General features: G+C 58.7%; 51 protein-coding genes (1 of these 51 running past the window's edge). 42 read left to right on the forward strand and 9 right to left on the reverse strand.

Annotation, left to right across the window (positions count from 1 at the left end; genetic code table 11):
- The 10 genes from RIN49_RS20445 to RIN49_RS20490 all read left to right on the forward strand — a co-directional run.
- On the forward strand, nt 1–212 hold a 212-nt coding region (locus RIN49_RS20445; protein WP_309122005.1), incomplete at its 5' end, for a cysteine hydrolase family protein.
- Nucleotides 213–224: 12 nt separating this feature from the next.
- Nucleotides 225–1,700 (forward strand): nicotinate phosphoribosyltransferase, encoded by a 1,476-nt coding sequence (locus tag RIN49_RS20450; protein WP_309122006.1) that lies wholly within the window; start codon nt 225–227, stop codon nt 1,698–1,700.
- A 1-nt stretch (nt 1,701) separates the two neighbouring features.
- A complete protein-coding gene (nadE, locus tag RIN49_RS20455) occupies nt 1,702–2,514 on the forward strand; it encodes an ammonia-dependent NAD(+) synthetase (RefSeq protein ID WP_309122007.1) in 813 nt (270 codons plus the stop codon).
- Nucleotides 2,515–2,753: 239 nt separating this feature from the next.
- Nucleotides 2,754–3,410 carry a FusB/FusC family EF-G-binding protein gene (locus RIN49_RS20460; RefSeq protein WP_309122008.1) on the forward strand — a complete coding sequence of 219 codons (657 nt, stop codon included), beginning with the start codon at nt 2,754–2,756 and terminating at the stop codon, nt 3,408–3,410.
- Nucleotides 3,411–3,555: 145 nt separating this feature from the next.
- Nucleotides 3,556–4,002 carry a hypothetical protein gene (locus RIN49_RS20465; protein WP_309122009.1) on the forward strand — a complete coding sequence of 149 codons (447 nt, stop codon included), beginning with the start codon at nt 3,556–3,558 and terminating at the stop codon, nt 4,000–4,002.
- Between the two features lies 1 nt (nt 4,003).
- Nucleotides 4,004–4,231 (forward strand): helix-turn-helix transcriptional regulator, encoded by a 228-nt coding sequence (locus tag RIN49_RS20470; protein WP_309122010.1) that lies wholly within the window; start codon nt 4,004–4,006, stop codon nt 4,229–4,231.
- Nucleotides 4,232–4,253: 22 nt separating this feature from the next.
- The gene (locus RIN49_RS20475) at nt 4,254–4,889 is read left to right on the forward strand and encodes a pentapeptide repeat-containing protein (RefSeq protein ID WP_309122011.1); all 636 of its coding nucleotides are present in this window, start codon (nt 4,254–4,256) and stop codon (nt 4,887–4,889) included.
- A 70-nt stretch (nt 4,890–4,959) separates the two neighbouring features.
- Nucleotides 4,960–5,304 (forward strand): ASCH domain-containing protein, encoded by a 345-nt coding sequence (locus tag RIN49_RS20480; protein ID WP_309122012.1) that lies wholly within the window; start codon nt 4,960–4,962, stop codon nt 5,302–5,304.
- A gap of 197 nt (nt 5,305–5,501) precedes the next feature.
- The gene (locus RIN49_RS20485) at nt 5,502–6,665 is read left to right on the forward strand and encodes a M20 metallopeptidase family protein (RefSeq protein ID WP_309122013.1); all 1,164 of its coding nucleotides are present in this window, start codon (nt 5,502–5,504) and stop codon (nt 6,663–6,665) included.
- Complete coding sequence (locus RIN49_RS20490) at nt 6,665–7,417, forward strand: creatininase family protein (protein ID WP_309122014.1); 753 nt, start codon at nt 6,665–6,667, stop codon at nt 7,415–7,417. Before RIN49_RS20485 ends, RIN49_RS20490 begins: the two co-directional genes overlap by 1 nt.
- A 79-nt stretch (nt 7,418–7,496) precedes the next feature.
- Here the strand turns inward: RIN49_RS20490 and RIN49_RS20495 are convergent, their stop codons facing one another.
- Both RIN49_RS20495 and RIN49_RS20500 read right to left on the reverse strand, forming a co-directional pair.
- Nucleotides 7,497–8,747, reverse strand: coding sequence for an MDR family MFS transporter (locus tag RIN49_RS20495; protein WP_309122015.1), 1,251 nt, complete (start codon nt 8,745–8,747; stop codon nt 7,497–7,499).
- 449 nt (nt 8,748–9,196) lie between these two features.
- Nucleotides 9,197–9,622 (reverse strand): DUF2935 domain-containing protein, encoded by a 426-nt coding sequence (locus RIN49_RS20500; protein WP_309122016.1) that lies wholly within the window; start codon nt 9,620–9,622, stop codon nt 9,197–9,199.
- 172 nt (nt 9,623–9,794) lie between these two features.
- Between RIN49_RS20500 and RIN49_RS20505 the strand changes: the two genes are divergently transcribed.
- Nucleotides 9,795–11,270: a protein adenylyltransferase SelO gene (locus RIN49_RS20505; RefSeq protein WP_309122017.1), complete on the forward strand. Its 1,476-nt coding sequence runs from the start codon at nt 9,795–9,797 to the stop codon at nt 11,268–11,270.
- A 93-nt stretch (nt 11,271–11,363) separates the two neighbouring features.
- Entirely contained in the window at nt 11,364–11,855 is a 492-nt protein-coding gene (locus RIN49_RS20510) for a DinB family protein (RefSeq protein ID WP_309122018.1), read from the forward strand.
- 65 nt (nt 11,856–11,920) lie between these two features.
- Here RIN49_RS20510 and RIN49_RS20515 read toward each other — a convergent pair whose 3' ends face one another.
- Together RIN49_RS20515 and RIN49_RS20520 are read right to left on the reverse strand one after the other, a co-directional pair.
- Nucleotides 11,921–14,428: a WG repeat-containing protein gene (locus RIN49_RS20515; protein WP_309122019.1), complete on the reverse strand. Its 2,508-nt coding sequence runs from the start codon at nt 14,426–14,428 to the stop codon at nt 11,921–11,923.
- A gap of 63 nt (nt 14,429–14,491) precedes the next feature.
- Nucleotides 14,492–15,397, reverse strand: coding sequence for an aldo/keto reductase (locus RIN49_RS20520; protein WP_309122020.1), 906 nt, complete (start codon nt 15,395–15,397; stop codon nt 14,492–14,494).
- A 155-nt stretch (nt 15,398–15,552) separates the two neighbouring features.
- On the opposite strand from RIN49_RS20520, the gene RIN49_RS20525 reads away from it, so the two are divergent.
- The 13 genes from RIN49_RS20525 to RIN49_RS20585 all read left to right on the forward strand — a co-directional run bounded on the left by RIN49_RS20525 (nt 15,553) and on the right by RIN49_RS20585 (nt 37,612).
- Nucleotides 15,553–16,128 carry a sigma-70 family RNA polymerase sigma factor gene (locus RIN49_RS20525; protein WP_309122021.1) on the forward strand — a complete coding sequence of 192 codons (576 nt, stop codon included), beginning with the start codon at nt 15,553–15,555 and terminating at the stop codon, nt 16,126–16,128.
- On the forward strand, nt 16,118–17,104 hold the full coding sequence (locus RIN49_RS20530) for a hypothetical protein (protein ID WP_309122022.1): 987 nt from the start codon (nt 16,118–16,120) through the stop codon (nt 17,102–17,104). The genes RIN49_RS20525 and RIN49_RS20530 overlap by 11 nt, the downstream gene beginning before the upstream one ends.
- A 213-nt stretch (nt 17,105–17,317) precedes the next feature.
- Nucleotides 17,318–19,561, forward strand: coding sequence for a helix-turn-helix domain-containing protein (locus tag RIN49_RS20535; protein ID WP_309122023.1), 2,244 nt, complete (start codon nt 17,318–17,320; stop codon nt 19,559–19,561).
- Between the two features lie 197 nt (nt 19,562–19,758).
- Nucleotides 19,759–21,294, forward strand: coding sequence for an extracellular solute-binding protein (locus tag RIN49_RS20540; protein WP_309122024.1), 1,536 nt, complete (start codon nt 19,759–19,761; stop codon nt 21,292–21,294).
- A 77-nt stretch (nt 21,295–21,371) separates the two neighbouring features.
- Nucleotides 21,372–22,283: an ABC transporter permease gene (locus RIN49_RS20545; RefSeq protein ID WP_309122025.1), complete on the forward strand. Its 912-nt coding sequence runs from the start codon at nt 21,372–21,374 to the stop codon at nt 22,281–22,283.
- Nucleotides 22,277–23,143 (forward strand): carbohydrate ABC transporter permease, encoded by an 867-nt coding sequence (locus tag RIN49_RS20550; RefSeq protein WP_309122026.1) that lies wholly within the window; start codon nt 22,277–22,279, stop codon nt 23,141–23,143. Before RIN49_RS20545 ends, RIN49_RS20550 begins: the two co-directional genes overlap by 7 nt.
- Nucleotides 23,144–23,181: 38 nt before the next feature.
- On the forward strand, nt 23,182–24,456 hold the full coding sequence (locus RIN49_RS20555; protein ID WP_309122027.1) for a Gfo/Idh/MocA family protein: 1,275 nt from the start codon (nt 23,182–23,184) through the stop codon (nt 24,454–24,456).
- A gap of 16 nt (nt 24,457–24,472) precedes the next feature.
- Nucleotides 24,473–30,286: an OmpL47-type beta-barrel domain-containing protein gene (locus tag RIN49_RS20560; protein ID WP_309122028.1), complete on the forward strand. Its 5,814-nt coding sequence runs from the start codon at nt 24,473–24,475 to the stop codon at nt 30,284–30,286.
- Nucleotides 30,287–30,380: 94 nt separating this feature from the next.
- Complete coding sequence (locus tag RIN49_RS20565) at nt 30,381–31,427, forward strand: alpha/beta hydrolase family protein (protein WP_309122029.1); 1,047 nt, start codon at nt 30,381–30,383, stop codon at nt 31,425–31,427.
- 104 nt (nt 31,428–31,531) lie between these two features.
- The gene (locus RIN49_RS20570; protein WP_309122030.1) at nt 31,532–32,512 is read left to right on the forward strand and encodes an aldo/keto reductase; all 981 of its coding nucleotides are present in this window, start codon (nt 31,532–31,534) and stop codon (nt 32,510–32,512) included.
- A gap of 343 nt (nt 32,513–32,855) precedes the next feature.
- A complete protein-coding gene (locus RIN49_RS20575) occupies nt 32,856–35,192 on the forward strand; it encodes an ATP-dependent DNA helicase (protein ID WP_309122031.1) in 2,337 nt (778 codons plus the stop codon).
- A complete protein-coding gene (locus RIN49_RS20580; protein WP_309122032.1) occupies nt 35,179–36,039 on the forward strand; it encodes an SDR family NAD(P)-dependent oxidoreductase in 861 nt (286 codons plus the stop codon). Before RIN49_RS20575 ends, RIN49_RS20580 begins: the two co-directional genes overlap by 14 nt.
- Nucleotides 36,026–37,612 (forward strand): AMP-binding protein, encoded by a 1,587-nt coding sequence (locus RIN49_RS20585; protein ID WP_309122033.1) that lies wholly within the window; start codon nt 36,026–36,028, stop codon nt 37,610–37,612. Before RIN49_RS20580 ends, RIN49_RS20585 begins: the two co-directional genes overlap by 14 nt.
- Here RIN49_RS20585 and RIN49_RS20590 read toward each other — a convergent pair.
- The gene (locus RIN49_RS20590; RefSeq protein WP_309122034.1) at nt 37,559–38,596 is read right to left on the reverse strand and encodes a hypothetical protein; all 1,038 of its coding nucleotides are present in this window, start codon (nt 38,594–38,596) and stop codon (nt 37,559–37,561) included. The genes RIN49_RS20585 and RIN49_RS20590 overlap by 54 nt on opposite strands.
- Nucleotides 38,597–38,651: 55 nt before the next feature.
- On the opposite strand from RIN49_RS20590, the gene RIN49_RS20595 reads away from it, so the two are divergent.
- The 16 genes from RIN49_RS20595 to RIN49_RS20670 all read left to right on the forward strand — a co-directional run bounded on the left by RIN49_RS20595 (nt 38,652) and on the right by RIN49_RS20670 (nt 49,466).
- Entirely contained in the window at nt 38,652–39,629 is a 978-nt protein-coding gene (locus tag RIN49_RS20595) for a glycerophosphodiester phosphodiesterase family protein (RefSeq protein WP_309122035.1), read from the forward strand.
- 214 nt (nt 39,630–39,843) lie between these two features.
- A complete protein-coding gene (locus RIN49_RS20600) occupies nt 39,844–40,221 on the forward strand; it encodes a GntR family transcriptional regulator (protein ID WP_309122036.1) in 378 nt (125 codons plus the stop codon).
- Nucleotides 40,222–40,224: 3 nt separating this feature from the next.
- Nucleotides 40,225–40,938 (forward strand): ABC transporter ATP-binding protein, encoded by a 714-nt coding sequence (locus RIN49_RS20605; RefSeq protein ID WP_309122037.1) that lies wholly within the window; start codon nt 40,225–40,227, stop codon nt 40,936–40,938.
- Entirely contained in the window at nt 40,939–41,682 is a 744-nt protein-coding gene (locus RIN49_RS20610) for a hypothetical protein (RefSeq protein WP_309122038.1), read from the forward strand.
- A 2-nt stretch (nt 41,683–41,684) separates the two neighbouring features.
- Entirely contained in the window at nt 41,685–42,746 is a 1,062-nt protein-coding gene (locus RIN49_RS20615; protein ID WP_309122039.1) for a DUF4097 family beta strand repeat-containing protein, read from the forward strand.
- Nucleotides 42,747–42,763: 17 nt separating this feature from the next.
- A complete protein-coding gene (locus tag RIN49_RS20620) occupies nt 42,764–43,693 on the forward strand; it encodes an ABC transporter ATP-binding protein (protein ID WP_309122040.1) in 930 nt (309 codons plus the stop codon).
- Entirely contained in the window at nt 43,686–44,630 is a 945-nt protein-coding gene (locus RIN49_RS20625) for an ABC transporter permease (protein WP_309122041.1), read from the forward strand. The genes RIN49_RS20620 and RIN49_RS20625 overlap by 8 nt, the downstream gene beginning before the upstream one ends.
- A 20-nt stretch (nt 44,631–44,650) precedes the next feature.
- Nucleotides 44,651–45,028: an MmcQ/YjbR family DNA-binding protein gene (locus tag RIN49_RS20630; protein ID WP_309122042.1), complete on the forward strand. Its 378-nt coding sequence runs from the start codon at nt 44,651–44,653 to the stop codon at nt 45,026–45,028.
- An 80-nt stretch (nt 45,029–45,108) separates the two neighbouring features.
- Nucleotides 45,109–45,579: a GyrI-like domain-containing protein gene (locus tag RIN49_RS20635; protein WP_309122043.1), complete on the forward strand. Its 471-nt coding sequence runs from the start codon at nt 45,109–45,111 to the stop codon at nt 45,577–45,579.
- A 43-nt stretch (nt 45,580–45,622) separates the two neighbouring features.
- Complete coding sequence (locus RIN49_RS20640; RefSeq protein ID WP_375295269.1) at nt 45,623–45,805, forward strand: hypothetical protein; 183 nt, start codon at nt 45,623–45,625, stop codon at nt 45,803–45,805.
- 139 nt (nt 45,806–45,944) lie between these two features.
- Complete coding sequence (locus RIN49_RS20645) at nt 45,945–46,352, forward strand: DUF1801 domain-containing protein (RefSeq protein WP_309122044.1); 408 nt, start codon at nt 45,945–45,947, stop codon at nt 46,350–46,352.
- 137 nt (nt 46,353–46,489) lie between these two features.
- Nucleotides 46,490–47,032, forward strand: coding sequence for a PadR family transcriptional regulator (locus RIN49_RS20650; protein WP_309122045.1), 543 nt, complete (start codon nt 46,490–46,492; stop codon nt 47,030–47,032).
- 17 nt (nt 47,033–47,049) lie between these two features.
- The gene (locus RIN49_RS20655; RefSeq protein WP_309122046.1) at nt 47,050–47,418 is read left to right on the forward strand and encodes a DUF4180 domain-containing protein; all 369 of its coding nucleotides are present in this window, start codon (nt 47,050–47,052) and stop codon (nt 47,416–47,418) included.
- Nucleotides 47,419–47,421: 3 nt separating this feature from the next.
- A complete protein-coding gene (locus RIN49_RS20660) occupies nt 47,422–47,817 on the forward strand; it encodes a VOC family protein (protein ID WP_309122047.1) in 396 nt (131 codons plus the stop codon).
- A 16-nt stretch (nt 47,818–47,833) separates the two neighbouring features.
- Entirely contained in the window at nt 47,834–48,196 is a 363-nt protein-coding gene (locus RIN49_RS20665; protein ID WP_309122103.1) for an NUDIX hydrolase, read from the forward strand.
- 118 nt (nt 48,197–48,314) lie between these two features.
- Nucleotides 48,315–49,466: a GntR family transcriptional regulator gene (locus RIN49_RS20670; RefSeq protein WP_309122048.1), complete on the forward strand. Its 1,152-nt coding sequence runs from the start codon at nt 48,315–48,317 to the stop codon at nt 49,464–49,466.
- Between the two features lie 66 nt (nt 49,467–49,532).
- On the opposite strand, the gene RIN49_RS20675 is transcribed toward RIN49_RS20670, so the two are convergent.
- Nucleotides 49,533–51,593: a GxGYxYP domain-containing protein gene (locus tag RIN49_RS20675; RefSeq protein ID WP_309122049.1), complete on the reverse strand. Its 2,061-nt coding sequence runs from the start codon at nt 51,591–51,593 to the stop codon at nt 49,533–49,535.
- Nucleotides 51,594–52,000: 407 nt separating this feature from the next.
- Here RIN49_RS20675 and RIN49_RS20680 point away from each other — a divergent pair, with 407 nt between their 5' ends.
- The gene (locus RIN49_RS20680) at nt 52,001–54,028 is read left to right on the forward strand and encodes a glutaminase family protein (protein WP_375295270.1); all 2,028 of its coding nucleotides are present in this window, start codon (nt 52,001–52,003) and stop codon (nt 54,026–54,028) included.
- A gap of 115 nt (nt 54,029–54,143) precedes the next feature.
- On the opposite strand, the gene RIN49_RS20685 is transcribed toward RIN49_RS20680, so the two are convergent.
- The 3 genes from RIN49_RS20685 to RIN49_RS20695 all read right to left on the reverse strand — a co-directional run.
- Nucleotides 54,144–56,084, reverse strand: a complete 1,941-nt coding sequence (locus tag RIN49_RS20685) for an ABC-F family ATP-binding cassette domain-containing protein (RefSeq protein ID WP_309122051.1) — start codon at nt 56,082–56,084, stop codon at nt 54,144–54,146.
- A gap of 114 nt (nt 56,085–56,198) precedes the next feature.
- Nucleotides 56,199–57,281, reverse strand: coding sequence for a glycoside hydrolase family 172 protein (locus RIN49_RS20690; RefSeq protein WP_309122052.1), 1,083 nt, complete (start codon nt 57,279–57,281; stop codon nt 56,199–56,201).
- Nucleotides 57,282–57,374: 93 nt separating this feature from the next.
- Nucleotides 57,375–57,671 carry the end of a helix-turn-helix transcriptional regulator gene (locus RIN49_RS20695; protein WP_309122053.1) on the reverse strand. The gene runs 576 nt beyond the window's last position, so the window shows 297 of its 873 coding nt (coding positions 577–873); its start codon lies off the right edge, out of view; its stop codon occupies nt 57,375–57,377.

The following is a 57,671-nucleotide window of genomic DNA, read 5'->3' on the forward strand; positions in this document are numbered from 1 at the left end:
ATTTGGAGCTGCGGCTCCGGGCTCGGGGCATTACCGAAGTTCACTTGATCGGCGTGTGCACCGACATTTGCGTACTCCACACGGCTGTAGACGCTTATAACAAAGGCTTCGCGATCGTCGTACACGAACGCGCGGTCGCAAGCTTCGATGCGGAAGGTCATGAATGGGCGCTGCGTCACTTCAAGAACGCGCTTGGCGCAACCATTCGCTAAGGGGGAGCGGGAATGATAGGCATATATAAGGACGACGGCCTCGCGCTGCACACGGATAAATATCAGATTAACATGACGCAGGTGTACTGGGCCGACAATATGCATCGCCGGAAGGCCGTGTTCGAGTTATTTTTCCGAAAGCTCCCGTTCGGGAACGGGTATGCGGTGTTCGCCGGTTTGGAACGGGTCGTGCAGTACTTGAAGGAGTTCCGGTTCACGGAAGACGACCTTGCCTACCTTCGCGAAGAGGGATACAAGGAGGCGTTTCTCGATTTTCTTAAGACGATCCGTTTCACGGGTACGGTGCGCTCGATGAAAGAAGGGGAGATCGTATTCGCGAACGAAGGCATCCTACGCATCGAGGCGCCGCTGGCGGAAGGCCAACTGATCGAAACGGCGCTTCTCAATATTGTGAACTACCAAACCCTCATCGCTACGAAGGCGTCTCGGATGAAGCAGATCGTCGGGGAGGAGGTCGCGATGGAGTTCGGCACAAGGCGCGCGCAGGAGATGGACGCCGCCATCTGGGGGACGCGAGCGGCTTATCTGGCCGGCTTCGACGCGACTTCGAACGTACGGGCGGGGAAGCTCTTCGGCATTCCTACGGCGGGGACGCATGCGCACGCCATGGTTCAAGCGTACCGAGACGAGTATACCGCTTTCCGCAAGTATGCGAGCGAGCATACCGATTGCGTGTTCCTCGTAGACACGTACGATACGTTGAAATCCGGCGTACCCAACGCGATCCGGGTCGCGAAAGAGTTCGGGGATCGAATTCGATTCAAGGGGATCCGCCTCGACAGCGGAGACCTTGCGTATTTATCGAAAACCGCGCGGAAGATGCTGGACGAAGCGGGATTCCCCGATGCCCAAATATACGCCTCCAACGACTTGGACGAAACGACGATCCTGAACCTTAAGGCGCAAGGCGCGAAGATCGACGTCTGGGGGATCGGGACGAAGCTCATTACGGCTTACGACCAACCGGCGCTGGGAGCCGTCTATAAACTCATTGCGATCGAGGACGAACACGGTCGGATGGTCGATACGATCAAGATCAGTTCCAATCCGGAGAAGGTCTCGACCCCGGGGATGAAGCGCGTCTTCCGGATCGTCAATCGGGAAACGCGGAAGGCCGAAGGGGATTATATCGCGCTCGAGCACGAGGAGCCGCAGCGCGAGTCGCGGTTAAAGATGTTCCATCCGGTGCATACGCATATCGCCAAGTTCGTGACCGATTTCGAAGCGCGGGAGCTATACGAAACCATCTTCGAGGATGGGGCGTTGACCTACGAATTGCCGGAGCTCGGAGAGATCCGCGCCTTCGTCCAAGCGAACCTGGATGTTTTATGGGCCGAGTACAAACGCACTTTGAATCCAGTGGAATACCCTGTCGATCTCAGCCAAGCCTGCTGGGACAACAAGATGCGCATGATTCGATCGGTATTGGCGAAGGTGGAAGCGAACGAAGACCGGGAGGGGAAATAGGATGCAGACGCGAATCATGGCCGAATTGAAAACGAAAGAATGCATCGATCCGTCGCAGGAAATTCGGGAGCGTATCGACTTCCTCAAGGCGTACTGCCGCCGCGCGGGCGGGAAAGGTTTCGTACTCGGCATCAGCGGCGGGCAAGATTCGACCCTTGCCGGGCGTCTCGCCCAATTGGCCGCGGGCGAGCTTCGGGAGGAAGGGTACGATGCGACGTTCATCGCGGTTCGACTGCCTTACGGGGAACAAAAAGACGAAGCCGACGCGCAAGCGGCGTTGGCGTTCATCGAACCGGACCGAACGATCGCGCTGAACATCGCGGAGTCGGTCGATGCCTTCGTTCGGACGTACCGTCAGGCGGCGGGAGGACACATTTCGGATTTCCAAAAAGGCAACGTGAAGGCGAGGGTGCGGATGCTGGCGCAATACGCGATCGCCGGCGAGCACGGGTGCCTCGTCATCGGAACGGATCACGCCGCCGAAGCCGTAACCGGATTTTTCACCAAGTTCGGCGACGGCGGGGCGGATCTGCTGCCGCTCTCGGGGCTTACGAAGCGCAAAGGGCGCGAACTGTTGATCCGACTGTATGCGCCCGAACGCTTATATCTGAAGACGCCGACCGCGGATCTGCTCGACGCGAAGCCGCAGCAAGCCGACGAAACGGAGCTCGGCATCGCGTATAGCGTTCTTGACGATTACCTGGAAGGGAAGCCGGTCGCCGGCGAAGCCCGGAAGGCGATCGAGAAGAGGTATGCCGCGACGCGGCATAAGCGGGAGCTGCCGGTAACGATGTACGATTCGTGGTGGAAATAAGCCATTGCCGCCGGCGTAGTCGTTCCGTTATAATAATCATATTTCTTACAAGGTGGTGATACGGATGGCAATCAGAGATTGCCGGATTGGCGGAGCCTCATGCAAAGCCTAAATTGGAGGCGATACTTTGCATGGGCTGACGGGATCCACCATTTCGCCCGACTCGGCATCTATCGTTTCTAATATTTGGCTTTGCACCTTATTCGCTTTCCAAACTATAAATAAGGGGCATGACGGCTATGCACGTACCATTTATTAGAAACCACCAATATAATTTTATTAAAAACCAGGCGAACGCCGTGCTTCATGCGCTCCGATCGGTCAACGACCGGAAGGTAGTGGAGTCCGTCCGCTATAGCGCGCAAACCAAAGTGGCGGAGCTGTTTCCCGACATAACGGACAACCGGAAGACGATGCTGGAATCGATTTCCGAGTTGAAGACGGCGGAAGACGTGCAGCAATATTTGCAGGCGCTCGAGCCGTATCTGCTTGCGTTTCCGCAAATGACCGAAACGCAAATTCGGAAGCTGTTTCCGAAAAACAAGAAGCTGAAGCTGCCCGACCTGTCGCAAATCGATTTCCGGTTCGTCTCTTACCTGAGCTGGACCGATATATCGTCTAACAAGATGTTCATCGTGTACCCGGAAGGCGGACAATTCGTCGGCGTAGAAGGCAGATTCACGGCGACGAATAAGAAAAGCTTCTGCTTCGTCTGCAATAGATTCGAAGAGTTGACCTTGTTTTCGGCCGTATCCAAGAAGAGACCGGCGAACGCATCTCCGGACTATTACAATTCGGTCGGCAACTATATCTGCATGAACGGACATGAATGCAACAAGAACTTGACCGATGTGACTCCGTTGGAGAGGTTTATCCGCTCGGTTCTTGGAGAGTAAGACAAGAAGGCCAACCGGTATTCGCCGGTTGGCCTTCTCTATGCACAATGATGTAAAATTAACTTGACATGATGGATAATCATGGTTACGATATGTATATCAAACTTTACATTATGTAAAGGGACGCATACAGGAGGCGTGGCCTATGACGTATCAAGAAAAGAAGAGCATCGTGTCGTTGATCGCCGCCGTGTTTATCTTCGGCGCATTCTGCTTGTACATGTACCCGCTGTACCCCGCAGGCGAAGCGGAATCGGGGGAAGCTTTGCGCTATTGGGGTTCTTTCGTGCTTTACTTAACCGTCTTTTCCATCGCGGCGCATCTCGCGATCGGCATCGCGTTCAACATCGTCTTTCGGATCACGACCGGGGAGAAGGAACCGTCGTTCGCGGACGAACTGGATCGGCTCATCGATTTGAAGGCGTTCCGCAATTCCTTTTTCATCTTTATCCTCGGCTTTCTGCTTGCCATGGGCTCGCTAGTCATCGACCGGCCGCTGCAAGTGATGTTCATGATTCTGATATGCTCCGGCTTCGTCTCCGAGGTGACCGGTTCCTTGACGAGGCTGTACCACTATCGGAGAGGTGTCTGACATGGGGAAGCATGTCGTCGGCAATCATATCCGGAAGTTGCGTTTCAACCACGACGAGATGACCCAGCAGCAGCTGGCCGATAAGGTAGGCGTCACGAGACAAACGATCGTCGCCTTGGAGAAGGGGAATTACTCCCCGTCGCTGGAGCTGGCGTTCCGCATCGCGCAGGCGTTCCGTCTGCCGTTGGAAGAAGTGTTCTTCTATGGGGAAGAACAGGGAATGCAGTAATCACATTGTAGATGGAGCGAATATGAAGACAAAACTAGAAAAACCGAAATTACCTGCGGAGCTGCAACCGCTCGAAACGATTCGCTCGCTCGAGTCGAAAGAGGTAATCAGCGGCGGAATGTTGGAGAACATCGCGATCGAAGGGCTAGAAGCGACCAGAGTTTCATTCGACAAGACGCTGCTGCGCAATGTAACAGTGACGGAATCGTCCTTGGAACAGCTCGAGCTTACCGATGTCGTCTTCGAAGGCTGCGATTTGTCCAATGTCGTCATGTCGGGAGCGTTCATGCTTCGATCGGAGTTTGTCGACTGTAAGCTCATCGGAACGGACTTCTCGCAGAGCAAGCTGCAGAACGTTAGATTCGTGAACTGTTTGAGCGACTATTCGAACTTCCGATTCGCGAATTTCAAACAAGTGAGCTTCGAGGACTGCTCGTTGGGAAGCGCCGATTTTTATTCGTCGACGATAAAACATTTACAGTTTATGCGTTGTAATCTGGACCAGGCAACTCTGAACGGCTCGAAGCTTACAGGGGTGGACCTTAGCGATAGTCGCTTCGACGTATTGCACGTCAATCTCGACGATTTGGAAGGTTGTACGATAGCGGCGCATCAGGCAGCGGCTTTCGTCGGATTGATGGGAATGGTCGTACGATAATCCGGGCGATTTTGGCGAACGGGTCCGGTTGTGGTACAGTGTGAGGACGAACGCGAAGGAGGAAGCCGCTATGTCGGAAGTGGAAGCGCAAGACGTTATGCCGCCGAAGACGTGCTCGATCGAGAAGCTCGTCACGAAAGAAGCGGAGATCCGGAAGATCGTAGCCGGCACGAAAACCGCGACGCGCCGCAACGGGCGGTACGCGGATATCGGGGAGACGATGACGCTGCAGGGGCGGGAGTTCGTTATCGAACGCGTGTATCGCCAGTCGCTCGGCGACTTGACGGACGAACACGCAAGACAGGAAGGCTACGACAGCGTGGAAGAATACAAGGAAGCGATCCTCTCGTACCACCCCGGCATGCCTTGGCTGCCGCACATGAAGGTGTGGGTGCATGAGTTCCGCGAGGTATGAGTATAGGGGTTGGACAAGGAAAAGGACGGCTAGTCATTCGATCCGAATGGCTTTGCCGTCCTTTTCGCTTCTGTCGATCTTAAATAATGTTAGAGAACTTCGAAAAAAATGAACATGTTCCTCTGATATGATGGGTAGAGGCAGGTTCGAAGATCATTGACGGGAAGGACTGAGGGAGCGTGGCGGAGGGGAAACGGATGCTCGATTCGTCGAAAGCGATTGCGGAGCTAATGATCGCCTGGAGGAGGGATTTCCACCGAAATCCGGAATTGGGGTACGAGGAACGCCGGACGTCCGGCATTGTCGCCGACCATCTAAGAAGCCTGGGTCTGGAAGTCCGAACGGGCGTCGGGAAGACGGGCGTCGTCGGCTTGCTGCGAGGCGCGGAGCCGGGACCGACGTTCTTGCTGCGGGCGGATATGGATGCGCTGCCGATTCCGGACGCGAAGTCGGCGCCGTATCGTTCGACGGTGGAAGGCAAGGCGCATCTCTGCGGGCACGACGCCCATACGGCAATGCTGATGGGAGCGGCGAAGCTTCTCGCGGAACGAGGCTTGCGGCGCGGCAGCGTCAAGTTCATGTTCCAACCGGCCGAGGAGGCGGGAGCGGGGGCGAAGGCGATGATCGAGGACGGCGTGCTGAACGATCCGTCGGTCGATGCCGCGGCGGCGCTGCACGTCTCGCCATACCATCCCCTCGGGAAGACGGCGGCATCGATCGGGCCCGCTTGGGCGGCGACCAACGGACTTCGCATCAAGATCGTCGGAAGAGGCGGACATGCGGCAAGCCCGCACCATACGATCGACTCGATTCCGATCGCGGCTCAAGTCGTTACGGCGCTGCAACAGATCGCCAGCCGACAGGTCGATCCGCTCGACTCGGTCGTCGTGACGATCGGGCAAATCAACGGAGGCTACGCCATGAACGCCATCGCGCCGGAGGTCGAGCTTCTGGGTACGGTGCGAACGCTGAACCCGAAGCTGCGCGAGCAGATGCGCGGGAAGATCGAGTCCATCGTCAAAGGCGTAACGGAGGCGTTCGGCGCACGGTACGAGCTTGAGCTGCGGGACGGGTATCCGGTCGTCGCGAACGACGAGGCTATGTACGAACGGTTCGCGCGAACGAGCGACGAAGTGATGGGCGCCGGCAATCGGGAGAAGATCCCCCCTACGATGGGAGGCGAGGATTTCGCCTTCGTCGCCGGACGCGTGCCGGCCGTCATGTTTCGGCTCGGCACCCGGAGCGGGGACGACACCGCCTACCCGCTCCATCATCCTTCGTTCGATCTGGACGAAAGCGCGATGCCGTTCGGCGCGGCGATGCTCGCCTCCCTTGCGATCGATTACTTGGAGGGGCTCTGATGCTGAACCTGTACAGCACGAAGCGGGATTTCCTAACGCATCCTTGCCATACGGCCGTCCTTCCCGTCGGCGCGATCGAGCAGCACGGCAGTCATCTGCCGGTCGGAACCGATGCGATCATCGCGCAAGAAGTCGCGTCCCGGTTGGCCGAACGGCTGGACGGGTACTTGCTGCCATGCGTAAGCGTGTCCTCCTCCATCGAGCATCGGGAAGCGAAGGGGACCGTCTATTTGCGGGCGGATACGCTCGCGCTCGTCATTCGGGACATCGCGGAGTCGCTCAGGTATACGGGCTTCCGCCGTCTCGTCGTATTCAGCGGCCACGGCGGCAATTGGATTTTGAAGCCGACCGTGCGGCAGTTGAACCGAGATTTCCAAGAACGAGGCGCGGCGATGGAGGTCGTTCTCGTTCCGTCCAACATCGCGTTGAAGCGGCAGCACGAGGTCGTGCGGCACGTGCAGAACGATCTCCATGCCGGGGAGAAAGAAACCTCGATTATGATGCACTTGTGCCCCGAGCATGTCGACGAATTCGTTCCGGAGCAGGACCATACGACGGCTCGGCAAGATTTCATGGATTACTTCGACGTGACGGATATTACGGAGGACGGGTATTGGGGGAATCCGGAGGATGCGACGGCGGAGAAGGGGCGGCGGCTTCTTGAGCTGACGGTCGATTGTACGTTGGAATTTTTGGAAGCGATCGATCGGGAACGGGAGCGAATCGCGGCGAAGGCGCGAGACGTACGGTGAAGCGCGAAGAAGAGAAGGCCCGAGTCATGGCGACATGCTCGGGCCTTTCCCTTTTCGAGGTAGGCGATTTTATTGATCGCTATTGCGCGGCGCGAGGCATTTCCGGATCCATACGAAACAATTGGACGTACAGAGCGACGCTAATAAGCGCGAAGACGAGAATCATGCCGAAGATGACCATCGGCGCCGCCCAGCTCGATAAAAATACCGTTATTGGCGACAAAAATTTGCCGATCGTATTTTGCAGGCTGTCGGCGCCCATATACTGTCCTCTGGCATGCTCCGGGGCATAGCGGCTGACGAAGCTTTGGGCGACCGGGGAACGTATCATTTCTCCGAAGGTGAATAGGATCGTAACGAAGAACAAGTACCATAAATCGCTGTTTACGCCGACGAGAAATGTACCGACGCCGGACAATAAGGAGGACAGAATGAACACATTCCGCTCTTTCCAGCGCCGAAACCATGTCGTGACCGGGAGAATAAACAGGACGAACAACAAACCGTTAAACCCGACGAGCCACCCGTAGATATCCATGCTCGACAGGACAAGCGGATCGCCTTTCCAGGCGAACATCGACTGGGCGGGAACCTCCTCGGTAACGTAGACGGACAGGTATAGGTCTAGCTGCATGATCGGAACGAGGGAGAAGATGCCTGCCGCGATGTAGATCAGGAACACCTTGTCGCGGAAGATAACGCCGTAGCCATGCCATTGCTCCTTGAAGACGCCGGCGAGCGGCTTCGACCGGTCCGGTCCGTCCGCCGAAATCGGAGCCGTCTCCCGAACCATGAAGTAGATCGCGATAAAATACAACAGCAGGACCGCGGCGCAGGTCCATAGCAGTTCTTGCCGGTAGCGGAAGAAGAAGACGGCCCCAAGCGCGGGCCCGAGCACCGCGCCGATATTGTTGACCGTCATGAACGTGGCGAAGACTTGGCGGCGGTGTTCCGCGGGAACCAAGTCGGCCACCATGGCGGAGCTCGCCGGTCGATAGACGGCTCCCCCGAGCCCCAGCCCGATAAACGCCGCGTAGTCGATCCAATGGGATCCCGACGCCGCGAACAAGACGAACATGACCGCCTGAAGCAGCGCGCCGAACAGCATGATCGGGCGCCGGCCGAACCGATCCGTCAACGCGCCCCCGACGAGGCTTCCGATCATGGCGAACAGGGGAGGGACGGTCATGAGAACGCCCGCGACATGATTGCCCAAGGCCGTCCCGAAATACACGGTAATGAACGGGAAGTACATCCAGAACAGCATGTTAAACAGCCCTTCCCCGATCAACCGAACTTTCATATTTCCATTCCAAACACGGATGTGCACGAAGGCCTCCTCGGTTTCGTTCGACGATATGCTTTCGATTTCCCGGCCGGGTATTGAAAATATAAGATATTCTTCAACGAAAATATAGACTTATATTTACCGTTGGTTTATACTAATAATATTGAAGTCGAATACAACTCGATGTAGTTGAACTGCTACATAAACCGAACGCATGTTCCGAGAAGGAATCGAATCCACGAGGATGCGTTTTTTTTTATAGATGGGGTATATTGCTTAGAACATTGGGCCATACTGTCAATTAGAGCACATGGATGTCTTCTGTCCACACCCCTTAACGCGAGAAATCATAGGTTGTCTCCACCAAGGAACGGTATGTAGGGTAATTCGATATTGCGTGTTCGGCTCTGCCTTCGCGGCAGAGCTTTTTTTATGCTTACGGAAGGAAACGGAAAGGAGCGAGCCGCGACGGCCCGCTCCTTTCCGTTCGGTCATGCCGAGTATAACAACGTCTGGGCGATGCCCACGAAATACTCGGATTCTCGAATAATATGATTGATGACGACGACGGCGGTCGGGTTGCTCTGCACCGGCGCGCTGTTTTCCTTGACATGCCGACAGAACTCGATAAATTGAAGGCTTTGATTCAAGCAAGCGTGCACCAGCTTCATAACCTCTTGGTGCAACGCGGGGGACAAGACGCCGCCGGAACGAACGACGGACTCGATGAATCGGACGACGGTTTGATGCGTCGCAGACAAGACGTTCTCCCACTGCTCCAACGCATCGACGTAAGGCTGCTCCAACCCTGCGACCAACTCGCGAATGACGACGGTATGTTCTTCTTCTTGATGCTTCCAAAACTCGGCCTCATCTAAGATTCTAAGCGGCATCTGATTGCCATAATAAAACTGCATCCCCTTCACCTCCGATCGATCCCATTCCACCCTATGAAGCCGTTCCGCCGATTAGAACGGCCGGACGCGCTCGGCCGGAGGGAGAAAGAAATTTCCGGATCGGAGGAGAAGTCGGGTATACTTCATGTATCGACAAATTCGCAGTCCAATGCAGGAAGAGGGGATTCGAAAGATGACAGATAAATCGACGCATCCGGATGTCGGATGGAACTTCGATAATAGCTATGCGCGGCTTCCGGCGGCGTTCTATGCCAAGCAGCCTCCCGTTCCGGTTCGTTCGCCCGAATGGGTCGTCTTGAACGAGCCGCTCGCGGAAGCGTTAGGGTTGAACGCCCAAGCGCTTCGATCCGCGGAAGGCGCGGAGACGCTTGCGGGCAATCGGGTTCCCGATGGGGCCGATCCGCTGGCCCAAGCGTACGCAGGACATCAATTCGGACACTTCACGATGCTGGGAGACGGCCGCGCCTTGCTCCTGGGGGAACAAGTCGATCCGCAAGGCGAGCGGTTCGATATTCAACTGAAGGGCTCGGGGAGAACGCCGTTCTCCCGCGGCGGCGACGGGCGTGCCGCGCTCGGGCCGATGCTGCGCGAATATATCATCAGCGAAGCGATGCACGCGCTCGGGATTCCGACCACTCGGAGCTTGGCGGTCGTGAAGACCGGACAGCCCGTCGTGCGCGAAGAAGAACTGCAAGGCGCGGTGTTGACCCGCGTAGCGGCGAGCCATCTTCGCGTCGGCACGTTCCAATACGCCGCCGGCCGAGGCGGGGCCGAAGAGCTGCGCGCGCTCGCGGATTACGCCCTGCAACGGCATTATCCGCAGATCGACGACGCGTGCGGGAACCGCTACCTCGCGCTCCTGCAAGCCGTCGTCGAGCGGCAGGCCGCGCTTGTCGCCAAGTGGCAGCTCGTCGGGTTTATCCACGGCGTCATGAATACGGATAATATGACGATCAGCGGCGAGACGATCGACTACGGCCCGTGCGCCTTCATGGACGCGTACGATCCGGCGACGGTATTCAGCTCCATCGACCGGCAAGGCCGCTACGCGTACGGCAATCAGCCGCCGATCGCCGCTTGGAATTTAGCGAGATTGGCGGAAAGCCTTCTGCCGCTGCTGCATGACGACGAAGACGAAGCCGTGAAATTAGCGGAAGGGGCGATCGCCGGCTTCGCCGGATCGTTCCGCCGGGAATGGCTGTCGGGGATGAGAGCGAAGTTAGGCCTCTTGGGGGAAGAGGCGGAGGACGAAGCGCTGATCGAAGAGCTGCTCAGCCTCATGCAGCAAGTTCGGGCGGACTACACGAATACGTTCCTCGCGTTAACGTTCGATCGGGGGGAGGAAGAGGCGCTGTTCGGCACCGCGGAGTTCGCGACGTGGCAGGAGAAGCGGAAGGCGAGATTGGAGCGGCAGCCGGAAGGGAAGGACGCCTCGATCCGGTTGATGCGGAACAGCAATCCGGCGGTCATCCCGCGCAACCATCGAGTGGAGGAAGCGCTGGAAGCCGCGGCGAACGGGGACTACAGCGTCATGGAGCGGCTGCTTCGCGTGCTTTCGACCCCGTACGCGCACGCGCCGGAACAGGCGGCATACGCCGCGCCGGCGGCGAGAACGGCTCGCCCGTACCGAACGTATTGCGGGACCTGACGCGCCCGGCGACGCTTGTCGCGACATTTGCGAATCCGACTCGCGGAATGGTATGCTTTTCCTGAAATGGACAGCAGAAGGAGCGGGATTCGAATGTATCGTAGCTTGAACGACTTTTTACAGGATTGGGCTCAGGAAGAGGCGCTCACGCTGAAAGTGCTCGAGACGTTGACGGACGCATCGTTGCCGCAGGCGGTATCGGACGGGAAGAGAACGCTCGGAGATCTCGGCTGGCACTTGGTCAGCAGCGTTAGCGGCATGCTCGGCGCCGGAGGACTGCAAGCGGAAGGTCCCGGGTTCGATTCGCCGACGCCGACCAAGGCGTCCGAGATCGTCGAAGGGTATCGCCAGGTGAGCGAGAAGGCGGTCGCGGCGTTGAAGCAGCACTGGAACGACGAGAAGCTGTCGGAGAAACTCTTGTTGTTCGGCTTCATCGATACGACGTACGGCGGTTTGTTGAACACGATCGTACGTCATCAGATTCATCACCGCGGACAGATGACGGTTCTTATTCGCCAAGCCGGCCTTGTTCCTCCGGGCGTCTACGGTCCGAACGAAGAAGAAACCGCAGCGATGCGCAAATAACGAAAAGACGACGCCCTCGGCTCCTCTTACGGAGCCGAGGGCGTCGCGCTTTTGCGGCGGCCGCTTCAGTGGAACGATTTCCAAAACGCCCCGTTCGCGTCGATCATGTCGCGCAGCTGCTCGAACGGGATGTGGAACGTCGGGAAGCCGGCCGCGTACGGCCCGATCTCGTACGGTTGGAAATACAGATGCAGCGCATTCGCCGTGACGTAGAACGGTTGGTCGGGCGTAATGCCCTTGTAGCTGTCCGGGAACAAGAAGTCGTATTGCGGGTCGGTTTTGATCTGTTCCCCGACGATGTCGCTTAGCTTCTTGGCGTAATCGCTCCCGGGGAGGAACAAGTCCTTGAGTTCGTAGAAGCGGCCGTTCTTCAGATCCAGGTGCGCGTAGACGAGCGTCGGCATGCCGTGCGCCGCTCCCCATGGGTAGTCGTACGCGTTGAATTCCACGACCAGAAGCGAACCGCGGAAAAACGGGATTTCGAAATCGCCCGTATAGCTGGATTCGAGCTGTCCGGACGGCACCGGCTTCACTTCCGCCAGCTCGCGGAGGCGTCGATTCGCTCGTTCCTGCGCGGCGGCGTCGGACATGCCTTCCACTTGCGGGTAGTAGACCAGATAATCGCGGTTCGGCTTGTATTTGAGCTCCTTCACGACGTACGGCGGCGAGAGCGGAATCGTCGTGTTCGGCGACCAGACGACGCTGCCGAGCCGCCGGTCGTAATAGAACGTGCGCTGGTCGATGTTCGCCTGGATGATGTCGCCGCGGCGCGTCAGCGTTCCGCTGCCGTCGAAGCGGGGGTAACCCGCCGCCGGCTTGCCGTCGCGCCCGATGAAGTACGTCTGGGACTCGTCGGACGCGGAGGTCAATCCGTCCTGGAAGTCGTTCACGGCGAAGAAGCGGAAGTCCGTCAGCAAGCGGCCGTCGGTCGCGTCGGCGACTGCGTACATCGACCCGATGAACGGCTGCTCCGGGTCGATCGCCCGGCCGAGCGCGACGCGGCCGTCGCCCAGCGGACGCACCTCGTTGTACTTCGGTTCGACGACGAACGCGCCCGTTCGGTCGATCAGCCCGTATTCGCCCTTGAAGTCCTCCGCGACGTTCACGACCGCGCGCCCTGCCTGGAACGGCCGCGCCTCGGCGTATCGCGGTTCGATGACGACCTTCCCGGCTTCGTCGATATAGCCGTATTTCCCGTCCGTTTCCTTCCGGAACGGCAGTAGTCCGTCTCCCGGGGCGCCGACGTAGTCGTAACGATACGTCGCCTTCCGCTCGCCGTTCGGCCCGATAAGCGCGTATTCCCGGTCGGCGACTTTCATGATCGCTTTCCCGTTCGCGAAGTCGCTCCCCTCCAGGAAGGTTGCTGGAATGACCTCGTCGCCTTCCCGATCCAAGTAACCGTAGAGATACTTATCTCCTTCTTGCGAGGAGAAGAGCGCGCGTCCATCGCTATACGCGGCGATGAAGGAATACGCCTTCTTCGTCAAGACGCGCCCGTTCTCGTCGACGATGCGAGCGCCGTCGCGGTCGAACGCCGTCGCTCGCCCTTCGGCGAACGAATCGAGCCATTCGTATTCCGCCGGGACGACGAGGCGGCCGGACGCGTCGATCGCGCCGTATTTGCCGCCTAATTGCACGACGGCGCGCGTATCCGCGAAGTCCGTCGCATACGAATATGTCGGCGGGACCCGCCACGCGCCTCGCTCGTCGACGAAACCCCACTTCGTGCCGCCGACCTCCTTCACGGAGGCGGGGAAGAGCGCCGCGGCGCGGGGTTCCCCGAGCGGAACGCGCATGCCGGCGGCCGTCGCGGCTGCCGTTCCCGCGATGCGGTTCCGAAGCGCCGTCAACGTCTCCTGGGACGGATACGGCGCGTCGATCGCGAGCGCGCGATCGACGGCGCGCAGCGCTTCGTCCGGATTCCCGGCTTTCTCCTGCGAATCGGCCAAGTAATACCAATACACGCGGTAGTCCGGGTGCCGCGCGGCGAGCTCGGCATAATACGCCGCGACCCGCCCGAAGTAATACGGGTATACGTCCGTCGCGGGGAGGAAGCGATTGCGATCCCAGCGCAGAACGTCTACCCGGTACGCTTCTCCCGTGTCGTGAATCCATAGGGCGAGCTCCGCTTTCCGAGCGTGCTCGGGAGCCCCGGGGAAGTCGCCGATCTCCAGACGGCTGTAGCTGAGGTCGACCGGCGCGAGGTCGACGAGCCCGTGCGGCGTCCAAGCGTAGACGGACAACTTCGACCATGCGGCGCCGATGCGCCAGCCGACGACCAGATTGCCGGGGTAACGAGCGACGATCGGCGCGATAAGGAACGCATCGACGTCGTAGCCGGGCCCCTTCCCGACGCCGACGACGCGCCAGCCCGACATGTACCGCTTCAACACCATGAGATACAGCCCTTGCCCTTGGCGGTACGCCGCAACGACTTCGGGCATGCCGTCTCCATCCAAGTCAGCCTCGCGGGCGAGCGCCTGCGGCGCTGCGCCGCCGCTGAACAGGAGCTCCGCCTGATAAGGTAAGTACGCTTGTACAAGCCGAACGATTACATCCTCTTGCATTCCCATGCCAACACCTCATTGTCATATTCGACACAGCGTATGTCGGGAATGCGGGTTTGGTGCCTAGAGTTACCGGTGCGCCGCGTAACGGTTCGCCTTGCTGAACCCTCGAATGCGCTCGAGCTCCTCCGGCGTCAGCGGCGGAACGGAAGCCGCAGCCAGGTTGCTCCGCAGCTGCTCGAGAGAGCTCGCTCCGGGAACGGCCGTCGCGACGGCCGGATGCGCTAACGGGTAGCGAACGGCCAGATGCGACATGGCGCCGCGGGCCGCGGAAGACATCGCTTGGAGCCGCCCGCGAAGGTCGAGCAGTTCCTCGAGCGTGTAATCCAATACCCCTTCGCTCGGCGTCTTTCCTTCCGCCAGAGCGCCGCCGGCCAGAGGTCCCCGGGCGATAACGGCGATGCCGCGCTCCTGAAGCAGCGGCAGGATCTCCTCCTCGGCCCGACGATCCAAGATGCTGTATTGGTTCATGACGCTGACGATGTTCGACCTCCGGGCGTATTCCCGAACGACGTTCGGCCGGATGGAGGAGATGCCGTAATATCGGATGACGCCCTCCCGACGCAGCTCCTCGAACGCTTCGATCGTCTCGTCGATCGGGTCGTCGATCGTACCGCCGTGAAGCTGATACAAGTCGATGTAGTCGGTGCCGAGCCGGCGCAGACTGTCCTTCACGGCGGAGCGGATGTAAGCCCTCGAAGGGTCCCATGTCCAGCCTTCGACGCCGGGAACGCGCCGATTGCCGACCTTCGTCGCCAGAATGACGTCGCCGCGTCTGCCCGCGATCGCCTTGCCGACCAGCTCCTCGTTGCGTCCTTCGTCGTACAAATCCGCCGTGTCGAGGAAGTTGACCCCGCGGTCCAACGCCTCGCGAACGATCGCGAGCGCCTTCGCCTCGTCCGTCCCCAACGACATGCATCCCAATCCGATTTCGCCGACCATTAGATCGGACGTCCCCAAGCGGTTGCGCTTCAATGTTATTGCTCCTTCCGGTTTATCGATCCTTATGTTCTTATTATAGTAGGAAAATAGATCGTCTTCGAATATCGGTGAGGAAGGCCCCCCGGCATCGAACCTTTCGGCCGAATCGGACCAATACATAGTGAAAGACGAATAGGAGGCCGGCCCCTATGAAGGAAGAGATTGAGAATCATATCCAGCATCTGAAGGAGGGAGACGAGCAAGCGTTCCGGCATATCTACGAGGCGACGAAGGACGAGGTGACTCGGACCGCAGCGTTCTTGGCGAATCGGCCGAGCGATGTGTCCGATATCGTGAGCGAGGTATATGTGGAGCTGATCCGCTCGATCGGTTCGTATAACGAGAAGCTGCCGTTCCGCCAATGGTTGTACGGCCTTACGGCGAGACAGACGGCGAATTGGAATCGGAAGGTATGGCGGTATTTCCGAACCGCGGAGAAAGAAAAGAGGTATCTATCGACGCCCGACGCCAAGATCCCCGAGGAAATCTGGCTCCGTAAAGAAAGGCGTCTGGAGCTGACGGACGGCGTGAGAAAATTGTCCGGCAAGCTGCGTGCGGTGGTGGTGTTGCGTTATTACCACGAGATGAGCTTTCCGGAAATCGCGGAGACGCTTGCCTTACCGATCGGCACCGTCAAGTCGAGACATGACCAAGCGTTGAAAAAACTGAAGGTTTGGACGGAAACGAAAACGGAGGAGAAGGAGTCGAAAGCGCATGTCTATTGATCGTCGATTGCAAGCCGAGCTTCGGCAAGAAGCACTGCAGGTGCGCGCCGCTCCCGCTTTGGACGCGAAGGTGTATCGTTCGGCGATCCCGGTCCTCGAGCGGAAGAGACAGGCCCGCAACTCACGGGAGCCGGGGCGCCGAACGTATTGGAAAGCGGCGATGATCGCCGCTTGTATCTTGATCGTTCTAAGCGGATTCGGCTACGGAATGCAGCGCTTATACCAGTTGAACGGGCATGAAGTCCGACTGCAGGTTTATTCCGATACGAGTCTGCAGCTTACGCGGATCGGCGCCGACGAGGTGCGTCGCGAGGTGGAGCGGGTGAAGGCGAAGCTGCCGGTCGGGGGGAGCGCCGTCGTCTATTTCGCCGCTTTCGCGGAGGAACGTCATCCGATGCTTAGGGATGTTCCAGGCGTCGGCGTGAGCCGCCAGGAGCAGGTACGGAATTGGACGGAGTGGAGCGGGATCGCGGAGAAAGCTTCCGTTTCGCTTCCCATCCCGGAACGGTTATCCGGCGGATTTTCGTTCGCTTCGGGGTTCATGGGTGTTCCCTTCGGAGGGCTGCTAGGACCAGAAGGGGCGCAGGCATTAAAGGAGTTGAAGAAGCTTGGCGAGAAGACGGGCGACCGCATTTTGTGGAAGGCGGTGGAGGCGGATCCGCTCGTCGCATCGTTCCTGACGACGGAATACCGGAATGAAGCCGGCGAACAATTATTTTTGACCGCCCAACTGCTTCCTGCGGGATCGGAGCTATCGCTCGCGACGAATGCCAAGGAGCATGCGGCAACGGCGTCGAACGGGACCGAGATTCAATACACAAGTTCGTATCATATGTTATCTCCGACGGGTACGGTTCAGAGTGTCACTTGGGTCGGCGGAGAAGAGGAGAAGCCGGTGGTGTACCAACTCGCCGCCGCTTCCGAACGATGGACCGCCGGCGATCTCGCATCCTTGATCGAGGAACTGATTCCATAGTTGTATACCTTGAAGACCGGGCGAGGAGGCGGCCGGTCTTTCGCTGCGCGCTTTACGGATGGCTTGTTCGTTCCGGGAAGGCTCGGCGCATCGGACGCACGAAGCGGAGAGGGTTATTGTCAGTATCGGAGTTCTTTAGTAACATGGGAATAATCGAGCCTCGACCGCGTCCCGCGCACAGAACCTGCTGTTGACAGAAAGTGAGGATGACCCGTGCTGAAGCTCCGCCACCTAGGTCAAATTCGAATGAGATCCAACTCGCTGTTCCTGCGATTGGTCGCGGGATTTCTTTGCATCATCCTGCTGCTCGTCTGTTTGACCTCGTATGCGCTTTCCGTGTCGAAGAGCAACGTTCGACATGAGATCGTGAGATACAATACGCTGATGCTGCGGAATACGATGGAAAACTACGAAAGCCACTTCGAAATCATTACGAAGCAGATGTATTTTTTCTACTTCAGCGATAATGTCCAACGGCTGCAAAGCGATCCCCGTTATACGTTTTTTCCCAAGGTCATCTCGGATATTTTGACGTGGGTGGGCAACCCGCAACTCTACATTAACAATATCGTGTTTTATTCTCAGAATAGCGAGCTCGGCCGGTTCGCGGTCGAGAAGGGGACGAGCTCGTCGAACGATACGATGTTCAAGGCGTTCATGTCGAGCGAACGGTATCCGCTGGAGTTCTGGGAACAACAATTCAACGAAACTTACACGCATCGAATGTTTCCCGCAGATACGTTCTATTCGAACATCTTTGAAGGACGGAAGGAAACGCTCGGGAATTACATCCCGATGGTCTTCAAACGCGCGGACAACCATGATTTCTACATGGTGGTTTTTCTAGACGCCGGGAAAATGTACAAAGCGTTCCATCAAGCGACGAACGAAGATCTCGTCATTTACGACGCGCAAGGTCAGGCGATTTACAATCGCGCGCCCGAAATGGACTACCCTTCATTGGAATCGCTAACGGAATCCGGGCCTTCCGCGTTCATAAGGGACGATAAATACCACTTCTACTTGAAGGACGCTGCCAGCGGAATGACGTACTTGCACCGGCTGCCGGTGGCGGAGATGGCGTCGCAGACGAAATTGAACTTCACGATGATCGCGGTCGTCGCGGCGGTGGTCGCGCTCAGCATCGTCATGTCGTTCTACCTCGCGGCGCGCATCAACAACCCGTTCCGCAAGCTCATCGATTCGATCCGGGGAACCGGAGACGGGGAACCGTATCGTTCGAACATCCAGGAGTTCGATATTCTCAGCAGTCAGCTTCGGGATAAGAACCGGCTGATGAAGCAATGGGCGTTCTTGAATCACTTGAAAGATATCCGCGATCACGAGAACGATCGGGCGAGGCTGGAATTTTGCGGGAAACCGTTCGTCTTCATCTTGTTTCATGTCGTCGAGAAGGGGAATAAAGTTTGGCCGCAAGGCACGTTCCAGAGTTGGCTATATTATATGAAGGTGTTCATCGAGGACAAGTTGAACCGATCGTTCCCGGACGCGCTCACGTTCCAGACCGAATACAACCAAATCCTGAGCATGGTATTCATCGAAGACGGAGACGAGCTGCATACGCTTCTGCGCGACATGAAGGCAGTGTTCGATCAGGACCGGGACAGCGGCACGATTACGATCGCGGTCACCTCGGTGTACGACAGCTCCGATCAGATGAACGCGGCGTACCGGGAAGTGAGGGAGCGGATCGGGGAGCGGCTGCTCGTCGACGAGACGCAAATCGTGAGCTCAGCGCCGAACGGTCCCGTCGAACTCGCGTTCACGCAGGAGCAGGATGTACAATTCCGGGCGAATGTCCGAGAAGGGAACGCGGACGCCGCATCGAATATCGTACGGAACTTCTTCACGGAATGGCGTTCCCCGGCGGCGACGGCCGCGGCGTGGCATCGGTTCGCCGAACGCGTGGAGGAACGAATTCGGCTCGCGGCCTTGGAGAGGATCGGCCTCCCGAGGCTGGACGAGATCTTGGCCAACGGCGCGGACAAAATATCGCGCTGCGTCACCGTGGCGGAGCTGGAGCGTCAACTCCTGGAATGGGTAACCCGAACCGCCGATGCGGTGCAGGAGAAGAAGACGGAACCGAAGGATGCGGTGACCTCGTTCGTTATCGATTACGTACAGAACCATATGGCGGAGGAGATTTACCTGGACGCGTTGGCCGAAAAGCTGAATCTAAGCAGCGGTTACCTGTCCACTTACTTCAAAGAGAAGACCGGCACCAATATCGTGGAGTATGTGAACGAGACCCGGATCCGGAAGGCGGCCGAGCTGCTCTTGGAGACGCGAATGAAGGTGCAGGAAGTGGCCGAAGCCGTAGGCTACCGCAACATCACGTCCTTCAATCGAATGTTTAAGAAATATACGGGGCTTAGACCCAGCGATTATCGCAAGGGCGACCACGACCGCCCGGACGGCGAGACGACGTCAGGATAACCAGGAAAACCCTGGGCCTGTCGTCGTTTTATCTTTTTTGGGGAAAAGTGAGCTTTTTTTCAACTATCCGAAAAAAGTGCAACCGACGGCAACAACGGCTTATTTACCCGCGAAGCGCTTGGCGTCTACGATGGGAGCAAGCGAGAGGGACGAGGAGCCCAGCGCGAAAATACGGACAAAAAAGGACGGGATCAGAAGTGAACAAAGGGAAGTTGACATTTTCGTCGTCGATCCTCCTGCTAGCCCTGTTGGCAAGCGCCTGCAGCGGAGGCGGAGCGGCTCCCAAGGAAACCGAGCCGACGGAACCGGCCGCGCAGAGCGAGCAGCCGGAACAGCCGGCGTTGCCCGAAGAGGCGACGATCCGCATCCTGACGGAAAACAGTACGGCTTGGCCTCCGAAGGAAGACTGGGGCGTGTGGAAGTGGGTTAAAGAAGAAACGAATATAACTGTAAAACAAGAATTGATGACCGGTCCGGAATCGCTGGCGCTCGCCATCTCCTCGGGCGACATGCCGGACATCTTGTCGGTATTCCCGAGCGACGTTTCGAAGTACGGTCCGCAAGGCGCGTTCGTCGATTTGTCGCAGCATATGGATAAGATGCCGAACGTGAAGGCGTTCCTGGACGCCAACCCGGGCGTGAAAGAACGCGTCGTCACGCCGACCGGCGAAATCTACAGCATCCTAAACGACGGCGCGGGCGAAGGCAGCCAGATGGTATGGTTCTACCGCGACGATATTTTCGCGAAGCATAACCTACAAGTGCCGAAGACGTGGGACGAATTGTACACGGTTTCGAAGCAGCTGAAGGAACTTTATCCAGACAGCTATCCGTTCATGTTCCGCCACGGCATCGGCACGCTGGACACGTTCGGACCATCCTTCAACTTCTATCCGGAAATTCATCCGGACCCGGCGGATCCGACGAAGGTTAAGTTCGGCCTCGAGGATCCGAACGCCAAGACGTTGGTAGAGACGCTCAACAAATTCTTGGCCGAAGAGCTCATCCCGCCGGACTGGTTAACGATGGACTACAAGGCATGGACGCAATTTATGTCTAACAATCAGGCGTTCATCACGGTCCAATTCATCGGTCAGATCGAAATCATGAACAACCAGCTGCCGGAAGGCCAGCATCTGAAGTTCATGCCGCCTCCAATCGGCGTAGGCGACAAGCCGTACTTGCCGCGCGGCGGTACGGAAAGCTACGGTATGGCGGTGGCTTCCACGTCCAAGAACATGGACGCAGCGTTCCGTTACCTGGACTATGTGTTCTCCGAGAAGGGCAAAGACATTCAAAGCTGGGGCAAAGAAGGCGAGACGTATACGGTCGTGGACGGCAAGCGCAAGTTCAACGACAACTACAAGGAGCCTAACGACCTCCGTATCATCTCCGGCATCCAGACGGCCGCGACGTACGGCTGGTTCGACTTCGACGCATGGCTGTCGCTCGTGAAGGAAAGCGAGCAAGAGGCATATGTCGAAGCGCCGAAGTATCGCCACCCGATCGCCTACTCGCGCGCCGCGCTGACGCCGGACGAAGCCGCTGCCATGGCTCCGCTGAACGATCAGATCTGGAAGTACTGGACGGGCGAAGTCGCGAAATTCATCTACGGCGAGCGTCCGATGAGCGAGTGGGAAGCGTTCGTCGCGGATCTCAGCAAGCACGGTCTGAACGAAATCAAGGCGACGTACCAGACCGCGCTCGATCGTCAAGTCGCGAATACGAAGTAAATTCGTAATAGGCAAGCCGCAGGGCCGGCGTTCTGTGGAGCGTCCGGCCTTGCGCCGCTTTCAGGAGGAGTGGAGCCATGAGACGATTATCCGTCCTGGACCGGGTCAAGCGAGACCGGGTGTACCTGCTGTTGCTCGTACCCGCTTTAATACACTACATCATGTTCAGATACGCTCCGATGTTCGGGATCGCGGTGTCCTTCATGGACTTCAATCTGTTCAAGGGTTTTTTTGGGAGTCCATGGGTCGGCTTCAAGCATTTCGAAGCGTTCTTCACGAACCCGAATTCTTGGAACGTCGTTCGGAACAACCTTATCTTAGGCTTGTATAAGCTCATCTTTACATTTCCGGCGCCGATTATCCTCGCGATCTTGTTCCATGAGATGCGCTGGAAGAAATATCGGCGATTCGTTCAGAGCGTCAGTTATTTGCCGTACTTCCTGTCTACGGTCGTCGTGTCCAGCCTGCTGATCATGCTGCTGTCGCCGAGCACGGGATTTGTGAACAAAGCGCTCAAATCGTTCGGGTACGAGCCGATCTACTTTTTACAGAAAGCCGAATGGTTCCGCACGATCTTTATCACCTCCGATATTTGGGTAGGGGCGGGGTACGGGACGATTATTTTCCTAGCCGCGATGGCGGCCATCGACCCGCAGCTGTATGAGGCTGCGAGGATGGACGGCGCGGGGCGTTGGAAACAGACGCTTCACGTGACGCTGCCAGGAATCATGCCGGCCATCGTGATCATGTTTATCATGTCGATCGGCAGCGTTCTCGAGATCGACTTCGTTAAGGCGTTCCTGCTCGGCAACCCGGCGAATATGGATACGGCCGATATCGTATCGACCTATGTATACCGGCTCGGCATTCTGGGGGGCAGCTTCAGTCAAGCCTCCGCGGTCGACGTCTCGATGGCGGTCTTCTCGCTCTTGTTGGTGTATACCACGAATCGAATCTGCAGGAGATTGGGGGACACGAGCTTATGGTAAGAAAGATTGGAATATTCGATGTCGTCAACTTTCTGCTGCTCGCTTTCGTGGCGATCGCTTGTCTGTTTCCGTTCTTTCACATGGCTTCGGTCGCGGTGAGCGCATCGGAATACGTCGTTCGTAACGAGATCACCTTCTTCCCGAAGGGCTTTCAAGTAGACGCCCTCAACGCGGTGCTTCAGGATCCTCGATTGTGGGTCGGATATCGGAACACGCTGATATACGCGGTGCTCGCCCTCACGATTTCGATGTCGCTTACAATAACAGCCGCCTATTCGCTTTCGAGGAAAAATCTAGTGTTCCGCACCCCGATCATGCTCATGATCGTCTTCACGATGATCTTCAACGGCGGCATGATTCCGTTTTTCCTCGTCGCGAGGTCGTACGGGCTCTTGGACACGATTTGGGCCGTGGTACTGCCGAACGCAATCAATACGGTGTGGCTCATCATCATGCGGACGTTCTTCCAGAACTTGCCGAAGGAGATCGAGGAATCGGGTCGCGTCGACGGCTTGTCGGATTTGACGATTCTGACGCGTATCGTCGTTCCGCTGTCCAAACCGGTGTTGTTGACGATCGGGCTGTTCTACACCGTGGCGATTTGGAACGACTTTACCGGCGCGCTCTTGCTGCTACGGGACAGCACGATGTTCCCGTTGCAGCTTGTCATCCGCAATTTGGTCGTCGTCGGCCAGGCGGGGGATGTGCTCGAGGCGTCGACCGTAGGCGGGAAGCGGGTCATGTTGGATTCGCTCAAATATGCGGTCATTCTGTTCGGCTGCTTGCCGCTCCTGATCATATACCCGTTCATCCAAAAGCATTTCGAACAAGGCGCATTGATCGGCTCCGTGAAGGGCTAATGCCGGCCAACCATGAAGACGAATAAGGAGAATGCACTATGAAACAAGTCACCGCAGTCGTCCTCGGCGCAGGGGGCAGAGGCAGAGCTTATGCTCAATACGCCCTGGATTTTCCGAATGAGATGAACATCGTCGCGGTCGCCGAACCGGACGAGACGAGAAGACGGACGTTCGCGGAGATGCACGGCATCTCGGAGGACCGCCGTTTCGACGACTGGGAGACGCTGCTCTCCCAGCCTCGGATGGCGGACGCCATCCTTATCTGCACGCAGGATCGGATGCATTACGAGCCTGCGATTCGCGCGTTGGAGCAAGGCTATCATGTGTTGCTCGAGAAGCCGATGTCGAACGATCTGACGGAATGCGTCTCGCTCGCCGAAGCGGCGAAACAGGTCGATCGAGTCTTTAGCGTGTGCCACGTCTTACGGTATACGCCGTTCTTTTCGACGCTCAAGCGGGTCATCGAGGAGGGGCGCATCGGCGACCTCGTTACGATCGACATGATCGAGAACGTCGGCTATTGGCATCAAGCGCATAGCTTCGTTCGAGGCAACTGGAGCAGGGCCGGGGAATCCAACCCGATGATCATGGCCAAGAGCTGCCACGATATGGATATTCTCGTCTGGCTCGCCGGCGCGGATTGCGCCAAGCTCACCTCGTACGGGGGGCTTCGGCACTTCACGAAGGAGAACGCTCCCGAAGGCGCGCCGCTGCGCTGCTTGGACGGCTGCCCCGCTCGCGACGAGTGCGCGTACTATGCGCCGGACATTTACTTCGGCGTCGAGGACGCGAAGGGGCTCGGTCTCGCGCTCACGAACGATCCTTCCGTCGAGGGCATCATGGAAGCGCTTCGAACCGGTCCGTACGGCCGGTGCGTCTATCATTGCGACAACGACGTCGTGGATCATCAGGTCGTCGCGATGGAATTCGAGAACCGCATTACGGCGACGTTCACGATGACGGCGTTCACAACCGACGGCGGGCGCACCGTCAAGCTGATGGGAACCAAGGGGCAGATCCGCGCGCACATGGGTAAGGGCGTCATCGAAATTTCGGATTTCAAGACCGGCCGGGTCGAGACGATACAGCTTGCGATGTCCGCGCACGGCCATGGAGGCGGAGATCGCGGGATCATGAAAGATTTCTCGGAGCTCGTACGCAGCGGCGGGAAGAGCGAAAGCTTGTCGTCGGCCGCCGTCTCCGTGCAAAGCCATGTCATGGCGTTCGCCGCGGAGCAATCCAGGCTTGCGCATCGATCGATTCTGATCCGGGACTACATGAAAGAAGCTGTGGAAGGCGTATTTTCATCTTAGAGAGGATGAAGAGGAATTGACGAAGAACGTAAGGTTGAAGAGGCAAGCGATTTGGTCGTTGCTATTTTTCGTACTGTTCGGTTCGTTAAGCTTTAGTCCTGTAACGCAAACTCCGACTGCGCAAGCGGCGGACTCGGGTTGGCCGGCAGATAAGCTTCGGGGATTAAACATGCCGTTCCGTCCGGCGGACGGGCTCGTCACGACGCAAAATCCGCCGGATTTCAGCTGGGCCCACATCGCTGGCGCGAGTCAGTACCAGATGCAAGTCGGCCGCGACGCGTCGTTGGCCGCGCCGGAGTTCGATGCGACGCTGAACGTGAACTACCATAACTTCCCGGTCATGTTCGACACGGGCATCTGGTACTGGCAAGTGCGGTACCAGACCGCGAGCGGCTGGTCGGAGTGGAGCACGGTCCGCGAGTTCCGCATCGACGAGAACGCCGTGCCGTTCCCGGTTCCGGATCTTGAGGGGCTGATTGGTCAAGTAGAAGCAGGTCATCCTCGCATCTGGACGAACGCGGAAGACCTTGCGGCTTTCCGCGCGCTGCGTCTGGAGGGGAAGTCCAAGCAAATCTTCGATACGCTCGAGGCGTCGGTCATCGCGAACCTCAATAAAAACACGCCGAACGAGCCGACGTTCCCGTACATGAACAATGAGGTGCCGACGAACTCCGCTCAGTTCGTAGAGGCGCAGCGGGTGCTGCGCAACTATTCGGAAGCGGCGCTCGGTCTGATGGTCGACAGCGCGTTCGCCTACCTGATTACGGGGAACGCGGCGTACGGCGCGGACGCGAAGTCGCGCCTGTTGAAGATCGCGACGTGGAATCCTTTCGGTTCGACGAAATACGAGATTCAGGACCAAGTGCACCGTGCGATCGCGTACCGTTCCGCGATCGTATACGACTGGATCTATGAATTGCTTACGCCGACCGAACGGCAAACCGTCCAAAACATGATCAAGACGCGGACGGAGACCTTGATCGAGAAGGTGCTCGTTCAACATGCGATCCAGCATAACCCTTACGACTCGCACGGCTGGACGACGATGGGCTTTATCGCAATCATCTCCGTCGCGATGATGCACGACCTTCCGGAAGCGGACGATTGGTTCGCGCGAACGGTCCCGGCGTACATCAACATCTTGCCGCCGTGGGGCGGGGAAGACGGCTCCTGGTCGCAGGGGACCGGCTACTGGCAATGGTCGTCCGCCTCCAACAAAGAGCTGATGGACATCTTGCTTAGCGCGGGCGTCATCAACCTGTACGATAAAGCGTTTTCCAGAAATGAAGGATTGTACCCGCTCTACATGTTCCCGCACGGCAGCCCGACCGGCGTCTTCGGGAACGATGCCCATTACACGCCGGGTGCGCCGAGCGTTACGATGCTTAACCGCCTCGCGCAGATGTATCAGGACGTAAGGCTGAAATGGCAAGCCGAAGCGATCGGCGTTCCGACGACCGGGCTGCAGGAATACTTCTATGGCGACGCCGACCTCGGTTCGCGTCCGCCGATGGATCTGCCGAAGAGCAAGTGGTTCGAGACGACGGGTTACGTCGCTTTGCATTCGGAATTGTACGATCCGGACCGGACGTCTCTGTACTTCCGCTCCAGCCCGTACGGCAGCTACAGCCACGTGCAAGCCGAACAGAACTCCTTCATTATTCATGCGTTCGGCGAACCGCTCGCGGTCAAGAGCGGATACTACGACTTCTATGACAGCCCGCATCATCGCGGCTTCGTGAAGCAGACGTTCTCGGCGAACGCGATTACGTTCGACGGACGCAGAGGCCAGCCGATCGAAAATATCGACGCCGACGGCGCCGTTCTCGGCTTCGCGACGCATCCCGACTTCGACGCCGTCACCGGCGACGCGTCGGTCGCGTACAAAGCGGATTTGACGAAAGCAGTTCGTCATATTCTGTATCTTCGTCCTTCGATGTACGTCGTCATCGACGACTTGGCGACGGCGAAGGCGGGCGGCTCCGAGTTCGAGTGGAACCTGCATACCGACGATTCGCTCGAATTCCGTCCGGACAACACCGGCGCGACGGTCGCGAAGGGCAGCGCGGAGATGAACGTTCAATTCTATGGATCTTCGTCGCAACATTTGCGCACGACGCTGGAGACGAAGTTCATCAGCGCGAGCGGTACGGAAGTGCAGCCGGGCGGCAGCTTCTCCAGCGAGAAGCAAATGCACGGCGCGTTCATTACGCCGAAGACGAACGCCGTAAAGCTGATTTCGACGCTCGAGCCGTATAAGCGCGGCAGCGCGCCGCAAGCGGTAGCGTCTTCCGAAACGGCCGAGGTCGTTACGCTTTCTTTCACAGACGGTACGAAGGTGTACGTTCGCAAGACGGACAGCGGTACGGTCGACGCCGGCGACGGCATTCGATTCGATGGATCGGCGGTCGCTGTGAAGGGCGATTCGATCCTGCTCGTGAACGGAACGAAGGTCGAGCGCAACGGCGCGACGATCATCGCGTCCAGCGCGCCTTCGACGATAGCGTACGGGGACGACCAGTTGTCGCTCACGGCGCAAGCCGATGCGACGATTACGTTGGACGCCCCTGGGGTCGCGCAGGTGAAAATGGCGGGTACGGGCGCCGTCATCCCGAACGGCGGCGACGTCGCCTCGGCGATGAACGCTCGCGGCGTACATGCGGAGATCGCGAATGGAGTGTTGACGCTTCAAGTCGAGAAGGGGCAGAAGGCGTTCAAGCTGAACGACGCGCCGATCCCCGGACCGCTTGCTCCGGTAACGTTGCCGACGGAAATCGACGGCGTGCCCGGGCAGGTAACGCTACAAGCCCACAGCGATGTCGACGGCGTCAGCGTCGCGTGGGGTCAGCTTACGAACGTATCCGGCTTCTATGAAGTGGTGGACGCGCCGGAAGGCTTCTTGTTCGAGAGACACGGGAAGATCGGAAGCGGGTTGCTGGAAGCGAACGCGCGCGTCATTCTGAAGGGCGACGCGGGCGTGCTGAAGCTGCGAACGATCGGCGCGGACAGCTCGAAGCCGACCGTGTTGTACGATGTCCCGAACGCGGAGCGCGAGACGCGCAACATGGAATGGCAGGAAGCCGAAAACTTCGTGCAATGGGGCAACAAAGCGCCTAGCGTCTACACGACCCGACCGTTCTTGTCCGGCGGGAAAGGCATGGGCGATTGGAGTCAAGTCGGCCAATGGGTGAAGTGGCAAATGAACGTGCCGAGAGCCGGCACGTACGACGTCCTGCTGAAGTACGTCGGCGGCTGGGATTTGCCGGCAGGCCAGACGCAGAACGTCCGCTACTTGCAGCTCGGCGACCAGGTCAGTTATTTCGAAGCGCCGAAGACGTTCGATTTCGGCACGAAGGAAGAGTATTGGAAAGGCCTGCGCGTCCGCACGGGGCAATTCCTGCCCGCGGGTCAGGTCGAGATGACGATGTGGCTCCAGCTCGGTTCGATGAACTTGGACTGGATCGCGCTCGTCGAAGTGAAGGACGATGAAATTCGTCCGACGGCGCCGACGGGTCTCGCGCTCGACTCGAGAACGGAGCAAGCGGCCGTTATCTCTTGGAACGGCGCGACGGACGACGTCGCCGTGAAGGAATACGCAATCTTCGTGGACGGGGTACGCAAGTTGGCGGTGCCGGCGGGTACGCACACGGCGACGCTTACGGATCTCGTGCCCGGGAAGCAATACAACGTACGCGTCAGAACGGTGGATACGAGCGACAATCTCTCGTACGAACCTCCGGGCGCGACGGGCATCGAAGTGTCGCTCGCCGACGTTACGTCGCCGACGTGGTCCGCAGCCTCGACGTGGACGGAGCTGCTGCTGAAGGATGTGGCCAGAATCGCATGGGCCGGCGCGACCGACGTCTCGGGCGTGAAGGAATACGACGTCTATCGATTCGACGTCTCCGACACCGTACCGATCGCGACGGTTTCCGACAGCTTCTATAACGCGACCGGCCTTCAGCCGGGCGGCACGTATTCGTTCCGGATCGAAGCGAGAGATCCGCAAGGCAACACGTCCGTCGGGGGACCGACGATGACCGTCACGACGCCGCTGACGAGCGTCGGCTTCTTCGACTCCTTCGACGCATGGACGGTCGGAGACGCGACGAACGGCAACGGGTGGGAATATCCGACCCGCACTAACGGCACGGCCGTGAAGGTCGTCCCGATCCCGGGGATGGGCGGCAACGGCCTCCAAGTGATCGACAGTTTCCACACGGAGGCCGATCCATATGCGACGACTCCGAGGTTCTATCGAGCGATGGCGCCGATCGGCGGCAAGATAACGATCGAGACGCGGACGAAGTTTTCCAAGATCAATCATGAAGTAGGCAATTACAACATCGAGTTGGTCGGGGGCAATCGAACGATCGCTATGCTCGTCGGCTTATCGGACGGCGGCATTGGCTATCAAAAGATAGTGAACGGCAAAGTCGAGTATCCGCGCCTAACGGAGTCGGGCTTTACGCAACCGGTCGACGAATGGATGACGGTTCGTTTCGATGCCGACTTCAATACGATGACGTACGACTTGATCGTGCAGTTGGATAAATTGAAATCTTACTCGGGCGTACTGGATCCGAAGGGCACGCTGGACCGGGAGACAGGCGTCTACCGCGTCGAGGATATCCCGTTCATCGAAGTGACTCCTTTCCTTAAAGGCGTCGAGATGGTTCGAATCAGCTCGCAGCGGTACACAGGGAAGTATACGTTCGATTACTTGGCGCTGTACCCGACGCCGGAGCCGGATGTCGCGGCGCCGACGACGACGGACGACGCGCCGGAAAGCGGCGTATCGAAGCAGGATCTCGTCGTGAACCTGACGGCGACCGACGATCGCTCGAACGTGGCGTACACGAAGTATTCGGTCGACGGCGGGGAGCCGGCGACGGGCAACAGCGTCGTCTTGACGACGGAAGGGATTCATACGATTTCGTACTGGAGCGCCGATTCGGCGGGCAATGTCGAGGCTCCGCGTACCGTCACGGTGATGCTGGATAAGACGGCGCCGGTTACGACGAACGACGCTCCGGCCAGCGCGTCTGCGGACGTCACGGTGAACTTGACGGCGACCGACCGTTTGTCGGGGGTGGCGAAGACGCAATACCGCGTGAACGGCGGGGAGCTTATCGAAGGCACTTCCGTGCTTCTGACAGGGGAAGGCGTCCATTCGATCGCATATTGGAGCGAGGACGTCGCCGGCAACGTCGAAGCTCCGCAAACCGTGACCGTCGCGATCGATACGGCGGCGCCGGTCACGGAAGCGGCGGTTGAAGGTCCTGTCGGTTCGGCGGGCTGGTACGTCGGTCCGGTCTCGGTCGTCCTGACGGTCGCGGCGACGGACGCGGCCCGGACGGAGTATCGCCTCGACGGCGGCGAGTGGAGCGCGTACGCCGGAGCGATTCCGGTCTCTGCAGACGGCGTTCACCTGCTCGAGTACCGCAGCGTCGACGCTGCGGGCAACGCGGAGGAGGCAAAGCCGCTGGAGCTTCGCATCGACGCGACGGCTCCGACGCTGGCCGTGCAGTTGGATCGAGATTCGATCTGGCCGCCGAACAAGAAGCTGGTCGATATTCATGCGACGCTGTCTTCGAGCGACGCGACGTCAGGCGTCGAATCGGTGACGCTGACCTCGATCGAGAGCAACGAACCGGAAGACGGCTCGATCGAGGCAGCCGTACGTACGGGTGCCGACACGTTCCGCCTCATGGCGGACCGAAACGGGGACGGTGCGGGCCGCGTCTATACGGTTACGTACACGGCGACCGACGCGGCGGGCAACGTCGCAACCGCCGTCGCGACCGTAACGGTGCCGCATAACCAATAACGCATCACGCATTTGCGAAGGAGGCTTTCTCCGCAAGGTCGTTCCCGAGCGGAGAGGGCCTTCCTATTTTTCAACGATAAGGATGAGGTGTCTTATGGCGTACGTATTGTCTCAGTTGCATCGAACCGGACTGCCGCCGCTCCTACAAGGCGTGGAAACCGAGGAGGAGTGGGGGCGCAAGCGGGAGGGCATCCGCCGTACGTGGCTGGAGTATATCGGCGAGCTGCCCGACCGGGCGCCCGTCCGAATGGATACCCTGGCCAAGTGTCTCCAGCCCGACCATACGCGGCTTCAGGTCGTCTACGATACCGCGTACGGCGATCAAGTGACCGCGTACCTGCTGCTCCCGGACGAGCGGACGTTCCCTCGTCCCGAGGGCGGTTACCCGGCGATGCTCGCGCTGCACCCGACGCATGAGCTGGGGAAGGACGATATCGCTACGTCCGCGGGACGGAAAAATCGCATGTACGCGCTGGAGCTCGTCCGGTTAGGCTACGTCGTGCTCGTGCCGGACGCTTTGACGGCAGGGGAGCGCGTATACCCGGAGCACCCGGCGTTCCATAGCGGCCCGTTCTACGAGCGGCACCCGGAATGGAGTACGGTAGCGAAGAACGCGACGGATCACATGCAAGGCTTGGACGTCTTGTGTTCCCTGGATTTCGTCGACGCGAACGCGATCGGCGCGATCGGTCATTCCTTCGGCGGCTATAACGCCTACTTCCTCGCGGGCTTGGACGATCGCGTGAAGGCCGTCGTGTCCAGCTGCGGCTTCAGTCCGTTCGCGGGCGACCCGCATCCGGACCATTGGGGGTATCGCGACTACCCTTATACGCACATTCCGAAGATTTCGGCGGATTTGGCGGAGGATCGAGTCCCGTTCGACTTTCACGAGATCGCAGCCCTATGCGCGCCTACGCCGTTCTTCAACTACGCCGGGCAGGCGGATGCGATCTTCCCGCATTGGAAGTCGGTCGCGGAAGGGATGTTCGAGCTCTCCAAGCTTTATCGTTGGCTCGGACACGAGCATCGATTCCGTTCGTACGTCGGGGCGGGCGCGCACGACTTCCCGGAGGAAATCCGCGGGCTGGCGTATGCGTTCTTGGATCGATGGGTGAAGGGGAAACCGGGCGTTAAGGAGTAGGGAATGCCGCGCGTTGGCCTTGCCGTAGTGATGCTCTATAATGGGATTGTAAATCAACGGGCTTACGGCAAGGTCAATCCACCTCGACGGAGGCGCATGCGAACATGAAGTATACGTATCTCGGGAAATCCGGGCTGAAGGTCAGCCGCTTATGTTTGGGCACGATGAATTTCGGGGTGTCCACGGAGGAACAGGACGCGTTCCGCATCATGGATGCGGCTTTGGACGCGGGCATCAACTTCTTCGATACGGCGAACATCTACGGATGGGGAGAAAACGCCGGCCGAACGGAAGAAATCATCGGCAAATGGTTCGCGCAGGGCGGCGGCCGCCGCGAGAGGACCGTCCTCGCGACGAAGTTTTACGGCGACATGAGCGATAAATACGACGGTCCGAACGGGGAAGCCGGCTTATCGGCTTACAAGCTGCGCCGTCACTTGGAAGGCTCGCTGCACAGATTGCGGACCGACCATATCGAGCTGTATCAGATGCACCACATCGATCGCAACGTCGGCTGGGCCGAGCTGTGGGGCGGCTTCGAGGTCGCCGTGCAGCAGGGGAAGATCGGCTACGTCGGCTCCAGCAACTTCGCCGGTTGGGACCTGGCCGTCGCGCAATACGAAGCCAAGTCGCGGAACTTCCTAGGGCTGGTCTCCGAGCAGCATAAATATAATCTGCTGACGCGGCTGCCGGAGCTCGAGGTGCTTCCCGCGGCGCAGGCGTTGGGCATCGGCGTCATCCCATGGAGTCCGCTCGACGGCGGCATGCTCGGCGGAACGGCGCTGTCCGCGGCTGCCGGGGCGCGGACCGGCAGCCAGAAGGAGCGGGCGGAGCGGCTTCGTCCGCAACTGGAGGCGTACGCTTCGCTCTGCCGAGACATCGGCGAAGGCGAGGACGTCGTCTCCCTGGCGTGGCTGCTCGCGAACCCCGCGGTCACGGCGCCGATCATCGGCTGCCGCACGGTCGAACAGTTCGAGAAGTCGTTGCGCGCGGTCGAACTGGAGCTCAGCCCCGAAGCGCTTGCGAAGATCGACGAAATTTTCCCGGGTCCGGGCGGCTCGGCGCCGAATGCGTACGCTTGGTAAAGCAATCCGCTTCGAATCCGTGCGCAAGCGCAATATTATGCAGAAAATTCTCCTTCTTTTCCGTATGACCCAGGCGGCATTCGCTTAACGAACGGGAAAAACTCCGCCCCGTTAGCATGAAACGGACGAAGGCGGAAGAAGAGGGTCGATTTCCCGCTTGATCATCGAATCAGACGTGTTGCGCAGGCTTGCACGGGAGGATTCCCCGTCCGCCTCGTCCTCTAACTCCCGAAAAACCGTCCGCAGGACGGTTTTTCTCGTTTGCGGGCAGGTTCTCCTTTACTTATGCGAATGTGTGTTCTAACATGAATATATTCAAATTCGGGTCGGCGGTGAAGCGGGAATGGAAACCAGGGTGAAGATATCCGTACGGGCATTAGCGGAATATGCCTATCGCGGAGGCAGCATCGAGTCCGGCTTCCGCGCGGCGACGACGCTGCTGGACGGTACGCGGGCGCATCAGCAGCTCCAGAAGGACTACACGGAACGGGATCGGAAGGAAGTGCATCTCGAGGGACGGCTGGCGTACGAGGAGCTCGTCTTCGAGCTCGAGGGGCGCTGCGACGGGCTCCTGATCGGGGAAGACGGCTCCGTGACGATCGAGGAAATCAAGTCGACGGCGGCCGAGCTGGCGGACATCGGGGAAGCTTCGCATCCGGTCCACTGGGGACAAGCGATGTGTTACGCATACTTGTATGCGGCGAACGAGGGCGTTCCGGCTCTTTCGATCCGGCTGACCTACGTGCATGTTCCGTCGTATGCGCTTAAGCGATTCACCCGCAGGATGGAGCTGCCCGAGCTGGAGCTGGCGGTGCGAGAGCTCGTCCGGGCGTACGCGCCGTTCGCTAGATTGCAGCTGCGTCATGTCGCGGAGCGCGACCGAAGCTGCAGGGCGTTGGCCTTCCCATATGACGCTTATCGTCCAGGCCAGCGGAAGCTGGCCGGCGCCGTCTACAAATCCGCGGTCGACGGGAAGCGTCTGTTCGCCAGAGCGCCGACCGGGACGGGGAAGACGATCTCGACGATCTTCCCGGCGGCGAAGGCGATCGGGGAAGGGGCGCTGGACCGCTTCTACTATTTGACCGCCCGGACGATCACCAGGACGGCCGCGGAGGAGGCGCTGGCTTTGCTGGAGGCGAAGGGGCTGCATCTGCGTTCCGCGACCCTCACGGCCAAGGAGAAAATTTGCTTCCAGGCGGAGATGCGCTGCCAGAAAGAATTTTGCGAATACGCGGACGGGTATTACGATCGAATCAACGAGGCGCTGCTCGATGCGTTGACGCACGAGACGCGGTTGACGAGAACGGTCATCGAGACGTATGCGCGGAAGCATCGCGTCTGCCCCTTCGAATTTTCCCTGGATGCCGCGTACGCGGCCGATGCGGTCGTGTGCGACTACAATTATGTCTTCGACCCGAGGGTTTCGTTCAAGCGGATGCCGGAGGAGACGAAGCGGCGGACCGCGCTGCTCGTCGACGAGGCGCACAACCTGGTCGATCGCGGCCGGGAGATGTTTTCGGCGGAACTGACGAAGTCGCCTTTCCTTCAGCTTCGGCGGTTATGGAAAACCGAAAACGTGGGGGACGCGGCGAAAGCCGTGAACGACTTCTTCGTCGGCTTCCGCAAGGCGGCCGGCGCGGAGCGAAGCGTGGTGACGAACTTTTATCCGGAGGAGTTGATCCCTTTGGTGGCCCGTTTCGGCGAAGAAGCGGAGCGGACGCTCCTGGGGAGCCGCGCGAGCGACGGCGAAGCGCTTGCGCTGCTCTTGGAGACGTATTTCGCGGCGCTGAGCTTCCTTCGGATCGCCGAACGGTACGACGAAGCCTACGTCACTTATGCGGAGCTGGGCAAGACGGACGTCCGGCTGAAGCTGTTCTGTCTGGACCCCTCCTCGGCGCTGCGCGGGATGGGCAAGGGATATCGTTCGCAAGCGTTCTTCTCCGCGACATTGTCGCCGATCTCTTATTATCGGGAGATGCTGGGCGGGGAGGCGGAAGACTATCACGTCGCCGTCCCGTCCCCCTTCTCTAAGGAGCAGCTCGAGGTGCAGTTGTTGCCGGTCTCGACGCGTTACCGGGACCGCGCGTCGACGAAGGCGCCGATCGCCGACGCGCTGCGACGATTGCTGGAGAAGCGGCAGGGCAATGCGCTCGCGTTTTTCCCGTCGTACGATTACATGAACGAAGTGCTGGCCGCCTACTTGGAGACGGGGACGCCGGAGGCGCATGTCATCGTTCAACGGAACGGAATGAGCGAAGAGGAGCGGGAAGCGTTCCTCGCCGCGTTCCAGCCCGGCGGCGCGCGGCGCGTATTGGCTTTCGCCGTGATGGGCGGCATCTTCTCCGAGGGGGTCGATCTGACCTTGGACCGGCTCGGCGTCGTCGTCGTGGTCGGCGTCGGTCTGCCCCAGGTCGGGTTGGAACGGGAGGTAATGAAAGCTTATTTCGACCGAACCGGGAGGAACGGGTTCGACTTCGCCTACTTGTATCCCGGCATGACGAAGGTATTGCAAGCCGGAGGGAGACTCATCCGGACGGAGGAAGACCGCGGCACGCTGCTGCTGGTGGACGATCGGTTTCTGCAGCCTCAGTATCATCGGCTGCTCCCGGAGGAGTGGAAGCCGTGCGCGGTCATCGGTCATGCCTCGAGGGAAGGAAGGAGTTCGCGTGCCTACCTATAGTCTCCTTGAGCATCTCTTGTTTCCGCCGACGTTTCTGAATCGGGGTAAGCTCGCTCGCAGCGTGGAGGGGAAGACCGTGTTGATCACGGGAGCGAGCTCCGGGATCGGCGAGCAGCTCGTATACTTGTTATCCGATACGAAGGCGCACCTGATTCTGGTGGCCAGACGAGGAGATAAGCTGCAAGCGATCAAGAACGCCCTTGCGGAGAGGGAGGCCCGAATCTCCGTCTACGCCGCCGATCTCCGGAACGAGACGGAGATGGAGGCGCTGCTGGACGAGCTTAGGCGGCTGCCGGATGGGGTGGACATCGTCGTCAGCAACGCGGGGCATTCCATCCGGCGCCCGATACGGGAATCGCTGGATCGTTACCACGATTTTACGAGAACGATGGCGATCAACTATTTCGCCCCGGTACGGTTGCTTTTATCGCTCGTCCCGATGCTCGAGAGCAAGCGGGGGCACGTCGTCAACGTCTCGACCGCGAACGCGCTGCTGCTGCCCGTCCCGAATTGGGCGGCGTATCAAGCTTCGAAGTCGGCGTTCGATACGTGGTTTCGCGCGGCGGCGCCCGAGTGGAATCGAGCGGGGATGTCCGCGACGTCGATCTATCCGCCGTTGGTCCGAACGCCGATGATCGCGCCGACCGCGGCGTACCGGAAGGCGCCGGCGATGTCTCCGATGCACGTTGCGAAGTGGATCGGCAAGTCGATTTACACCCGCAGGAGAACCTTCAGACCTTGGTGGCTGCCGTTCGGGCAAATCGGTTCCGTCCTCTTCCGACGGGGCTGGGAGGCTTCGATTGCGAGTCTCGGGAAGAAGGAGAGGAACGGACATGATCGTGGGTAAATTGTTTTACGCGTTGTACGTTATGGGACTCCTATCTCCTGCGGCGTTGTTCCGGTTCGTCTCGGCGATTTATCGATACGGAATCAACCTAATGGCGCTGCTGTATTTTTCCGCCGGGACTTATGGACGGAACGTCGCGTTAACGGACGAGCAGGAAACCTTGACCTACGATCGACTTCTTGCGCATGCCGAAGCGCTGGCGGGCTATTTCCGAGATCAATACGGGCTTTCGGCCGGCAAGAAGGTCGGCGTTTGGTGCCGGAATCATGCCGCTTTCGCGAAGTCGATCTTCGCGGCGTCTTCCGCCGGAGCGGATCTGTACTTCCTGCACGCGGAGATGAGCCGCGCGCAGTTGGACGACTTCCTCGCGCGCCGGCCGCTCGATCTCGTCCTCTGCGACGAAGACCGGTGCGCGATGCTGGAAGCGTCCGGTTATGCCGGACCGAGGCTGGCGATCGATCGTCAGGCGCTGTCGATCATCGAACGCCGGCTCGCCGAAGGCGCGGACGTCCGAGGGCGACGACGACGTTCGTCCGCCGGGAAGCTCGTGCTGCCGACCGGGGGGACGTCCGGGCAAGCGAAGGAAGCGCCGCATCGCCCGTCCCTGTTGAATTACTTGGACCCTTTCGCGGCGTTCTTGACGCGGCTTCGCATCCGATCGTATCGAACCGCGTATATCGCCACGCCGCTCTATCACGGGTACGGGATCGCGATGCTTCTCCTATTTTGCGCCTTAGGGAAGACCATGGTCCTCCGACGGGGCTTCGAGGCGCGGGAAGCGTGTCGGGTCGTATGCGAGCATAAGATCGAAGTCGTCGCCGTCGTCCCCTTGATGCTGCGCAGAATGCTGCAGGCGGCGGAGGGCGACGAGCTGAGGTCTCTAGCGTGCATCGCCTGCGGCGGCGCGGAGCTTCGTCCGCAGCTGGCGAAGGAGACGATGGAGCGGCTGGGTCCGGCATTGTACAATTTGTACGGCACTTCGGAGGCGGGGCTCGCCACGATCGCGACTCCGCAGGACGTAAGCGATGCCCCGGCTACGATCGGCAGAAGCATCCCAGGCGTGCGCCTGCGGATCGCGGACGAGCGGAAGCGGAGCGTGAAGGCCGGAACGATCGGCCGAATGTACGTAAAGAACCGATGGTCCGCTCGGCGGAGTGGAGCGGATGCCTGGATCGATACCGGCGATCTGGGCGTTCGGGACGGGCGGGGGCTGTTCTACTTATGCGGAAGAGCGGACAGCATGATCGTATCCGGCGGGGAGAACGTCTATCCGATCGAGGTAGAGCAGGCGATCCTCGAGCACCCTCAGGTAGAGGACGCGGCCGTCGTCGGCGTCCAAGACGAAGCGTACGGGCAACGATTGCGCGCGTTCGTATCGATGACCCCGCAGGCAAGCGCGACGAAGGACGAGCTTTCCGAGTGGCTCCGCACTCGATTGGCCCGATACCAAATGCCGAGGGACATCGTATTGGTGGACCGATTGCCGTATACTCCCTTGGGCAAGCTGGACCGGAAACGGTTAACGGCGGATTTCGGGATTGGCGTCCAGGATCGCTTCGGAGCACTCCGATAATCTAGTCAGGAACCGAAGCCCTTCTTCCGCGCGACGCAGCAGCGCGTCCGTGGAGTCGATGCCCAGATCCGACGCCAGCGAGTCGAAGGCGGGGGTAAGGGCAAGGTGCACTTCCGGAGCGTCGACCGCAAAGATCTTGTGGCAGCGGCAGAACGTGACCAAGATCCAAAAGACGGCCTCGCGGTGGTTGCCGGCCCGAATGAGATCCCGGCTTCCGTCGATCGCGATCGGCCGCGCCGCGGCGGCGATATCGCTGCTGAAGAAGAACGTCGACTTCGCGCGGGCTGCCGCGGCGTCGAACGTGCGGGCAAGCTCGTCAAGATGATGTTCGACGCGTTGCGCCGACAGCCGCTCGCAGCCGAGCAACCGCAACAGCTCCGGGTATATATCAAGGAAGCCGTACGTTTCAAGCACTTCGCGAGCGGCCAAGTAACGGAGCCGCACCGTCGGATTACGGAGCGCGGCCGCAAGCAGAACGTGTGCGGTCACGCCGGTCGGGAACACCCACGACATCACTTGATCGTGCCGCGGCGCGGTCGGGTCGATGGCCCGCAGTCCGTCTTCGACCCGCTTCCTTGCGTTCTCGCAGCGGCGGCTCGCCCACGTCCGTTCCGCGAAGCGTCGGGACACCTCCGCTTGCAGGGCGCTTAGCTGCCCGGTAGGATCCGCAAGTATCGTATCCGTGCGGAAGCTACCCGCAAGGTGGTAGGAGGCTAAGACCTCTTCGGCCGAGACGTACAGATTCCAAGGCAAATACGTGATTTCCAACAAGGCGCCGCGGTAGACGAGTTTGCCGAGCTTGGGCGGGGCTTCGTCCGCTGCCGTAACGATCACGACATCGAGATCGGAGGTCGGAGACATTGGCGTTTCATCCGGAAGTCCGATCGTCGACCCGCTCATATACGCACCCATAAACCCGGCTTCTTTACCGGCGTACTCCCGAACCCACGCCGCCGCCGCCGCTCTTGCCGATCCGACGTTCATTGTCGTCCCCCCGTTAGTCGAGTGTAGTTCGAGTATACTAGAGAAGAGGGGGGAGATGAAGATGTTCCGAAGGTTTCTTAAAGGGTTCGCGATTTTCCTCCTGATGTTCATCGGTTTCCTATATTTCAACAACAGCTCCCTGTGTATGAAAACCGACGGGGAAGCGCCGTTCTCGTTGGCGCACCGGGGGATGGCGCAGACGTTCCCGATGGAAGGCATTACGGGAGATGCTTGTACGGCCGAGCGCATCCATGAACCGGAGCATCCGTATCTGGAAAATACGATCCCTTCGATGGAAGCGGCATTCCGAGCGGGAGCGGACATCGTCGAATTCGACGTGCAGCCGACGACGGACGGACGGTTCGCGGTGTTCCACGATTGGACGTTGGAGTGCAGGACGGACGGCGTCGGAGCGACGAGAGAACATACGATGGAAGAACTGAAGCGGCTGGATATCGGGTATGGGTACACGGCCGACGGCGGGAAGACGTATCCGTTCCGAGGGACGGGCGTCGGTCTGATGCCTGCGTTGGACGAAGTATGGGCTCGGTTCCCGGAGCAGTCGTTCTTGCTTCATGTCAAGAGCAACGACGGGGAGGAAGGGGTTCGACTGGCAGGGATATTGTCCGCGCTGCCTGCCGAGCGTAGGGAGCGGCTCGCGGTATACGGAGGCGACGAACCGATCGCCGAGCTTCGTCGACTCGTTCCCGATCTCCGGACGATGTCGATGGCGACGATGAAGCGCTGCTTGATTCCTTACTTGGCCGTCGGTTGGACCGGGTATGTGCCAGTCGCCTGCCATGGGACCCAATTGCATCTCCCGGAGAAGATCGCTCCCTGGCTATGGGGCTTTCCGGAGACGTTCGTCCGGCGGATGGAGGAGGCCGACACGCGGGTCGTCCTTGTCGCGGGCGACGGCGCATGGTCGGAGGGCTTCGACGATCCGCAAGCGGTCGAGCGCCTTCCGAAGCGGTACCGCGGCTTCGTGTGGACGAATCGGATCGATCTCATAGGCCCTTACTTGGAAAAGTGAATCCATCCCTGGTTCCCTCGGATCGTCTGAACGGTATGCCGGAGGCGGCGATTCATTGCGGGCGTGTTACAACCTAAAAGCTTCAACCCTAAGGACTCGTCGCAAGACGAGTTTTTCTTATGCCGAAATAATGTTTGACAATCGGGCGAAAAGGAAATATTGTAATAGTGCACTAGTGCAATAGTGCACTGGATTGCGAAGGGAGGGTCGCAACGTGCAGTTGAATTTCAACAGCCCGAAACCCATTTATTTGCAAATGGTCGACGAAGTCAAGAAAGCGCTGGCCAGAGGAGAGCTCTCGCCAGGCGATAAGATTCCTTCCCACAAAGAGCAAGCGCAGATGTCGCAAGTGAATCCCAATACGGTGCAGAGGGCGTATCAAGAGATGGAGCGGGAAGGTCTCACGGAGACGCTGCGAGGGCAGGGCACCTTCATCCGGAACGACCCTGCGTTGCTGGCGAGAATTCGTTCGGAGATGGCCGCTCAGGCCGTACAACATTTCATCGACGAAATGCGCGGGCTAGGGATCGAACCGAACGAGACGGAGCGGCTGCTGCGCGAGCGATTATACAAGGGGAACGAGGAGGTGTAGACGATGTCGAACGACATCCGCGAGCATATCGTCGAATGCAAAGGGATACATAAGCGGTACTTATTGAAGCATGCCGTGAACGGAATCGATCTTCAAATCAGGAGGGGCAGCATCGTCGGGCTGCTAGGGCCGAACGGCAGCGGAAAGTCGACGTTGCTCAAGATGATGGCGGGACTGATCTACCCGACCTCCGGGTCGATTCTAGTGAACGGGCGGGAGCCGGACGTGCGCAACAAGAGTCGAATCGCGTACTTACCGGAGATCGACTATTTGTACGGTTGGATGACGGTCGCCGAGACGCTTCGATTTCTGTCCGGCTTCTATGACGATTGGCAGGAGGAGAAGGCGGCGGAGATGCTGTGGACGATGGAGCTGGACGGCAATCAGAAGGTGCGCAATCTATCGAAGGGCTTGCGCGCGAGGCTGAAGCTGATCGCAGCGTTCTCGCGGTCCGCGCCGCTCATCCTGCTCGACGAGCCGTTCTCCGGCATCGACCCTTCTTCGCGCGCGAAGATCATCCGTTCGATCATTCAGCAATTCGATGCGGCGGAGCAGACGATCATTCTGTCGACGCATTCCTTGAACGAAGCGGAGCCGATGTTCGACGACGTCGTCTTCCTGCAACAGGGCCAAGTCATCATGAACGACACGGCGGAACATTTGCGATCCGAATACGGTTGTTCTCTGGAAAACATCTGGGAGAAGGTGTACGAATAGATGGGATTCCGTAATTTATTTCTTAAAGAATGCAAGGGGGTCCTCCCGCTATTCGCCGTGTTGTCCGGGGCGACGGTGCTGTGGCATCTCTTCATCCTGTACAAGGGCCAGGGCTGGGAGGAAGACGTGACCTTCGTGTTGTCGTTGGTCGTGCCGTTCCTGACGGTATCGGCGATGGCGATCGGCGCGGGATACTACCAGCTTCACACCGAGTGGAAGTCGAACTCGATCTACTTGCTCCTCTCCTTGCCGATTCGAGGGTGGAAGGTGCTGACGGCGAAGCTGGTTGCAGTCTTGTCGCTGCTGCTCCTCACGATCTTATGCGTTGGCGTCAGCTTCGCGCTCATCTTGCTGCGTCTGAAGCGGGGCGAGATCAGCGGCAGCGAGGAGTGGCAAGAGATCATGCCGGCGCTGCTGAACCTAACGTTCAACAGCTTCTGGATGTATTGCCTAACGGTGACGCTCCTCGTCTTAATCATTCAGTTCGCGTATTTGTGCGGGCAGCTCGTGACGAAATTCAAATGGGCGGTTATTCTTGCCGCAGGCTTCGCAGCGATGTATGTCGTCTTCCGGGTAAGCCCGATCTTGTCGGGCTTGCTGTCCTGGATGCCCGAATTGTTTTATGGCGGAATCGATTTCGACGCGCTGTATTTGCACTCCGGACCTTTCCTCGTGCTCTTGCTCCTGTGCGGGGCGTTCTTGTGGCTGAACGGGTATATTTTCGAACAAGAGGTGGAGGTATGAGGATGACGTTCCGGAAAAAGAGACTCGTAATCCTATCCTCGGTCGCCGTCCTATTCTGCCTCTTGGTCTTGGATCTCTGGGTCAAAAAAGAAGAAATGTTCGAAGCGTTCGGCAGTCAATTCCTTCATGCGGCGAAGACGAACGCATATGACGAGGCGCATCGGGACGTTACCGTCGCGGCGGAGCGGCAGCTTACGATCGACGGCCAAGGTGTCAAGGAAGTGCTTCTTGCCGGCGACCGGGGGAAGATCTCCGTGCGACGGGCGGAGGCTAGTCAGATCGAGCTGCGTTACACGGTAACCGCCGTCGGGAGGAACGAAGCGTCGGCCAAAGAGAGGGCGGAAGACGCTGCGGTCGAGGAGAAGGTCGAGGCGGGGCGGCTGACGTTGACGCCTTCGGCGGAATCCGATGCCGTCACGATCGATTACGTCCTCTCGATCCCGGACGGTACCAAGCTGCGGGTGGAGAGCGAGGACGGCTCGATCGATATCCGCGGTACGACGGGGGACGTCGAGGTGACGTCGGTTCGGGGCAAGGCGGACGTCGTCGACGTCGTCGGACAGGTCTCGGCGAAGGCCGTCAACGGTCACGCGTACCTCGCCGACGTTCGGGGGAACGTCGATCTCTCCAACGAATACGGGAGCGCTACGATCGAATCTGTGGAGGGCGCCGTAACGCTCGGCAGTCGATCCGGCGACACGTACCTGTCGCGAATCGAAGGAGCAGTCTCGGGCAATGTGAACGGCGGCTCCGTTCGCTTCGACGAAATTTCGGGGCCGGTCGCGGTGACCGGCACGGAAGCCGCGCTTCGGCTGGAACGAATTCGGAACGACGTACGTCTCGACGCCGAATCGGGGCAAATCCGGTTGATCTTGTCGGAAGCGGAAGGGTATGCCGTGAACGCAACCGTCATCGACGGATGGATCCAAGCTCCCCCTTCTTTACCCGTCGAGGCGGATCCGGCCGGGACGCACGAAGCCCGGGCGCAAGGCGTCGTGGGAAGCGGCGCGTGGAACATGGACGTCCGAGCGGTGTCGACCGACGTTGTCATTCACGTAAAATAAAGGAGGTTCAACCGGCGATGAGCGATGCTCCCGTAGTAAGTCTTCGCAACGTAACCAAAAAAATCGGACGCTCGACGATCGTGGAGGATTTGACCTTCGACGTCCCTCAAGGAGAAATCTTCGGCTTCCTAGGACCGAACGGAGCGGGCAAGACGACGACGATCCGGATGATGGTCGGATTAATGTCGATTACGAAGGGCGATATTTTCATTAAGGGGAAGAACATCAAGACCGAGTTCGAGCAGGCGATTCGTCACGTCGGCGCCATCGTGGAAAATCCGGAGCTGTACAAATATCTAACCGGTTATCAGAATCTGATTCACTACTCGCGCATGATTCCCGGCGTGCCGAAGGAACGCATCGACGAAGTCGTCAAGCTGGTCAAGCTGGAAAATCGGATTCACGACAAGGTGAAAAAATATTCTCTCGGCATGCGACAGCGGCTTGGCGTCGCGCAAGCGCTGCTTCACCGGCCGTCGTTGCTCATTCTCGACGAACCGACGAACGGCTTGGACCCCGCCGGCATTCGCGAGCTTCGCGACTATTTACGCTACTTGACCCGGACGGAAGGGATCACGGTCGTCGTCTCCAGCCATCTGTTATCCGAGATGGAGCTGATGTGCGACCGGATCGCCGTCATTAAACGAGGCCGGTTGGTCGATGTGAAGCGAATCCAAGATTTCATGGAGTCCGGCGATGCGGCGCAGACGTATGTCATCGAGACGACCGCCGCCGAATCGATGCTGGCGGCGGTAAGCGAGATGTACGGGATTCGCGAGCGACGGATCGTGCCGGAGGGCGTGGAAGTCGTCACGGAGCGCGAACGAATTCCGGATCTCGTGGCGCATCTCGCGCGTACGGAGCTCCCGATCTATGGGGTGCGCGTCTTGCGCCAGTCGCTCGAGGATCGATTCTTGGAGATGACGGGGGGAGAAAAGATTGGGTAATTTGCTCCTGAACGAAAACATGAAAATTTACCGCCGGGCGCGCACGTGGGTCATGATCGGATTGATGATCGGCGGCGTGCTGCTCGGGAGCTTCGTCGAGTGGTATTACGACGGCCGGAACGCCTCCGAAGCTTCGTGGCAGGAACAGGCGGCGTCGGAAAAGCAGCGCTACCTAGAGCTGCTCTCCGATCCGGAGCTGGATGCGGAGGATCGGACGTTCTTCCAGGATCGAATTTCGATTCTCGATTATCGGCTGGCGCATGACGTTCGCCCCGAAGACGGCACGATGTGGGAAGGGATTCTCGGTTCCGCGGAGCTGATGGTCTTGATAACATTATTTACCGTGATCGTGGCGGGGGACAGCTTGGCCGGCGAATTTTCGGCCGGTACGATTAAGCTGCTGCTCATCCGGCCGGCGAGCCGGCTTAAAATTCTCGTCTCGAAATATTTGTCGCTGATCGTATTCGGACTTCTGCTCCTAGCGATCCTGTTTCTCGTCTCCGTCGTCGCGAACGGTTTGATTTATCGGTTCCAAGCGATGGACCTCCCGTTATTGACCGTCGACGCCGATGGCGTCGTCGTCGAGAAATCCATGACGGCCGCATTATGGCAGACGTATTTGCTCAACGGCGTGTCGACGATCCTCTTCGTAACGATGGCGTTCATGATCTCAGCCGCGTTCCGAAGCAGCGCGATGGCGATCGGGATTTCCATCTTCGCGTTGTTTGCGGGCACCGCCCTATTGGAGCTTCTGCAGGCTTACGAATGGAGCAAATATTTGTTGTTCGCCAACATCGACTTGACGCAATATGTTGGCGGAAGACCGTACCAGGAAGGGATGACGCTGTCCTTTTCCATATCGGTGTTGGTCGGGTATTTCCTGTTGTTCAACTTGATCGCTTGGCAAGTATTTACGCGGAGAGACGTAGCCGCATAGAGAAGGGGGCATGGAAGGGCATGAAGTCGATGCAAGGATTGGAGATGCTGGAGAAGGTTCGCAACATCTGCAGGCCGTTGCCCGAGGTGGAGGAAATCGTCGACGGGTTCGGCCATAACACCTTCAAGGTGAAGGGGAAATCGTTCATCCTGATGGGCGACGAAGAAGGCAAGGGCCGCGCGGGAATCTCATTCAAATCGGACAAGGAGACGCAGGGCATGCTGCTGGAGCGAGGCGGCTATTATAAGACGCCGTATATCGGGCAACATGGGTGGGTGTCGATCGACGCCGGAGATTCGGTCGATTGGGACGAGCTCGGGACGCTCCTCGTCGAAGCTTACCTGCGCGCGGCGCCGAAGCGTCTGGCGAAACAGATGATGGAGCGGTCCGCACCATAGTTTTGTATTTACAACCGAACAAATATTCGCTAAAATGACTCTCGTGGTTATTTTTTCCTCTTGCTTAGAAGGAGGTATATATGAAGACCGAACAAAACGAGATGATGGAACGGAATGAGCTTAAGCTGGTAGGGTTCTCCATCGTGGAGAGCTTGAACCAAGTGATGGAGACGATGAGCGTCGGGAAGCTGCGCATGGAGTTGGCGAACCGGATGGAAGAGATCGAAAACCGGATCGGGACAGGGATGTATTTACTCCAGATTTATCCGCAAGACGGTCACTGGACGCCTGACGTCCCATACCGGCATGTCATCGGCTGCGACGTCGCCGCTTTCGGCGACATTCCCGACGAAATGACGACGTATACGGTGCTTCGAGGACGATACGTCAAGATCGTTCACCAAGGCCCGGAATCGCAGCTCGCCGCTACATACGACTACATCAACAAGACATACGGCGTCCGACCGATCGATATCGAATACTGGGACGACCTCGACGCGCTGGAGAGCGAATCCGGGCGAATCGAGTTATTTATCCCGGCGAATCGTTGATTCCGACGCGTCGGAGTCGCACGGCGGCAAGGTTTGGCCGCGGATGGCGGAGCATATCGCGGAGCAGTGGGCCGCGTGCCCGGCGATCGTCGCGAAGTTCGCGCTGACGACGGGCCAAGAGTCCGACATGGAGATGGCAAGAGGCATGATCGCGCGCAATTTGCCGCGCAATAACATAAGAATGCAACAACGGCGGTCCGAGACCGCCGTTGTTTTGTCGCAATAGGGCCACTCGTTCGTCGCGATGCGGATGCTATCGTCCTTCGGCTGCCATTCGACGGAAATTTTTCCCGCTGGGGATTGAATTACGAACAGGCGTTTGGTATGCTCTGTTCAATGGTGAAAAACCGATTGGAGGAGAAGGTATGGGCGCGCGCGCGAAACCATCCGGAGAAGAAGTGGCCGAGTTTCTAGCGAAGCTCGAGCATCCGTTGAAGCGGGAGATCGAAGAAGTGAGGAAGCTCGTGTTGGGGACGGGGCTCGGGTTTACCGAGCAGATCAAGTGGAACGCGCCAAGCTTCGCGATCGACGGCGAGGATCGCATCACGTTCCAACTCCGGGGGGAAGGGTTGTTTCGGTTGATCTTCCACTGCGGCGCGAAATCCAAGAGTCGAACGGGCGAGGGAAGGTTCATCGACGACGACGGGGGCTGGTTGGAATGGGCGTCCGACGATCGGGCGATCGCCGTATTTACGGACATGGACGACGTACGGGCGAAGGAAGAGCTGCTGCGGAGCGTAGTCGCCAAGTGGGTCGCCGCGGGCAGAGGGTAGGGGGAGGCTGACGACAATAACGACAACGAGAGAATATGCACACCGTCAGGCGATTCGTCTGGCGGTTTCGTATTTGCAATTCGAGTAACATATGTTATTGTTAACATATGTTACTCGAATGATTAGGGGGCGGACGGATGTCGATTCAATATGCGATCTTAGGCATCCTCAGTTATCGGTCCATGAGCGGATACGATCTGAAGAAGATCATGCAAGAATCCCCGATTTTTCCTTGGTCCGGCAATAATAATCAAATTTACAAATCGTTGGTCGAATTACTGGAAGCCGGACTTCTGACCCATGAGGTGGTGCATCAGGAGAGTTCGCCGTCGAAGAAAATATATTCGATCAGCGACGCCGGTTCGGAAGCGTTGGAGCGTTGGGCGAATTCCAGGCCCGAACCGCCGGAGTGTAAGAAGCTGTTTCTCGCTCAACTCGCATGGGCCGACGTCTTGTCGGAGGAAGAGCTCGACGGATTGATCGGCCGATACGAGGAGGAAGTCGAGTCGCGGCTTCGATTGCACGAGGAGCAGATCCGCAGAGCTTCCTTCGCGCCGGCGAGAACCGCCAGGGAAAGCGTACTATGGGATATGATCAACGAGAATGTACTGGATTTCTATCGCAACGAGAAGGCGTGGATTCGAAAATGGAGAGCCAAGCTGGCCGATGTAACGAAATAGGGGAGGAATTCCGGGTCATGAAGTACGAGTTTTTCGAGAAAGAAGGGGTCGAATACGTCGCTTTCTTGCAAGGGGAACGCGAGTTGCGCACGGAGCAGGACGCGTCGGATTTGATCGGCGCATGCTTCGAGCGCGGCGTATCGCGGCTGCTGCTGCATGCGGATGCGCTGAGCGAAGACTTCTTCCGGCTTCGAACCGGCCTTGCAGGGGCCGTGATGCAGAAGCTCGTCAATTACCGCATCCGGACGGCGGTCGTCGTGCCGGAGGATCGTCTCGTCCTCGGCAAAGCGAAGGAGATGTTGGCGGAGTTGAAGTTCGGCAACGCGTTCAGATCGTTTTCGAACGAGCAAGAGGCAGTACAGTGGCTCACCAGGAACGGGGGTTGAGCGATGGGGCGAGTCATAGGATTCGAGATCAGCGGTCAGGATCCGAAGGGGCATTCCGCATTTTACGCGAACGTATTCGGATGGGACATCGGAGAGCCGAATTGGGGATATTATCCGGCGAAGACGGGCGATGTCGGCCAAGCCGGCATCGACGGAGGCATCGCCAAGGGACCGGCGCACTTCCCGGTAGGCGTCCGCCTGCAGATCCAAGTCGATTCTATCCATGAATCGATCGCCAAGGCCGCCGAACACGGCGGGCGCGTCGTGCAGGACGTCATGGATTTCGACGGGTTTCGACTCGCTTATATCATAGACCCGATGGGTGTCCATTACGGGCTGATCGAATATCGTTCGAACGCCAATAACCAAGGAGGTAGAACGATTGACGAAGATCGATAAGCTTGCATGGATTCGAATGGAGCAAGGGCGCGTCTTGTGCGTACGTTCCAAGGGGAAGAACCTTTATTATCTGCCCGGGGGTAAGCGGGATGACGGAGAGACGGATGCCGAAGCGCTGTGCCGGGAGATCGAAGAAGAGCTGTCCGTTCGACTGAAGCCGGAGACGATCGCCTTCTTCGGCACGTTCGAGGCGCAGGCGGACGGGAAGGCGGCGGGAATTACCGTCGCGATGTCCTGCTACACGGCGGATTTCGACGGACGTTTACGCCCAGCCTCGGAAATCGAGGAGATGGCCTGGCTGTCGTACGAAGAGCGGGAGCGGGTATCCCTCGCGGGTCGGATCGTGTTCGACCGGCTTCGCGAGAACAATCGGATATAAGTCGCGATGACATGGCTGCCTTACAAAGGTGGCCTTGTTATTTTTATTTCCTTGAATTCTTACCGGGAAAAATATAATATATATAACATAACAAATATAAGGAACTCTTGGTGAATCTATGAAGAGCGATCGTATTCCGCTATACCAACAAATTCAAGAATATATTAAGGATCTCGTCCGTACCTCGGGACTCAAGCAAGGCGACCGAATTCCGACGGAACAAGAGCTGATGAGTTTATTTCGGGTGAGTAAAATCACGGTCGTGAACGCATTGGCCGGGTTGGTCAACGACGGCTTGATCACCCGCGTGCCGGGTCGCGGCAGCTTCGTTAACGAGCCGAAGCCGGAGAACGCGTCGACCGATTCGGAGCCGTCGGCCGGGCATGCGGAGGATTGGGAGCCCGATCGGGAGCGGAAGCTCATCGGGATCGTGATGCCGAGCATCGACGATTATTTCGCGGTTCGATTGATCGAAGGGATGCGGAAGGGGCTGCGCGAGAAGGGATACCAGCCGATCATTCAATTGTCGGATGGCGCGCTGGAACTGGAGAAAGACGCGATCAAGCTGTTTATGGACATGGGCGTGCAAGGTTTGCTGATCTTCCCGGTGGACGAAGAGCAGTACAACGAGGAAATCTTAAGCATGAAATTTAGCGGATTTCCGTTCGTGCTCATCGATCGTTACCTGCCCGGCGTAGAGACGGATTACATTGCGTCGGACGGGCGTCTCGGCGCGGAGCTCGCCGTGGATTATTTATGGAGCTTAGGCCACCGCGAGATCGCGATCTGCTCCGACTCGCCGCTGCAGACGGTGACGGTGCAGGAACGAATCGAGGGATATATGAATGCATTGAAGTACAAAGGGGCGCTTATCAATCCCGCGCATATGATCACCGATTTCAGCTTGGATTCGACGGCCGACGCGAAGGAGCATCCCCTGTTTCGATATATTAAGAACCGGATGGCTACCGCATATATCACTTTGAACGGCAGGCTCGGGGTGCATATTTACCACATGGCGGAGCAGGCCGGATTGCGGGTGCCGGAGGATTTGTCGATCCTGACGTTCGACGATCCGACGGCGATTGTGGAGGGCTTCACCTCTTTCTCTCATGTCAAACAGTTCGAATGGGAAATCGGATATCGGGCTGCGGGACTTCTGCTTGAGCGAATTCAAGCGGGGCCCGGACGGGAGAGGAGAGGGAAATACAGTAAAATATTAATCCGCCCGGAGCTGGTCGTTCGCCAAACGACAGGTCCGAGCAAATAAACGGAAAATAGAAGGGCTGTTCGGACGTCCATGCGAAGCATGGCATCCGAACAGCCCTTTTTTTCGTTACTTCTTCGGCAAACCGTACGCTTCGCGTATGAGCGAGAAGTAGTGGTCCGCCCGCACGACCTCGTATTCCGGTCCGAGGGACGAAGAGAGCGCTGCGACATCCGTCGGCGTCATGCTCCAGGCCAGCAGACCGATCGATACGAACAGCGGGGATTGCCCGTCCCAACCGGCTTTGGCCTCGGCGAGGACGTTCTTTCCGTCCTGCGCGGTGCTAATGCCTTGGATCGTGGATACGGGTAACGTCCCGTTCAGCACTTCGACGCCGTGCCGGTTTTCCCAGCTCAGGAAGAGCCCCGGAACCTTGTAGACTTCCTCATAGGCGGCCGCCTCCGATTCGCTGAGCGGCACGTTCTCGCCGTTCACCCGGTTAAGGACATACGGAATAGTCATGCCCGTCTTTTTCAAGTAAGAATACGTATCGTTCAGGAAGCTAGGGAACGTCTCGTCGGGCCATGGCGTCGGGTAGAAATAACCTCCGCCGGACGGACCTGCGATGAGCAGATCGTTCTCCGTGGCCGTCTCCTGGAAGTAATTCAGGATCGCCGGGGCGCCGTCGTGCAGCAAGGGGCTCGAAGTCCAGTTGATGGGCACTTCGCCGCGAGCCGGGTCGTCCCATAAAATGCGCATTCGATGCTGATTGTATTGGAAGTTGTCTCCTTCGCTGAAGGTGTACGTTACGTATATTTTGTTCTCCAGCTCGGGCGTCTCCGCCGGCTTCGCCGGTTTCGCTGCCGCGGGTTTGTTCTTCGTCCCGGAGAAGACGGTCAGGTTGCTGAACCAATCCGCGGCTAATACATAGACGCCGTAGTTGGACACGATCTCCACAGAGCTGAATTCGCCGGCGACGTCATTGCTGAACCAGCCTAAATACGGAGTGCCCGGTTCGACGTCGGATAATATTTTCTCGAGAAGCGCTCTCTCCTCCGGTACGTTCGACTCCAGCCAGAACACCATGGCTTGATTGGCGACGGCATAATCGCGAAGATAGCCGTACGGTTCCTTATGTTCGGAGGAAGGCGGCCGGATATTGCCGGCGGACACCTTGAATTGGTTCCACATGTCGACGGTGGCGGTCAGCGTCGTCGTACCGGAAGGCGGCGTGAATTCATACGTGAAATAGCGCCCGTTGTCCGCGAAGCGGTGGCCGCCTTGGCCGGAGGATACCTGAGAATTTTGCCGGTCATACAGGAACGGCTCCTCTTCCGGAGTGCCCGGAACGAACTGCGCGATCACTTGGCCGTCCGCCTCGACGATCACCTCATGAACGGCGGGACCCCAGCCGTCCTGCGGGAAGGCATCGTCGAACCGAAGGAATACCGATTGTTGGCCTAAGAAGGACGACAAGTCGATCTCGTACGGTTTCCGGTTGGCGGCGTCGCGCTCCTGCGTCGGTTCCTCGAGAATCGTCTCGAAGGAAGCGGGCAAGCCGGGGGGAATGCGAACGGACGTATTCGGGCTTAAGCCGATGAGCATTCTGTGCGTCGTTCGACTCCACAAATTTTCGTATTGCCACGTATAAGCGTCCATGCGATCTTCGAATTTTCCGCGTAAATCCTCGATGACATCCAGATCGTACGGCGCCGCCTGCAATCGTTCCGCGATTTCGGGTCCGGCGACGACGGCGTCCTTCAAGCCGGCGAGCGTTGTCGCGACGTTGATCGAGTCCGGCACCTCGGGGTCGTAGATAACGATGCCTTGGACTTCATCGATGTATTTGTCCACGACGGCCCAGTAATCGTCGTGCATGCGGTAGGGCACTTGAAGGTCGTTCAGCCAAGTCGTGCGGCCTTCCTCCACGTTTTCGATCAAATACACTCTCGGTTCCGTCCGATTCACGATACCCTGCAGCGTAGCCAAAAGAAGCTTCGCATCTCCCGGGGCGTCATATACGTCTGCGACATCCAGATGCTTCGGTTGCGCGAAGGTGGGCAGCGCCTGCCCCTTCGGCCAAATGACCGAGCCGTTCGACGGCGTCGGATCCGAAGCGGCGGATGCGCCGAGCGACATAGAAGCCGTACATATGAGCGCCACGCAAGTCGTCGTAAGTTTTCGAATCATAAGTAAATACACCTCGTTTACTATGAAATGTCGAACGTAAATCGCCGAGCCTATTCCTTATTCACCTCCATTGTCGGCCGGATAATGGAAACCCTTACAAATAGCATAATATCATATTCGATATATTTGTATAGGTACTTTTTGATTAATCGCTAAGTATTTCTTCCTTTTCGCGTCAGTTATCGACTTTGTATCGGTTAGAAGACATGTTCGACCCCCAGGACCTTTCAGGTTTTCTGGAAAAATAGGTACATAGGACTAGTCGAATAATATGTTGAATATAATTAAATTTGGCGATATACTGGTGCCGAACGGAATATTTTTCCACGGAAGCGGGGAGGGTCGCGAACCCTCTCCTACGCAGGTTAGTGATCTAACGATTTTCTTAAGAAAGGGAGGTGTCGGTCATCGGCGATTCATTCAGACCGCCTTCGGTGCCGTTAATCGCGGTAGATCCCTACTTCAGCGTTTGGTCGGCTGCGGACCGATTGTACGACGATCACACACGGCATTGGACCAATCGACGCCACAGCATGGCGGGGATGCTCCGGATCGATGGGAAAAGCAGAAGATTTATGGGGAAGCTCGAGCTGTCCGGCGACGCTTCGGATGTCGATGAGCCTGAACCGATGGAGCAAAAAAGCGTGAAGGTCGATCCGCTCTCGACGACCTATCGGTTCGAGGCGGAAGGCGTCGAACTTACAGCGAGGTTCACGACCCCGCTGCTGCTCGACGACTTGGACGTGCTGTCCCGTCCGGTGACGTATATTACGTTCGACGTTCGCTCCGTCGACGGCGAGCCGCACGAGGTGAAGCTCTATGTCGACGTATCCGCCGAGTTATGCGTCCATTCGCCGGATCAGGTCGTCGGGTGGTCGCGCGAAACGCTGGACGGCGGAATCGCCGCGATGCGCATCGGCACCGAAGCGCAGCCGATTCTGCAGCGCGTCGGGGACGACACGAGAATCGATTGGGGATACGCGTATTTGGCCGTTCCGTTGTCCGCCGGCGCGACGACGGCGCTCGGGTCGTACCGGGCCCGGAGCCGCTTCGCAAAGACCGGCGCGCTGCCTCCCGAGGACGAAGCCTCTCGCCCGCGGCCCGCAGGGGAACATACGCCGGTTATGGCGGCCTTGTTCGACCTCGGTCTCGTAAGGGAGAAGGTGTCGAGATACGTGATGGCAGCGTACGACGATATTCGATCCGTCGAATATTTCGGCACTCCGCTCCAAGCGTACTGGCGAAGGAACGGGATGACGTTCGAGCGGATGCTCGCGTCGTGCGCAGCGGATTACGCAACGATGTCAGCCCGTTGCGAAGCCTTCGATCGACAACTGATCGACGAGGGAGTCCGCGCGGGAGGTTCACGCTATGCGGACGTCTTGTCTCTCAGTTATCGACAGGCGATCGCGGCGCATAAGCTGGTTGCCGGGGAAGAGGGCGAAGCGTTATTTTTCTCGAAGGAAAACTTCAGCAACGGCTGCATCGCGACGGTAGACGTCAGCTACCCCTCCGCGCCATTGTTCCTTAAATATTGTCCGGAGCTGGTGAAAGGCATGCTCCGACCGATCTTCCGGTACGCGGCCGGCGAGTCGTGGACGTTCGAGTTCGCCCCGCATGACGTCGGCTGTTACCCGAAAGCGAACGGTCAGGTATACGGCGAGAACAAGCTCGAATACCAAATGCCGATCGAAGAATGCGGGAACATGCTCGTACTGTCCGCCGCGGTCTGTTTATACGAGGACGATGCGTCGTTCGCGGAGTCGCATTGGCCGCTCCTGAGCCGGTGGGCCGCCTATGTGCTGGAGCACGGCATGGATCCGGACAATCAATTGTGCACCGACGATTTCGCGGGACATCTGGCGCGTAACGCCAATCTCTCCGTCAAGGCGATCGTAGGGCTAGGCGCTTATTCTTTACTTTGCGGGATGCTCGGTAAGCAAGAAGAACGGGAAATATACGATACATCGGCGAGATCGATGGCCGCCGAATGGGTGAGGATGGCGTGGGCCGAGGACCATACGAAGCTGACTTTCGACGGCGCGCCGGATTCATGGAGCTTTAAATATAATCTGGTGTGGGACCGGCTGTTGAACCTCCGACTGTTTCCGCCGGACCTCGCCGAAGCGGAAGTCCGCTTCTACCTCGAACGGCAGAACCGGTTCGGTACTCCGCTCGACAGTCGGGAGTCGTATACGAAAGCGGATTGGCTCGTATGGTGCGCCTCCATGGCCGATACGAAGGAGCGATTCGAGCGTATGATCACGCCGCTCTGGGATATGCTGAACGAGTCGCAAAGTCGGGTTCCCTTTACGGATTGGTACGACACGCATACCGGGAAGCAGATGAACTTCCAAAACCGGTCGGTCGTCGGAGGGATGTTTCTCCCGCTGTTGACTCCGGTCGGCTCCGCGTTCGAAGGCAAGCCGTCGTAGTTACCGTTCATTCGCTATACAGAAGGGGAAGGCGCACGGGCGAAGGGGCCTGTGCGCCTTGTGCATGTCATGCCGTAATCTATAAAACTAGGCTGTAAGTCGAACAGTCCATTGGCTACGATTTTTTTTGCGCTTCGATTTTCTCCGCCAATTCGTTCAAATACGTCCAACGTTCGAACAGCTCGGCGAGCTCGCTTTCCAACGCGTTCTGCTCGTCCGTAAGCCGCTGCAGCTCAAGGTAGTCGGAACCGGCCGCGACGATTCTCCGCGCTTGCTCCTGAAGACGGCTCTCCAACGCGGCGATCTTGTCGTCGATCTCTTCGTATTCTTTCTGTTCCTTGAACGTGAATTTGAGCGCCTTCGCGCCCGCGCGCTCTCCATCCGCGGAGGGGGCGGCGGCGGCCTTGCTTGCGGACTGCGCCGCCGCTCGGGGCGCCGTCGCGGCCTCCTCCTCTTGCCGCGCCTTCTTCTCGACGTAGTCGGAATAATTGCCCTCGTGCCGTTCGATCGACCCGTCGTTCTCTACGGACCAGAGCCGATCTACGGTCCGGTCCAGGAAAAACCGGTCATGCGAGACGACGAGGACGGCGCCGGCGAAGTCGTCCAGGTAATCCTCCAGCACGGTCAACGTCTGGATGTCGAGGTCGTTCGTCGGCTCGTCGAGAAAGAGGACGTTCGGCGCGCCGATCAAGACGCGCAGCAGGTAGAGCCGCCGCTTCTCGCCGCCGGACAAACCGGAGATCGGCGTCCATTGCACGGCTGGCGGGAAGAGGAACCGCTCCAGCAGCTGGGAGGCGCTGATCGATTCGCCGTCCGCGGTTTCGATCCGTTCGGCGGCCTCCTGAATGTATTCGATAACGCGCTGGGAACCGTCCATCTCGGCATGCTCCTGCGTGAAGTAGCCGATCTTGACCGTCGAGCCGATGTCGACTTCGCCGCGGCTGGGAGGCAGCCGCCCGGCAAGCACGTTCAGCAGCGTCGACTTCCCGCTGCCGTTCGGGCCGACGACGCCGATCCGGTCGTCGCGCTGCACGATCGCGTCGAAGTCGCGAACGAGCGTGCGGCCGTCGTACCCGCAGCTGACATCGCGGACCTCGAGCACCTTTTTGCCGAGACGGGCGCCGCCGAGCGCCATCTCGAGCGTCTCGGCACGTTCCGCGCCGACTTCGCTTGCGAGCGTCTCGAACCGGTCGATCCTCGCCTTCTGCTTCGTCGTGCGGGCTTTCGCCCCTTTGCGCATCCACGCGAGCTCCTTCTTGTACAGCCTCTCCCGCTTCCGCTCCTCCGACGCTTCGCGCTCCATGCGTTCCGCTTTCTGCTCCAAGAACGCGCTGTAATTGCCCGAATACCTGTGGAGCGAGCCGCGGTCGAGTTCGACGATCCGGTTCGCGACCCGGTCCAAGAAGTAGCGATCATGCGTTACCATGAGCAAGGCGGACTTCATCTTCTGCAAATACCGCTCCAGCCAATAGACGGTTTCCGTGTCGAGATGGTTCGTCGGCTCGTCCAGAATGAGCAGATCGGCAGGTTGAAGGAGCGCGGCGGCGAGCGCGACGCGCTTGCGTTGGCCGCCCGACAGCGTCCCCATGCGCTGCATCGGGTCGACGACGCCGAGGCGGGAGAGCACCTTCTTCGCTTCGCTCTCCAGCTGCCATGCGTTCAACGCGTCCATCCGCGCAGTAAGCTCGGAAAACCTGCGCTCCGCGGCGGCCGCTTCCGGACCGCCTCGCTCGATCGCTTGCAGCGCGGCCTCGTACTCCCGAAGCAGCGCGAACTCGGGAGACGACCCGCGGAACACTTGATCGAGCACGGTGGAGTCGTCGTCGAAAGGCGGCTGCTGCGATAAATATTCGATGCGGACGCCATTGCGAACGGAAATCGTTCCGCCGTCCGGCGCTTCCGCGCCGGCGAGAATCCGAAGCAGGGTAGACTTGCCGGTGCCGTTCACGCCGATCAGGCCGATGCGTTCGCGGTCGTCGACGTTGAAGTCGATATTTTCTAGAAGCGTCTTTACGCCGTACGTTTTCGTCAGTCGTTCCGCAGTTAGCAAATTCATATTGAGACAGACATCCTTCGGTTCGGTAGTTAGGTTTGTTATAGCATACCACACTATACGAGAAGAGGCTCTCTCGCCGGATGCGAGAAAGCCTCGGGGTACGTCGCTATCGAATTAGATGACTTCCAGCTCGTCCGCGGAAGGAAGCGGCGGCAGCGCGGCGTGCGGCTCGGACTGATACCAGTACGCGACCGATGCGATGTCGTCCTGCAGCGGCAAGTACCGGCCGCCCGAACGCCAACCGAGCGCCTGGATCGTGACGCGGAGATCGCTCTTGAACCGGATCGGGTCCATGACATGCCAGCGGTACATGCCGAAGCGTTGGTTCGCCCGGTACAAGCCGTCGGGCTTGATGACCTGGTGCATGCCGAGGAACGGCGTCGAGTAGGTGCCGTATTCGCCTTGCGGATGCTCCCAGTTCCACGCGCCGCCGAAGTAATCCTCCGTCCCCGTGCCGCAGATCGTCGGGAATTCCTTGTCGCCGTCCATGAAAAACTTAATCTCGCCTTCGCCGAACCAGCCGTTGTTGTTGACTTGCCAAGCGAGATACGTCCCGACGTAATGCCCTTGCCCGCGAACGCCGTCAAGGATCGTATGAACTTCCTTATACCCGAGCGGATTGCTCCGGCGCCATTGCGCGTGGAAGTAGGCGCAATGATCCGGCACCTGCGTCAGCGCGTAATCGAATTGATAATACAACCATGCGTCTTCGTCGGAACGATTTTCCATCGTTACCTTGGCGGATTTGCGGAACGGCATCTTCCAGTAGCTGTTGAACCCGCCGGCGGGGTTGACCGCGATCGGCATCGAGTTCACGTTCGCCCGCTCGCACCACCCGTTGCAGAAGAAGTCGCCGACGGGCACTTCGACCGAAGGGTTGTCCTCGTCGTCCCAATAGAAGCGCAGGATTAAGTTCCGCCATTGCTTCGGATGCACCGTCAGCCAGATATGCTGAATGACCCCCGGACCGACGATGTCGGCCAGCGTCGCGGTCGACCCGCCTTTCAATTGGATCGAGGGAGACACCTTCCAGCCTACGCCCAGATCGCGGGCGGCGTTCGCGCCGGTGCCTTCCGCGGCCATGCCGCCTTTCCCTTTTTCCCCGGTGAAGTTTTCCGCGCTGATCGACCTTGTTTCCGCGTCGGACAGCAACGACAAGTTCCCGAGCCCCATGCCCAAACCGTTAAACGATGCCATGAATGCTTCATCCTCCCAGTTTCAATGGTGATATGTCCATTATAGGGAAACCGGGGCTTGGATTCTTTAGCATGGATCAAGATGATTTATCAATTATTGCTCTGATTTGGACGGCAAATTGCGGTAATAGGTCGGGGGCACGCCCTCCGCGTTCCGAAACGCCCGGCTGAAGGAATGAATGCTCAGAAAGCCGCATAACTCTGATATTTCCGTGATCGGCAAGTCCGTGAACTGAATGAGCTTCTTGGCATGCTCGATGCGGCCGATCAGATGATATCGAATCGGTCCGACGCCGAACGTCTTCTTGAACAGCCGACAGAGGTAAGAGCTGCTTAAATTCGCCACGGAAGACAATTCGTCCAACGTCACGTCTTTGTTCACGTTTTGATT

Origin of the sequence: Paenibacillus sp. (genome assembly GCF_031177825.1) — a bacterium.
In the GTDB taxonomy this organism is placed as follows: Bacteria; Bacillota; Bacilli; order Paenibacillales; family YIM-B00363; genus Paenibacillus_AE.

Coding starts and splice junctions, on each gene's coding strand:
- RIN49_RS20485 (WP_309122013.1), top strand. CDS start 5,502: ATGCTCGATTCGTCGAAAGCGATTGCGGAGCTAATGATCGCCTGGAGG.
- RIN49_RS20675 (WP_309122049.1), bottom strand. CDS start 51,593: ATGATTCGAAAACTTACGACGACTTGCGTGGCGCTCATATGTACGGCT.
- RIN49_RS20610 (WP_309122038.1), top strand. CDS start 40,939: ATGGGATTCCGTAATTTATTTCTTAAAGAATGCAAGGGGGTCCTCCCG.
- RIN49_RS20640 (WP_375295269.1), top strand. CDS start 45,623: ATGGCGGAGCATATCGCGGAGCAGTGGGCCGCGTGCCCGGCGATCGTC.
- RIN49_RS20515 (WP_309122019.1), bottom strand. CDS start 14,428: ATGGGAATGCAAGAGGATGTAATCGTTCGGCTTGTACAAGCGTACTTA.
- RIN49_RS20460 (WP_309122008.1), top strand. CDS start 2,754: ATGCACGTACCATTTATTAGAAACCACCAATATAATTTTATTAAAAAC.
- RIN49_RS20585 (WP_309122033.1), top strand. CDS start 36,026: ATGATCGTGGGTAAATTGTTTTACGCGTTGTACGTTATGGGACTCCTA.
- RIN49_RS20590 (WP_309122034.1), bottom strand. CDS start 38,596: ATGAACGTCGGATCGGCAAGAGCGGCGGCGGCGGCGTGGGTTCGGGAG.
- RIN49_RS20550 (WP_309122026.1), top strand. CDS start 22,277: ATGGTAAGAAAGATTGGAATATTCGATGTCGTCAACTTTCTGCTGCTC.
- RIN49_RS20595 (WP_309122035.1), top strand. CDS start 38,652: ATGAAGATGTTCCGAAGGTTTCTTAAAGGGTTCGCGATTTTCCTCCTG.
- RIN49_RS20605 (WP_309122037.1), top strand. CDS start 40,225: ATGTCGAACGACATCCGCGAGCATATCGTCGAATGCAAAGGGATACAT.
- RIN49_RS20650 (WP_309122045.1), top strand. CDS start 46,490: ATGTCGATTCAATATGCGATCTTAGGCATCCTCAGTTATCGGTCCATG.
- RIN49_RS20575 (WP_309122031.1), top strand. CDS start 32,856: ATGGAAACCAGGGTGAAGATATCCGTACGGGCATTAGCGGAATATGCC.
- RIN49_RS20570 (WP_309122030.1), top strand. CDS start 31,532: ATGAAGTATACGTATCTCGGGAAATCCGGGCTGAAGGTCAGCCGCTTA.
- RIN49_RS20465 (WP_309122009.1), top strand. CDS start 3,556: ATGACGTATCAAGAAAAGAAGAGCATCGTGTCGTTGATCGCCGCCGTG.
- RIN49_RS20620 (WP_309122040.1), top strand. CDS start 42,764: ATGAGCGATGCTCCCGTAGTAAGTCTTCGCAACGTAACCAAAAAAATC.
- RIN49_RS20545 (WP_309122025.1), top strand. CDS start 21,372: ATGAGACGATTATCCGTCCTGGACCGGGTCAAGCGAGACCGGGTGTAC.
- RIN49_RS20655 (WP_309122046.1), top strand. CDS start 47,050: ATGAAGTACGAGTTTTTCGAGAAAGAAGGGGTCGAATACGTCGCTTTC.
- RIN49_RS20475 (WP_309122011.1), top strand. CDS start 4,254: ATGAAGACAAAACTAGAAAAACCGAAATTACCTGCGGAGCTGCAACCG.
- RIN49_RS20480 (WP_309122012.1), top strand. CDS start 4,960: ATGTCGGAAGTGGAAGCGCAAGACGTTATGCCGCCGAAGACGTGCTCG.
- RIN49_RS20470 (WP_309122010.1), top strand. CDS start 4,004: ATGGGGAAGCATGTCGTCGGCAATCATATCCGGAAGTTGCGTTTCAAC.
- RIN49_RS20615 (WP_309122039.1), top strand. CDS start 41,685: ATGACGTTCCGGAAAAAGAGACTCGTAATCCTATCCTCGGTCGCCGTC.
- RIN49_RS20645 (WP_309122044.1), top strand. CDS start 45,945: ATGGGCGCGCGCGCGAAACCATCCGGAGAAGAAGTGGCCGAGTTTCTA.
- RIN49_RS20490 (WP_309122014.1), top strand. CDS start 6,665: ATGCTGAACCTGTACAGCACGAAGCGGGATTTCCTAACGCATCCTTGC.
- nadE (WP_309122007.1), top strand. CDS start 1,702: ATGCAGACGCGAATCATGGCCGAATTGAAAACGAAAGAATGCATCGAT.
- RIN49_RS20505 (WP_309122017.1), top strand. CDS start 9,795: ATGACAGATAAATCGACGCATCCGGATGTCGGATGGAACTTCGATAAT.
- RIN49_RS20525 (WP_309122021.1), top strand. CDS start 15,553: ATGAAGGAAGAGATTGAGAATCATATCCAGCATCTGAAGGAGGGAGAC.
- RIN49_RS20690 (WP_309122052.1), bottom strand. CDS start 57,281: ATGGCATCGTTTAACGGTTTGGGCATGGGGCTCGGGAACTTGTCGTTG.
- RIN49_RS20630 (WP_309122042.1), top strand. CDS start 44,651: ATGAAGTCGATGCAAGGATTGGAGATGCTGGAGAAGGTTCGCAACATC.
- RIN49_RS20450 (WP_309122006.1), top strand. CDS start 225: ATGATAGGCATATATAAGGACGACGGCCTCGCGCTGCACACGGATAAA.
- RIN49_RS20635 (WP_309122043.1), top strand. CDS start 45,109: ATGAAGACCGAACAAAACGAGATGATGGAACGGAATGAGCTTAAGCTG.
- RIN49_RS20670 (WP_309122048.1), top strand. CDS start 48,315: ATGAAGAGCGATCGTATTCCGCTATACCAACAAATTCAAGAATATATT.
- RIN49_RS20555 (WP_309122027.1), top strand. CDS start 23,182: ATGAAACAAGTCACCGCAGTCGTCCTCGGCGCAGGGGGCAGAGGCAGA.
- RIN49_RS20685 (WP_309122051.1), bottom strand. CDS start 56,084: ATGAATTTGCTAACTGCGGAACGACTGACGAAAACGTACGGCGTAAAG.
- RIN49_RS20530 (WP_309122022.1), top strand. CDS start 16,118: ATGTCTATTGATCGTCGATTGCAAGCCGAGCTTCGGCAAGAAGCACTG.
- RIN49_RS20660 (WP_309122047.1), top strand. CDS start 47,422: ATGGGGCGAGTCATAGGATTCGAGATCAGCGGTCAGGATCCGAAGGGG.
- RIN49_RS20510 (WP_309122018.1), top strand. CDS start 11,364: ATGTATCGTAGCTTGAACGACTTTTTACAGGATTGGGCTCAGGAAGAG.
- RIN49_RS20500 (WP_309122016.1), bottom strand. CDS start 9,622: ATGCAGTTTTATTATGGCAATCAGATGCCGCTTAGAATCTTAGATGAG.
- RIN49_RS20565 (WP_309122029.1), top strand. CDS start 30,381: ATGGCGTACGTATTGTCTCAGTTGCATCGAACCGGACTGCCGCCGCTC.
- RIN49_RS20665 (WP_309122103.1), top strand. CDS start 47,834: ATGGAGCAAGGGCGCGTCTTGTGCGTACGTTCCAAGGGGAAGAACCTT.